This is a genomic window from Aureibacillus halotolerans (assembly GCF_004363045.1).
GTDB lineage: Bacteria > Bacillota > Bacilli > Bacillales > DSM-28697 > Aureibacillus > Aureibacillus halotolerans.
The window spans coordinates 1-57,671 of sequence record NZ_SNYJ01000001.1; the positions used below are offsets into that span (position 1 = coordinate 1).

Annotated in this window: 53 protein-coding genes and 2 pseudogenes; 23 read left to right on the forward strand and 32 right to left on the reverse strand. The window is 43.8% G+C overall.

Going from position 1 to position 57,671, the window contains the following annotated elements; genetic code table 11:
* Positions 1-381: 381 nt before the first annotated feature.
* On the reverse strand, positions 382-1,245 hold the full coding sequence (locus EV213_RS00005; protein ID WP_133578422.1) for an aminoglycoside 6-adenylyltransferase: 864 nt from the start codon (positions 1,243-1,245) through the stop codon (positions 382-384).
* Between the two features lie 258 nt (positions 1,246-1,503).
* On the opposite strand from EV213_RS00005, the gene EV213_RS00010 reads away from it, so the two are divergent.
* Both EV213_RS00010 and EV213_RS00015 read left to right on the forward strand, forming a co-directional pair.
* Positions 1,504-1,875 carry an ArsR/SmtB family transcription factor gene (locus EV213_RS00010; RefSeq protein ID WP_133578423.1) on the forward strand — a complete coding sequence of 124 codons (372 nt, stop codon included), beginning with the start codon at positions 1,504-1,506 and terminating at the stop codon, positions 1,873-1,875.
* Positions 1,876-1,892: 17 nt separating this feature from the next.
* Positions 1,893-2,360, forward strand: coding sequence for a GNAT family N-acetyltransferase (locus tag EV213_RS00015; protein WP_133578424.1), 468 nt, complete (start codon positions 1,893-1,895; stop codon positions 2,358-2,360).
* A 59-nt stretch (positions 2,361-2,419) separates the two neighbouring features.
* Here EV213_RS00015 and EV213_RS00020 read toward each other — a convergent pair whose 3' ends face one another.
* The 4 genes from EV213_RS00020 to EV213_RS00035 form a co-directional block, all read right to left on the reverse strand.
* A complete protein-coding gene (locus EV213_RS00020; RefSeq protein WP_133578425.1) occupies positions 2,420-3,643 on the reverse strand; it encodes a cation:proton antiporter in 1,224 nt (407 codons plus the stop codon).
* A 141-nt stretch (positions 3,644-3,784) separates the two neighbouring features.
* Entirely contained in the window at positions 3,785-4,102 is a 318-nt protein-coding gene (locus tag EV213_RS00025) for a hypothetical protein (RefSeq protein WP_133578426.1), read from the reverse strand.
* Between the two features lie 18 nt (positions 4,103-4,120).
* Entirely contained in the window at positions 4,121-4,609 is a 489-nt protein-coding gene (locus tag EV213_RS00030; protein ID WP_133578427.1) for a cation:proton antiporter regulatory subunit, read from the reverse strand.
* Between the two features lie 90 nt (positions 4,610-4,699).
* Positions 4,700-5,593 carry an SDR family oxidoreductase gene (locus EV213_RS00035; protein WP_166639093.1) on the reverse strand — a complete coding sequence of 298 codons (894 nt, stop codon included), beginning with the start codon at positions 5,591-5,593 and terminating at the stop codon, positions 4,700-4,702.
* A 479-nt stretch (positions 5,594-6,072) separates the two neighbouring features.
* On the opposite strand from EV213_RS00035, the gene EV213_RS00040 reads away from it, so the two are divergent.
* The 7 genes from EV213_RS00040 (at position 6,073) to EV213_RS00070 (ending at position 13,418) form a co-directional block, all read left to right on the forward strand.
* Positions 6,073-6,909, forward strand: coding sequence for a helix-turn-helix domain-containing protein (locus EV213_RS00040; RefSeq protein WP_133578429.1), 837 nt, complete (start codon positions 6,073-6,075; stop codon positions 6,907-6,909).
* A gap of 225 nt (positions 6,910-7,134) precedes the next feature.
* Positions 7,135-8,859, forward strand: coding sequence for a DUF6583 family protein (locus tag EV213_RS00045; RefSeq protein WP_133578430.1), 1,725 nt, complete (start codon positions 7,135-7,137; stop codon positions 8,857-8,859).
* Positions 8,860-8,878: 19 nt separating this feature from the next.
* Positions 8,879-10,069, forward strand: coding sequence for an ABC transporter permease (locus tag EV213_RS00050; RefSeq protein ID WP_481725539.1), 1,191 nt, complete (start codon positions 8,879-8,881; stop codon positions 10,067-10,069).
* A complete protein-coding gene (locus EV213_RS00055; protein ID WP_133578432.1) occupies positions 10,066-11,190 on the forward strand; it encodes an ABC transporter permease in 1,125 nt (374 codons plus the stop codon). The genes EV213_RS00050 and EV213_RS00055 overlap by 4 nt, the downstream gene beginning before the upstream one ends.
* The gene (locus EV213_RS00060; RefSeq protein ID WP_133578433.1) at positions 11,187-11,906 is read left to right on the forward strand and encodes an ABC transporter ATP-binding protein; all 720 of its coding nucleotides are present in this window, start codon (positions 11,187-11,189) and stop codon (positions 11,904-11,906) included. The genes EV213_RS00055 and EV213_RS00060 overlap by 4 nt, the downstream gene beginning before the upstream one ends.
* A gap of 44 nt (positions 11,907-11,950) precedes the next feature.
* Complete coding sequence (locus tag EV213_RS00065; protein WP_133578434.1) at positions 11,951-12,670, forward strand: HAD family hydrolase; 720 nt, start codon at positions 11,951-11,953, stop codon at positions 12,668-12,670.
* A 235-nt stretch (positions 12,671-12,905) separates the two neighbouring features.
* Positions 12,906-13,418: a sigma-70 family RNA polymerase sigma factor gene (locus EV213_RS00070; RefSeq protein WP_166639094.1), complete on the forward strand. Its 513-nt coding sequence runs from the start codon at positions 12,906-12,908 to the stop codon at positions 13,416-13,418.
* Here EV213_RS00070 and EV213_RS00075 read toward each other — a convergent pair.
* From EV213_RS00075 to EV213_RS00085, 4 genes are all read right to left on the reverse strand, one after another.
* Positions 13,395-14,159 (reverse strand): SIR2 family NAD-dependent protein deacylase, encoded by a 765-nt coding sequence (locus EV213_RS00075; RefSeq protein ID WP_341770307.1) that lies wholly within the window; start codon positions 14,157-14,159, stop codon positions 13,395-13,397. The two genes, EV213_RS00070 and EV213_RS00075, sit on opposite strands and share 24 nt — an antisense overlap.
* 245 nt (positions 14,160-14,404) lie before the next feature.
* Positions 14,405-14,569, reverse strand: a complete 165-nt coding sequence (locus EV213_RS20595; protein WP_166639095.1) for a hypothetical protein — start codon at positions 14,567-14,569, stop codon at positions 14,405-14,407.
* 56 nt (positions 14,570-14,625) lie between these two features.
* Positions 14,626-14,817: a hypothetical protein gene (locus EV213_RS00080; RefSeq protein WP_133578436.1), complete on the reverse strand. Its 192-nt coding sequence runs from the start codon at positions 14,815-14,817 to the stop codon at positions 14,626-14,628.
* Between the two features lie 156 nt (positions 14,818-14,973).
* Entirely contained in the window at positions 14,974-15,810 is an 837-nt protein-coding gene (locus EV213_RS00085; protein ID WP_133578437.1) for a sugar phosphate isomerase/epimerase family protein, read from the reverse strand.
* Positions 15,811-16,156: 346 nt separating this feature from the next.
* On the opposite strand from EV213_RS00085, the gene EV213_RS00090 reads away from it, so the two are divergent.
* Complete coding sequence (locus EV213_RS00090; protein WP_133578438.1) at positions 16,157-16,471, forward strand: hypothetical protein; 315 nt, start codon at positions 16,157-16,159, stop codon at positions 16,469-16,471.
* 116 nt (positions 16,472-16,587) lie between these two features.
* Here EV213_RS00090 and EV213_RS00095 read toward each other — a convergent pair whose 3' ends face one another.
* Entirely contained in the window at positions 16,588-16,920 is a 333-nt protein-coding gene (locus EV213_RS00095; protein WP_133578439.1) for a L,D-transpeptidase, read from the reverse strand.
* 74 nt (positions 16,921-16,994) lie between these two features.
* Entirely contained in the window at positions 16,995-17,870 is an 876-nt protein-coding gene (locus EV213_RS00100) for a DMT family transporter (RefSeq protein ID WP_133578440.1), read from the reverse strand.
* Positions 17,871-18,047: 177 nt separating this feature from the next.
* Here EV213_RS00100 and mgrA point away from each other — a divergent pair, with 177 nt between their 5' ends.
* Positions 18,048-19,037 carry an L-glyceraldehyde 3-phosphate reductase gene (gene mgrA / locus EV213_RS00105; RefSeq protein ID WP_133578441.1) on the forward strand — a complete coding sequence of 330 codons (990 nt, stop codon included), beginning with the start codon at positions 18,048-18,050 and terminating at the stop codon, positions 19,035-19,037.
* Positions 19,038-19,187: 150 nt separating this feature from the next.
* Positions 19,188-19,634: a hypothetical protein gene (locus EV213_RS00110; protein WP_133578442.1), complete on the forward strand. Its 447-nt coding sequence runs from the start codon at positions 19,188-19,190 to the stop codon at positions 19,632-19,634.
* 91 nt (positions 19,635-19,725) lie between these two features.
* Here EV213_RS00110 and cobA read toward each other — a convergent pair whose 3' ends face one another.
* The 4 genes from cobA to nirB are packed head-to-tail and all read right to left on the reverse strand — an operon-like array spanning position 19,726 to position 24,129.
* Positions 19,726-20,499 carry a uroporphyrinogen-III C-methyltransferase gene (cobA, locus tag EV213_RS00115; protein ID WP_133578851.1) on the reverse strand — a complete coding sequence of 258 codons (774 nt, stop codon included), beginning with the start codon at positions 20,497-20,499 and terminating at the stop codon, positions 19,726-19,728.
* A 27-nt stretch (positions 20,500-20,526) separates the two neighbouring features.
* On the reverse strand, positions 20,527-21,354 hold the full coding sequence (locus EV213_RS00120) for a formate/nitrite transporter family protein (RefSeq protein WP_133578443.1): 828 nt from the start codon (positions 21,352-21,354) through the stop codon (positions 20,527-20,529).
* Positions 21,341-21,700, reverse strand: a complete 360-nt coding sequence (gene nirD / locus EV213_RS00125) for a nitrite reductase small subunit NirD (RefSeq protein ID WP_424923005.1) — start codon at positions 21,698-21,700, stop codon at positions 21,341-21,343. The genes EV213_RS00120 and nirD overlap by 14 nt, the downstream gene beginning before the upstream one ends.
* 17 nt (positions 21,701-21,717) lie before the next feature.
* Positions 21,718-24,129, reverse strand: coding sequence for a nitrite reductase large subunit NirB (gene nirB, locus EV213_RS00130; protein ID WP_133578445.1), 2,412 nt, complete (start codon positions 24,127-24,129; stop codon positions 21,718-21,720).
* A gap of 702 nt (positions 24,130-24,831) precedes the next feature.
* On the opposite strand from nirB, the gene EV213_RS00135 reads away from it, so the two are divergent.
* The 4 genes from EV213_RS00135 to EV213_RS00150 are packed head-to-tail and all read left to right on the forward strand — an operon-like array spanning position 24,832 to position 28,255.
* On the forward strand, positions 24,832-25,779 hold the full coding sequence (locus EV213_RS00135; RefSeq protein WP_133578446.1) for a metal ABC transporter solute-binding protein, Zn/Mn family: 948 nt from the start codon (positions 24,832-24,834) through the stop codon (positions 25,777-25,779).
* A 2-nt stretch (positions 25,780-25,781) separates the two neighbouring features.
* Positions 25,782-26,537, forward strand: a complete 756-nt coding sequence (locus EV213_RS00140) for a metal ABC transporter ATP-binding protein (RefSeq protein ID WP_133578447.1) — start codon at positions 25,782-25,784, stop codon at positions 26,535-26,537.
* Positions 26,515-27,384, forward strand: a complete 870-nt coding sequence (locus tag EV213_RS00145; RefSeq protein WP_133578448.1) for a metal ABC transporter permease — start codon at positions 26,515-26,517, stop codon at positions 27,382-27,384. Before EV213_RS00140 ends, EV213_RS00145 begins: the two co-directional genes overlap by 23 nt.
* Positions 27,385-27,388: 4 nt before the next feature.
* Positions 27,389-28,255, forward strand: coding sequence for a metal ABC transporter permease (locus tag EV213_RS00150; RefSeq protein WP_133578449.1), 867 nt, complete (start codon positions 27,389-27,391; stop codon positions 28,253-28,255).
* Positions 28,256-28,354: 99 nt separating this feature from the next.
* Here the strand turns inward: EV213_RS00150 and EV213_RS00155 are convergent.
* A pseudogene (locus EV213_RS00155) lies at positions 28,355-29,349 on the reverse strand (oxidoreductase).
* 204 nt (positions 29,350-29,553) lie between these two features.
* Here EV213_RS00155 and EV213_RS00160 point away from each other — a divergent pair.
* Positions 29,554-30,303, forward strand: coding sequence for an SDR family NAD(P)-dependent oxidoreductase (locus EV213_RS00160; protein ID WP_133578451.1), 750 nt, complete (start codon positions 29,554-29,556; stop codon positions 30,301-30,303).
* Between the two features lie 201 nt (positions 30,304-30,504).
* On the opposite strand, the gene EV213_RS00165 is transcribed toward EV213_RS00160, so the two are convergent.
* Together EV213_RS00165 and EV213_RS00170 are read right to left on the reverse strand one after the other, a co-directional pair.
* Positions 30,505-31,143, reverse strand: coding sequence for an SGNH/GDSL hydrolase family protein (locus EV213_RS00165; protein WP_133578452.1), 639 nt, complete (start codon positions 31,141-31,143; stop codon positions 30,505-30,507).
* Positions 31,144-31,195: 52 nt separating this feature from the next.
* On the reverse strand, positions 31,196-32,215 hold the full coding sequence (locus EV213_RS00170) for an LLM class flavin-dependent oxidoreductase (protein ID WP_133578453.1): 1,020 nt from the start codon (positions 32,213-32,215) through the stop codon (positions 31,196-31,198).
* Positions 32,216-32,416: 201 nt separating this feature from the next.
* Here EV213_RS00170 and EV213_RS00175 point away from each other — a divergent pair, with 201 nt between their 5' ends.
* Positions 32,417-33,235, forward strand: coding sequence for an arylamine N-acetyltransferase (locus tag EV213_RS00175; RefSeq protein WP_166639096.1), 819 nt, complete (start codon positions 32,417-32,419; stop codon positions 33,233-33,235).
* A 139-nt stretch (positions 33,236-33,374) separates the two neighbouring features.
* On the opposite strand, the gene EV213_RS00180 is transcribed toward EV213_RS00175, so the two are convergent.
* The 3 genes and pseudogenes from EV213_RS00180 to EV213_RS00190 form a co-directional block, all read right to left on the reverse strand.
* Positions 33,375-33,713 carry a DinB family protein gene (locus EV213_RS00180; protein ID WP_133578455.1) on the reverse strand — a complete coding sequence of 113 codons (339 nt, stop codon included), beginning with the start codon at positions 33,711-33,713 and terminating at the stop codon, positions 33,375-33,377.
* Between the two features lie 216 nt (positions 33,714-33,929).
* Positions 33,930-35,405: an extracellular solute-binding protein gene (locus EV213_RS00185; RefSeq protein WP_133578456.1), complete on the reverse strand. Its 1,476-nt coding sequence runs from the start codon at positions 35,403-35,405 to the stop codon at positions 33,930-33,932.
* Between the two features lie 478 nt (positions 35,406-35,883).
* Positions 35,884-36,231: pseudogene (locus EV213_RS00190) on the reverse strand (NAD(P)-dependent oxidoreductase); the annotation flags it as partial.
* Positions 36,232-36,447: 216 nt separating this feature from the next.
* On the opposite strand from EV213_RS00190, the gene EV213_RS00195 reads away from it, so the two are divergent.
* Genes EV213_RS00195 through EV213_RS00205 form a run of 3 tightly spaced genes read left to right on the forward strand, consistent with a single transcriptional unit; the run spans position 36,448 to position 39,587 of the window.
* A complete protein-coding gene (locus EV213_RS00195; RefSeq protein WP_208112703.1) occupies positions 36,448-37,005 on the forward strand; it encodes an ECF-type riboflavin transporter substrate-binding protein in 558 nt (185 codons plus the stop codon).
* Positions 37,006-37,057: 52 nt separating this feature from the next.
* Positions 37,058-38,767 carry an ABC transporter ATP-binding protein gene (locus EV213_RS00200; protein ID WP_133578458.1) on the forward strand — a complete coding sequence of 570 codons (1,710 nt, stop codon included), beginning with the start codon at positions 37,058-37,060 and terminating at the stop codon, positions 38,765-38,767.
* Complete coding sequence (locus tag EV213_RS00205) at positions 38,757-39,587, forward strand: energy-coupling factor transporter transmembrane component T family protein (RefSeq protein ID WP_133578459.1); 831 nt, start codon at positions 38,757-38,759, stop codon at positions 39,585-39,587. The genes EV213_RS00200 and EV213_RS00205 overlap by 11 nt, the downstream gene beginning before the upstream one ends.
* A 1,295-nt stretch (positions 39,588-40,882) precedes the next feature.
* Here the strand turns inward: EV213_RS00205 and EV213_RS00210 are convergent.
* Positions 40,883-41,629 carry an SDR family NAD(P)-dependent oxidoreductase gene (locus EV213_RS00210; RefSeq protein ID WP_133578460.1) on the reverse strand — a complete coding sequence of 249 codons (747 nt, stop codon included), beginning with the start codon at positions 41,627-41,629 and terminating at the stop codon, positions 40,883-40,885.
* A 291-nt stretch (positions 41,630-41,920) separates the two neighbouring features.
* Between EV213_RS00210 and EV213_RS00215 the strand changes: the two genes are divergently transcribed.
* Together EV213_RS00215 and EV213_RS00220 are read left to right on the forward strand one after the other, a co-directional pair.
* The gene (locus EV213_RS00215) at positions 41,921-42,826 is read left to right on the forward strand and encodes a 5'-3' exonuclease (RefSeq protein WP_133578461.1); all 906 of its coding nucleotides are present in this window, start codon (positions 41,921-41,923) and stop codon (positions 42,824-42,826) included.
* Between the two features lie 12 nt (positions 42,827-42,838).
* Positions 42,839-43,474 carry a DNA-3-methyladenine glycosylase gene (locus tag EV213_RS00220; RefSeq protein ID WP_133578462.1) on the forward strand — a complete coding sequence of 212 codons (636 nt, stop codon included), beginning with the start codon at positions 42,839-42,841 and terminating at the stop codon, positions 43,472-43,474.
* A 130-nt stretch (positions 43,475-43,604) separates the two neighbouring features.
* Here EV213_RS00220 and EV213_RS00225 read toward each other — a convergent pair whose 3' ends face one another.
* The 10 genes from EV213_RS00225 to EV213_RS00270 form a co-directional block, all read right to left on the reverse strand.
* Complete coding sequence (locus tag EV213_RS00225) at positions 43,605-44,945, reverse strand: MATE family efflux transporter (protein WP_166639097.1); 1,341 nt, start codon at positions 44,943-44,945, stop codon at positions 43,605-43,607.
* A gap of 207 nt (positions 44,946-45,152) precedes the next feature.
* Positions 45,153-47,213, reverse strand: coding sequence for an alpha-glucuronidase family glycosyl hydrolase (locus tag EV213_RS00230; RefSeq protein WP_133578853.1), 2,061 nt, complete (start codon positions 47,211-47,213; stop codon positions 45,153-45,155).
* A 77-nt stretch (positions 47,214-47,290) separates the two neighbouring features.
* Positions 47,291-48,082, reverse strand: a complete 792-nt coding sequence (locus tag EV213_RS00235; RefSeq protein WP_133578464.1) for a Nif3-like dinuclear metal center hexameric protein — start codon at positions 48,080-48,082, stop codon at positions 47,291-47,293.
* A 110-nt stretch (positions 48,083-48,192) separates the two neighbouring features.
* Positions 48,193-49,833 carry an ABC transporter substrate-binding protein gene (locus EV213_RS00240; RefSeq protein ID WP_133578465.1) on the reverse strand — a complete coding sequence of 547 codons (1,641 nt, stop codon included), beginning with the start codon at positions 49,831-49,833 and terminating at the stop codon, positions 48,193-48,195.
* 62 nt (positions 49,834-49,895) lie between these two features.
* Positions 49,896-50,768 (reverse strand): carbohydrate ABC transporter permease, encoded by an 873-nt coding sequence (locus EV213_RS00245; RefSeq protein ID WP_133578466.1) that lies wholly within the window; start codon positions 50,766-50,768, stop codon positions 49,896-49,898.
* 42 nt (positions 50,769-50,810) lie between these two features.
* Positions 50,811-51,776: an ABC transporter permease gene (locus tag EV213_RS00250; RefSeq protein WP_133578467.1), complete on the reverse strand. Its 966-nt coding sequence runs from the start codon at positions 51,774-51,776 to the stop codon at positions 50,811-50,813.
* A 116-nt stretch (positions 51,777-51,892) separates the two neighbouring features.
* Positions 51,893-54,262, reverse strand: coding sequence for a glycoside hydrolase family 2 protein (locus tag EV213_RS00255; RefSeq protein ID WP_133578468.1), 2,370 nt, complete (start codon positions 54,260-54,262; stop codon positions 51,893-51,895).
* A gap of 140 nt (positions 54,263-54,402) precedes the next feature.
* On the reverse strand, positions 54,403-55,089 hold the full coding sequence (locus EV213_RS00260) for a GntR family transcriptional regulator (RefSeq protein ID WP_133578469.1): 687 nt from the start codon (positions 55,087-55,089) through the stop codon (positions 54,403-54,405).
* 272 nt (positions 55,090-55,361) lie between these two features.
* Positions 55,362-55,877: a hypothetical protein gene (locus EV213_RS00265; protein ID WP_133578470.1), complete on the reverse strand. Its 516-nt coding sequence runs from the start codon at positions 55,875-55,877 to the stop codon at positions 55,362-55,364.
* Positions 55,874-57,457: a hypothetical protein gene (locus EV213_RS00270; protein ID WP_133578471.1), complete on the reverse strand. Its 1,584-nt coding sequence runs from the start codon at positions 57,455-57,457 to the stop codon at positions 55,874-55,876. The genes EV213_RS00265 and EV213_RS00270 overlap by 4 nt, the downstream gene beginning before the upstream one ends.
* Positions 57,458-57,671: the final 214 nt, after the last annotated feature.

A 57,671-nucleotide genomic window follows, 5' to 3' on the forward strand; every position in this document is an offset into this window, starting at 1 on the left:
GTCCAGAAATCCGTCGATTGGCAATTCACCACCGAGCAGGCACGAGGTAAACTAAAACATCTGTATCCTGTAATTTGATTCGGTCAAGGTACTAGGGTGTGTCTAAGAACTCAGAAAGGAACAGATTCAGATAAGTTAAAAAAACGATAAACCGAAGGCAGATCATTTAACACAAAAACGCAGAGATGAAGCGATTCCACGACATAAACACTGCTAGATACCGGAGTCTTTTCCACATGCGTGATTGACTTCGTCTGTGGTAAAGAGAAAAGCAGCCCACCTCTGATGAGGAATGGACTGCTTTTTTCATACCAAGCCTTGAGTTACCAAAACCAAAGCGTTTTTGCAGGACTCTCCATTTCTCAGGGCAGCTTTTTCATGTTAATTCTGTCTCATACCTCTCAAATAAGAGACCACACGTTTATCTTCTTCCAACGGATAGTCATAATTCAACTCATGCGCCACGTTCATACCGACATCGCGGAAAAGTCGACACATAGCTTCTAAAGCCTCCCACATGGCCCACTGATCACCATTTGGATAAGTGATTGCATAGGCTTCCCATTCATCCTTCGCGAGAAAACGCTTCAGCCACCGTCCGTCCTTGCCGACATTGACCTTAAAATCATGAGCGATACCTATCTTCCAAGAGAGCATTTGGATAAGCATTGACCGAACAGGCCCCTCCATCATTGTTTTAGCAATGGGAAGTTCATCACGACACAAGCCTTTCGCCACGTATGTTGATACCCAAAAAAACTCATTGCAGCAAGCATAAAAAAGGTGCTCATCTGGACGTTTCACATGATAATTTGCATCATTTGATGTGTGTTGTTCATCTTCATGAAAGATCGCATCCTTGTCAATCAACACTTGTCGTAGACTGTCCGCATAATACGCTTCAGCAGCCACTTCTTGGTTAAATAGCGTCAAATCAATGCGATGGCCATCCGAAAACTGCATTAAATAAGCAAAGCGATTTTGCGAAGCTTCTCCTGGATACAAGTACAGATCCATCTCATCGGGCACTTGAACAATTACACGTTCACCAAATGCATTAATCCAAGAATGATCCTTTTTGAATGGATCAATGGACGTAACGATATATACGATATCAAAGTCCTGGAACCGATCCTTTGGTGCTAATGGATTCACACGTGAGCCGTTCATAAAAGCAGCTCGAATAAGGTCATCTTTTTGAGCGACCTCTATAATCTTTGCAAGTACGTCTTGATCTGTTCTCACCGATCAAACCTCCTCTTTTTTGTCCATAAAACTGTGATTTCCCTGCGGAGGTGATCGAGCGTTCGATGGGCAGTCTTCTTTTTACCAGAAAATATAAGCTTTCATCATTTTAACTCCTCTCTTTAGGCTACTTTTCTACCTATTATAACAGACACTTCTGACAAATAAGGGAAAATAAATAGATCGATACGATTCCGTTTTTGTGTGATCAAGTTTATAATAGACTACATAGTGAATTTATAGGCAGGTGATATGTTGATGGAAGATCGACTTTCCGTAACCAATGAGTGTGAATCTTCATGCGATGGTACTGAAACAGATTTACAAGATGTACGTCGTAGAATGATGCCGATGGATTCTGCCGCTCATATGGCCGATTGGTTTAAAGCGTTTAGTGACCCAACGAGATTACGAATTATAGATGCCCTTCTGCAAAAGGAGCTTTGTGTGCATGACCTAACCGTCCTTTTAGATATGGGCCAATCCGCTGTCTCACATCAGCTTCGCTCTTTACGGAATATGCGCATTGTAAAGCGCAGAAAAGAAGGAAAAACCGTATACTACTCGTTAGATGACCGACACATTGAAGAGATTTTTTTGCAAACACTGCAGCACATCTCTCATGATTAAAACATTGGAGTGCAACAATGATTACTCAACTAAATCACACAGATGTAAGCACGGCTAAATCAATTCTTCATGTTCAGAAGCCAGCATATGACATTGAAGCAAAACGTATTCAGTTTGATGGCATCCCTGCATTGCAGGATACAGCGGAAACCATTCAAAAGAGCAAAGAGTGTTTTTTGGGGTATACAGATTCAACCTCTGGGCGGCTTGCCGGAGTGCTTGCTTATGATAGAACAGCGAAAGGCACAGACATCACACGGCTCGTTGTTCATCCAGATTTTTTTCGTGGCGGGATCGCCTCTGCTTTACTTGCACACCTTTTACAGCTCAAAGAATCCGGACCTATGATCACAGTGAGCACAGGAGCAAAAAATGCTCCTGCCGTCAGATTATATGAAAAGCATCATTTTACTCGCACGGGAGACGCCGAGGTAGCCCCTGGTTTTTTCATTACCCATTTGCAAAAGGCATTAAAAAGCGTCTAGTCGTTCCTTAGAAAAGGGACGACTAGACGCTTTTTCACATGCAGCAAAAACGAAGTACACTAATTCGATTGACTACTTTCTTTTTTAGCTGCTCTTTCCTGCCAGCGGAATACCTTATTCAACACATTAAATACCGCTCCAGAGTTTTTCGTTAACAATGGGCCAAGAATTGCCAAAATGAGCACGTACAAGGCAGCAAATGGCTGAATCATGGCGGAAAGTCCACCTGCAATCGCCAAATTGGCTAGAATGATCGAGAACTCGCCGCGTGAAACAATTGTAAGTCCGATACGTGTTGATCCTTTGTGTGAAAGACCACCGCGTCTACCTGCAATCATACCCGCCGTGAAGTTTCCTATTATCGTTACAATAACTGCCCCTATTGCAAGCCAAGCAGCATCGCCAAGCGTTAATGGATCAATGCTTAAGCCAAAACTAAAGAAGAATATTGCGCCAAAGAAATCCCTAAAAGGGACGACAAGATGTTCAATTCGATCACGGTGTTTTGTTTCTGAGAAGACAAGACCTAAGAGTAAGGCACCAATGGCTTCAGCCACGTGAATTGTTTCCGAAAAACCAGCGACAAAAAACAATGTGGCAAAGATAACAATAATAAAGATCTCATTCGATTTAATGTCAAAGACACGATTAAGAAAAGGCGTCGCTTTTCTAGCTATGATGAAAAACAGAAGCATGTAGCCAAGTGCTTTTCCTGTTGAGAGTAGCATACTGGTCAATGACGCAGCCTCTCCGAGAATCATACCGGAGATGACAGACAAATAAACTGCCAGGAAGATATCTTCAAACATAATAATGCCTAGAATCAGTTCAGTTTCAGGGTTGGCAGTCCGCTTGAGATCAACAAGTACCTTCGCAACAATTGCGCTAGAAGATATCGTAATGATCCCAGCAACAATAAGAATCTCCAGAAAAGAAAACCCCGCAAGATATCCATAAAGCAACCCTAGACCAAAGTTAATTAAGATGTAAATGGAACCGCCTATCGCTATTGCCTTTCCCGACTTGATTAGTTTCCCAATCGAAAATTCAAGGCCAAGGTAAAATAGGAGAAACAAGACCCCAATACGTCCTAAAGAGGTAATAAAATCCGCACTATGACCAAACGTCAGGTCAAAAATGCCTAGCTGTGGCATATGTGGCCCTACAGCCATACCAAAGATAATGAGGAAAGGTATGATGGTGAAATTTAATTTGTTAGCGACCCATGCGGCAAATGCAACTATAACGAGAGCAGTACCGACTTCAAATATGAGATGATCCATCTGCTTGTCCCCCTGCTCCATTAAATTCACATAACATTAGGATGTTTAAGGGCAATTGGGTAACTGACTCATGTTTTTGCCATGCGTTCATAACTATTCATCCACTCCTTTTTGTGTGTAAGCAAACTAGGTTTGGTGCCCTTACACAACATTTATCAGATAGTTGGATTCATATTTGCGTGGGTACATATGAGTTCGGTTTATGGGGAGTTCAGAGGAATAAATCGTTCCCAGTGTGTGTGTCTCACTGGACAGAAAGTATGAGGATGAAGCCGATTCGATGATTCCAAGATGCCAAAAAGGTTGGCTTGGATGCTTTGCTTCATCTTTTTTCTTTACATGTTTGATTTTTAGTATCTCTTGGGTATTTGTCTCTCCGTCTAACGCTGCATGGATCTCTTCCAGAGGAAAAGTTGCCAATATTAATAATGTAAGAATGATCCATGGAAGCTTACTCAAATGTGACAATCCCTCCTTTTACGCACCGGTAAAGTTGGTTAAGAACTCTTTGACATCGGAACGTAAGCCTGAAATAACAATCGTGTCGCCTTCTTCAATCATCGTGTCTGCTCCAGGTGCTTTGAGCTTATCCTGTCCATCCTTCACAACCGCAATAATGGTAATGTCAAAGTTTTGGCGGATATTCAATTCACCAATTGACTTGCCTTTAAATTTCGTTGCATTTTGCACTTTGTACCATTCAATGATCAAGTCCCCAAACGCCATGTCAAGAGTTTCCAGTGCTTTAGGTTTGTATGCCATTCCACCTAGAATACTTGCAATCTGTCTGGATTCAGTGTCGTTCAATGAGATGGTTGGCAAGAATTCTTCCGGATCATTCGGATCTTGCTTAAAAATATCTCTTCTGCCATCATCGTGCACAATGACCGTCATCTTCTCCTTATCCTCTGTTTCAACAACAAACTTTTTCCCTACTCCTGGAAGATCTTTTTCCCAAATCTCCAAAACAACGCCTCCTAAATTGTAGTGACAACACGTGCCACGCCCATTATACGTGAAAACGGATGAAAAATCACGAAAAGAAACGGTTTTAAATCAATTTTTGAAGTCGGAGAACAAGTCTTTTGTATTCACCCCCACCGCGTCAACACTAAGCTCCCACAGCCGCTCCTGATTCTCGACATTATTTGCTTTTGCAGATGTCTCGACACGTCGTCGTTTCACATAGTATCCTCCGCTCTGCCCTTCACATTCTGCGGAAGATGCCAAATAAATCGCCGTATCCGCTCCCTGCGCTGGCGTTTGAAAAAATGGCTTCAGCAGAGCGACGACTCTTTTCCCGAACCCCGTTTTTCGATTAATCCCTAATTCTGTCGCCACGGCACCTGGATGGACAGCGTTGACTGTGATGTGACCGTGACTGCGTTCAAGGCGTCTTGCCCAAGCGTAGGTCATCATTACATTTGCAAGCTTCGTTTGTCCGTAAGCTGCAAATGTACGGTACTTGCGTGTTTTCCAATTCAAATCATCCCACCGTAACTGCCCAAATTTGTAAGCGCCCGATGCGACATTCACAATTCTGGCCTTCTTCGCTGCTGCGAGTAAGGGGAAAAGTTGGTAGGTAAGCAGGAAAGGAGAAAGATGATTCACACCCCATTGCCATTCAAAACCATCTTTTGTATCATAGCGTTTGGTTACGACCGAACCAGCATTATTCACTAGCACGTCCAAATGAGAAAAGGAAGCCTTAATAGAAGTAACCATTTCGTTTACGCTCGTTAAAGAAGAAAAATCACTGAGGAAAAGGTGAAGATTTTCATTTCCTGTCGACTTTTTAATCTGTTCAATCGCCTGCAAACCTTTTTCCCTATTACGACCATGAAGTAATACCGTTGCCCCTGTGGTTGCAAGTGCTTCTGCTGTTGCCAATCCCATCCCCGTCGTCGCCCCGGTGACTAGAACAACACGTTCTGATGCATCTTCTTGCACGTAAGTACTCCCTCCCCTTCTCATCCTCTATGAAAATTTCGTCTCTTTAAGGATACATTACAATGTAGTATGAATCGATTAAGTTGCCTGTTCGACCCACGAAAATGAAGAACATCAACTATTTAATGACTCAACTTTCAAACCTGAATATTGGAGCGCCCCACAGTAAAGAAAACACGATGAGGTACTCTCGAATCGATGTTGACCTTATACCCTTTAGGGTGCAAGCGAAGTATGTTGACGGAGCGGTCGTCATTCCCGTGCACCTCAGTGCATCATCGATTCGAAACTCGTGAATACAGGAGTGTGAGCATTGGCAATTTTAAAATTCCTTTATACACAAGATTTTAATCGATCTACATCCAGCGTTGAAGGAGATTTTTGCACTGCTAAAGTTACCTTAATTGAGAGGTTTTATAGTTTCTGAGGAATCATTTATACTTAGAAGAGACATAAACGTACAGAAAGGACGTAGGCTTATGAGTGACACCTCTACCACAACGATGGATATTCCTGCCCCACCACCAGGTCTACTCGTCGCAGGCCATTACCAAAAAGATGATACGTATGTTTGTTTTCGCGAAAATGGGTCAAAGGATTGGCTGCTTATGTATACATTGTCTGGAAATGGCCTTGTCTTATTAAACGATGAATTACAGCCTTTGTCTTCAGGAGACATTGTACTGCTTCCCCCCGGTGCGAGGCATCAGTATCAAACAAAACCAAATAGCACGTGGGAAACACTTTGGTGTCATTACTTACCTAAAATAGAATGGCAGGAGTGGTTGTCAAGTTTTACACCAGCTCGCATCGGCTCCCGTTGGTCTGTCTCCGACCAAACTATAAAGCATCGTTTAACAGCAGCATTTACAAGACTTCTAAAGGATCAGCTTCAATCGTCAAGCTTTAATCAACAACTGGCAATGAATGGCCTCGAGGAAGTTCTCCTTTTGCTTGCAAAAGAAAAAGATTCAGCACAAAGCCCCCCACTGGACATACGAATTCAGGAGACACTTGATTTTTTTGCAACGAACTACAAGCAACAGCTAACAATGGAAATGATTTCACAAAAAGTAAGTTTATCCTCTTCGCGTTTGGGGCATTTATTCAAAGAGCAAGTTGGGATTTCGCCAATGGAGGCACTGCTTCAATTTAGGCTTAAACAAGCCGTAAAACTATTGTCCTTTACACAGTTAACAGTTTCTGAAGTCGCTGATGAAGTCGGATTTCAATCCCCAGATTTTTTCGCTAAGCAATTTTCAAAGTTTTATGCAATGACCCCCAGCCAACTTCGTAAAACGCTACAGCAAAAATAAAATAACATTTCCTTAAAATCTTTGAAACTTTTGGTTTGAAACCGTCGTATATGAACTAGTACTTTTTTTATCTTACACAGTAGGAAATTACGGGATTTTCGTCCTAATTACAGGCCTTTTTTCCTGTTTTACATTTTAAACTGGAAGATTTTAAGTCTGTTATGTATGATAGGAAAGGTGCATCGTTTACCCACTTTTTGTAAAAAATATAAAGGAGTGACGCAATTGTTTTCCAAAAAAGATACAGGAACTGCAACGAAAGACTTGCGTTCTAAGACCTCTCAAAGAGTACAAAGTGAAATTGCTGCTTCCGTAGAGCCAGGCGCAACGACTTCATCAAAAAAACCCAAGATATGGATGATCGTTGCTGCTGTCGTCGTGGTGATTCTAGCAGTCTCTGCAATTGTTTTTGCCAACCAAAGCAAAGACAATCCGAAAAATGCTTTTTTCAAAGCTGAAAGTGCTGCTTTGCAAGAAATGAAAGACAGCTTTGATGAGTCGTCTGGCGAGGCATGGGATTTCCAAAATAGGCTGTTAGAAGAGCCTTCAAAATCAACGCTTGATATCTCGGCTTCCGTTAAAGGAACTGGAGAAATGGCAAACGACCCAACCTTCCAGATGCTTAAACCGATTCTTGACTCTTCTTCATTAAGCATTACATCAGGACAAAATTACGACACAGAAGAAATGTACGCTATCCTAGATGTTATCGTAGGCGGAACTCCATTCCTAAGTGGTGAAGTATCGCAAACAACAGAGGCACTAGGCATTAAACTTCCACAGTTTTATCAAGACTATTTGTATGTTCCAAATGATCAGTTTGGCGATTTTGCCCGTCGCATTGACCCAGCATATGCTGGTCCAGATACGGTGAATTTAATGACGTATTTCGCGATGGACTATAAAGCACTTTTGCCTACTGAAGAAGAATGGGATCACCTCATGACGGCTTACGGCAAAGATTATTTTTACGAGAACATCTCCGAGGAACAGTTTACAGCAGAGGATAATCAGCCGTTTGAACAAGGTGACGTTTCTATGGATCTCCGCAACATTACACTTCAGCTAGAACCTGAGGAAGTGCGTACTCTAATTGCTGGATACTTAGAAAAAATAAAGTCCGATGAGACCGTAAAGTCAATGGTTGAACGACAGGTAACTGCACTTAATGAATCGATGGCTCAACAAGCACAGTTAGACCCTACGATGGCTGGTGCGACGATTAACATTGAAGAAATGCTCTCAAATTGGGAGACTTCTTTAGACGACGCCATTGCTGAAGTGAACGACAGAGAGCTTGTGTTGCCTTCACTTACGTATACAATTAAAGTCGATCAAGACAATAATATTATCGCTCGCAATGTAAACTTTGAAGGAGAAGGAACGATGACAGTAGTCACGCAAGATGTTCCTACTGGTGATGATACAACATCCAAAGTATTCGACCTTCAAATTAAACCTGCAGATGAAGCATCCATTGGGCTACGTGCAGAAACCGATGTATCTAAAACAGAAGCAGGACAACAAGAAGTAACCAAGGTCCTCTTCAATGATGAAAGCACTGAGTATACGTTTGACATCAAAGCCATTTATGGTGAAGGAGAAGAAGCCACAGACTCCTACACCTTGACATTTAACGACCCTAATACAAATACACCAATTATTGTCACTATGGATGTGGCATCGACGATTGACAATGATGCGGGGACAGCTAATGACAAGATTGACCTCTCCCTTCAAGCAGATTCTATAGCCCCTGGCATGACATTTGGGTTAGATTTAGATTCTTCAATCGAGATAACAGAAGACATCGGTCTGCCTGATCCTTCACAAGGAACGAACCTTGCAGAGTTGTCTGATCAAGAGCTACAGCAGCTTATGATGGAGTTACAGACGAATGCGTCGACCTTCATGCAACAATTTATGGGCGGCTTTGGCGCAGGATTTTAAGTGAGGTGACGTGAGACGAATGAGACACTTCCTCTCTCTTCTATTATTGGATTTGTCTGCGCTCCGTTCACGACCTTTATCATGGGTGGCACTTTGCATAGTGCCACCCATGTTTTTTGCTGGAGCGTTCTATCTTTTAACACAGCAGTCCATGCAGTCGAACACTTTTCAAGTAGACGTGGCGATCGTTGATGAGGACCAGTCATTTGAAACGGGCATTGCCATTGATCAGTTAGTCCAAAGTGAAGAGTTAAATAAACTTATTCATGTCGTGGAAACCGATCGTATGAATGCACTAAACATGCTTGAAGACCAATCCGTTTCAGCTGTCATCCTCTTGCCGGAGGGATTTGGGGCAGATGTAACTTATGGAGTAAATACGCCAGCGGAGGTCATCGGACACCCCGCTATGCCTTTGGAAGCAGCTGTTGTTCGCTATGTCATGGAAGCAGCGGCAAAATATACAACAGCCACACAAAGTGCAATCAATACAATTGATGCCACTTTACGTGCAAATGATGCACCGCAAGCGACGATAAAACAAGAGTTTCAAATCAATCTACTTACGTTCGGAGCGGCCGTCATTAATCGAAGTGATTGGTTTGAAGAAAAAACGATTACGTCTTTATTGCTCTCTGACCGTAATACCTATTACATACTTTCAGGTGTAACGCTCCTTTGGCTCATTTGGTCATTAGGAAGCACACTGCTCATCGGCGACCTTCATACAATCGCGGTGCAAAAACGTCTCCGTGCGTTAAATGCGTCTCTGTGGTTCGAGGCGTTTGCGAGAGCGGCCTCATTGCTATGTATCATGCTTGTTTTAATGACTGTGACCGTGGCTTTATTGCAACTCATCGAAGTCCAAATTTCATGGTCTACGGCAGCCCTTTGTGTCGTTGCGCTTAGTCTATGGTTTTTGCTTTGGCGTTCCGTGTTCTCCCCACTGTTGTACTTGCTTTTTTCTATCAGCTGGATTGTTGCCGCAGCATTGCTTGGAGGATTGATTGTTCCACAATCCTTTTTACCAGATGCTCTAGCTGCCTTCTCTCCTTTCATGGTGACCTCTCATATATTCACTGAACTGCAAAACGGTCTCTCTGATCAGCAAACACTTGCGCCTACTTTAATGTATTGGTGTGCCGGCTTGCTGGCAGCTTATTTAGTGACATTCACGAAATTGGCCAAACGACGGGAGGCGCGACAATGAAAGCAATGATAAACGCTTTTTTCATTCGCCGTTTTTGGCTTGTGCTTTGTATTTTATTGGTACCCGTCGTTTGTTCAGTCCTATTCTCTCCACTGCTTAAAACAGCCGAATCTGAAGCAGCTATTCCTGTCGCTTGGGAAAGTGACGCTGATCAAAATAGCCATTTTGCCAGTCTACTTTTTCAAAGACTTGAACAAAATGATCGCCTTCGTCTCATCCCCTTGCAGGCTTCGACCACGATGGAGGAGCTGCTCATTTCACGACAAGTGGATGCTGGCATTCGACTCCCCGCGAATTTTGATGCTCTGTTGAGTGCTGGCGACACCGATGGATTGATTTCATTAATTACATCACCCGCGACGTTGACTGACGGCCTTCTCCGCGAACTCATCGGCGGGGAGCTTGCACGAATGATTTTCGCTGTAAAGGCTGCAGATCGGGTATCTTGGCTATTAACAGATGAGGACACAATAGACGCACAACAAACAGACCTCTGGAAATCTGCCTTTGCTGATGTTCAGTCCCAATGGGAACCAAATCCATTAATGACAATTAACTTTCAATATTTGAACATGGGTGGCGCTGAGAATAGCGAAGAAAACATGGGTTTGCTGACCCCGTATAAAGGATTTTGGATGCTATTCAGCTGGTTCACTTGTGCCTTTGCTGTGAGTTGGGTAGTCACTGAGCGGCATTTACTACAAAGAATGCGTACAACTTTGTACGGTCCCACACGGTACATGCATAAACGAGTAGGTGTTTTGCTTATACTGCAAAGCGCAAATGGGCTTGCAGGTGGGTATCTTATCCATTGGAAAGGGGAGTCCTTCACCCTATTGGAGTCCATTCTATCGTCCATCGCTTTTATCTGTGCTGCCTTATTTGTTATTTTATTTTTTGCCTTGTGGCAAAAAAATATCGGAAGCTTTTGGCTGATTGTCACATCACTCGCCTGTTTACATTTCATGTTAGGCGGAACGCTTTTTCCAACACCAATTGATCACGTTGTTGACACGCTCAATCTTCATTCAATCACCTACATATCGAGCTTGCTATGGATGAGCGTCGCCTTTGCCTTTTTCTTATTAATGGAATGGAAAGTGAGGTCGACCTTCACATGATTGACGTCCACGATGTAAAATGTACAATAGGCGTTAAAAAGGCCAATCTTACCGTTGGGACGGGGGAAGTATTTGGTTTATTAGGACCTAATGGAGCAGGAAAATCTACGCTACTCTCTGTTCTAGCCACATTACATAAACCGACCCAGGGGCGTGTTACCGTCCAAGGTGTTGATCTCATAAAGCAGCCGAAGCTTGTCAGGCCAATGATTGGGTATGTGCCACAGGATATTGCTCTCTGGGAACACTTAACAGTAAAAGAAAATGTTCGTTTATGGATGGGCTTAGCAAAAAGCAAACGAGACAAAACCTCATTGCTCGGGCTTTATGAAGAGCTTGGTCTTTCGGGTCTTTTGCATAAGAAAGTTCGTCATCTTTCTGGCGGTATGAAACGCAAGCTAAACCTCCTAGTAGCCTTACTCCATGATCCATCAGTGCTGCTGCTTGACGAGCCGACGGTAGGCATTGATCTTCCTGCAAAGCATGACATCAATGAATGGATAACTAAGCGAGCAAAGGAAGGCATGACTGTCTTGTACACCACACATGATATGCATGAGATCTTGACGGTCTGTACAAGGTTTGCGATGATGAGCCATGGAGAAATTACGTTTACGGGCACTCACGAGGAAGCATTCAATCTTGCCAATAGCCAGAGCGCGAAAATTGAAACATACGAAGAAGCCATTTTTCATTTGATGAGACAATCCTCATAGCACTACATTCCGCCCGAATCAAATGAATATAAAGGAGCCTATTTATGAGCTACGTCGCTTTATTCGATATTGATGACACATTGTATGACCAAATGCAGCCATTTACAAGAGCTGTGAATGATTGTGCACCAGAGATTTTGCAAGCAACAGAAGCACAGCATTATTTTAAACGCGTCCGTTTTTTCTCAGATCATTTATGGGATTCTTACACGTCAGGGGACATGTCCATTGAAACCCATCGTGACATCCGTCTTATCGCACCGGCTGTGGAATTGGGTATCGACATGACCATTCAACAAGCACGGTCCCTTCAAGAAAGGTATGCGCACTATCAACAGCAGCTCATTCCCTTTGAAGGTTTAGTCGATCTATGGGACTCTCTCGAAGCAGACGGATGGACAATCGGTATCCTTTCAAATGGCCCGAGCGAACATCAACGAAACAAACTGAAGGCACTTGGGCTTGCAGAACGAGTACAGCCTCAGTATGTGCTCGTCTCAGATGATATCGGGATCGCCAAGCCTGACAAACGGCTTTTCAACCACTACTTACAGACACATGATCTTCCCCCTGAAAAAACCGTTTATGTTGGCGATCATTGGGAAAACGACATTGTTGGAGCAACTAGTGCATCTATCCCAGTGATATGGTTCAATCACAGAAAAAAAGCTGTAGCCGGTGATTATCCAGTGTTGGCTGAAACGTACAACGTTCAAGAATGGCTGCCTCTGTTTCAACAGCATATGGCCAAACATTCATCTTAATAAATAAAAGACAGTCATTTACGTTTTTTCAAATGTAAATGACTGTCTTTTATTTATGTCACCTATACCTTACTAGGCGTTATGCCTCTTTTGCTCTAGAGAAACAAGCCATTTTACGTTTCCATCTACAAAGATATGAAGAACTACTGAATGTGCGTAACATGCTCCGTGTCGATATGATGACTAGTAACCGCGGAATACCTGGTTGCATATGCTACCGCCTGGAGCTTCTATTGTGAATCATCAAAAAGATGAACAAACATTTGAATGTGTATTAGAAAAGTACACCCCACTGATACGGAATGGTTTAGCGAAACTGCATATTCATCACCATGCTGATCGTGATGAGTTTTTTCAAATCGGTAGGCTTGCCCTATGGGAGGCCTGGCAGCATCACAAAATACCCGACCACACGTTCCCAGCCTATGCAAAACAGGTTGTACAAGGGCGGATGCTGGACGAATTACGAAGACGATCAAAGTATAAACGTATTGTGGAAACAGTCAAAAACGATCCCTTGCAAATCCATGTGCTACACGAACGTCCTTGCCAGCGAAGCACATTCGAGAAGTTGTTATCTGATCTTTCCCCCTCTGAAAAATGCTGGGCAATGTCTGCTTTATGGGAGGGGTTGACGACCAGGGAAATCGCTGAACAAAATGATGTTTCCATGGACGCGGTTAAAAAATGGCGTCAGCGTGCAAGACAAAAGTTACAAGTTTCTTTAAGCTTTGACGACCTCTTCTAAACAGCGGTCTACCGCTAGAAGACAGTCTTTAATACGCATGTCCCTGATGACTAAATCCGCAGAGGAATCCACAGGTGTAGGCTCTTCATTCACAATAATGAGCTTCGCTTCACGTTCCTTAGCGATCAGAGGCAAGGTACTTGCGGGGGTCACTTGCAAGGACGTCCCGAGCACAATCATTACGTCTGCTTTTCGACTCCAATCGTGTGCTGTACGTATCGCTTTATCGGGTAGCATTTCACCGAACAAAACAATGTTCGGTCGAATAGGACCACCACAATCACAGATAGGAAACTCTTGGAGAAAGTCCTCTATTTCATAAGGGCAATGACAGTCATAGCAGTACATTTTCGTTAACGTACCGTGGAGCTGCGCAAGGGAGCGCGAACCTGCACGATAATGAAAACCATCCACATTTTGTGTAATGATCCCCTTGATCAAACCTTCAGTCTCCCACTTCGCCAGCACATAGTGACCCTCATGAGGCGATGACTGAAGGACTTCTTTTGCACGCATCTGATAAAAATCCTCAAAGGCTTTACGGTTGTTTAAAAATGTATCAATGCTGGACAGCTTAGTTGGATTCACATTTGTGCTCCATCGACCATGAGATGAACGAAAATCAGGGAGACCACTTTCTGTTGACATTCCTGCGCCAGTAAGGACCACGCAATGCTTTGCGTTTGCCATCCACCTTGCCACTTGTTCTATGTTTGAATCAATTGATCGAGCTTGCTTCACTTCGGGGGCACCCCTTTTTTTACTTTAAATCCATCGGTGAATTGTACCACGAGTACTACTATGTTTTCATCCTTTTTTACTAATTGCGAGAAATTTTGATAAAAATGCCTACAGAGAAAATGAGGCACTGTGCATGTGTTAGAAATTCGCCTCAAGCCTTTGTGTTAAAATAACTTGCTCGCGGAAAGAGCTGTCCTTGAGCAAGCGAAATGCTTCCATGTGTAAAAAAGCCTTTGTCTCCTGCGCTATTGTGCAACAGCCCCCTGATTGGCTTTTCCTTCTCTTCTTCTATTGTATGCCTGTTCACGAAAATAAAGTCGGTGTTTGTACTGGTTATTGAAAAACGGGCAAACGTCAGGCTGTTGAGAAACGCTCGCTTTCTTTGTTGCTTCGCCTTGTCCGGTGCTCATTGCCTGATGGCAACTCCGCGCCTCCCAAGACTTTGCGCCTCGAAAGACAAGCGTTTTCAATCAGCCTGAACGACTGGTGACTCTCCCTCGCTTTCTTTGTTGCTTCGCCTTGTCCGGTGCTCATTGCCTGATGGCAACTCCGCGCCTCCCAAGACTTTGCGCTTCGAAAGACAAGCGTTTTCAATCAGCCTGAACGACTGGTGACTCTCCCTCGCTTTCTTTGGTGCTTCGCCGTGTCCAGTGCTCATTGCCCCCCTGCGCTTCGAGTCGATGTTGCTTTTGCCCTTGGGTGTAAGCAAAATGAAAAGCCACTTGCGTATAGCCAAGCGACTTTTCGTCTTGAAAGCATCTGTCATTCCATGATTAAACGAGACCAATGAAAAGATAAAGCTCTCAAATTAATGCTACTCAAATATGCGTTGCATTGCAGACACATGGTGCTTTAGCAATAGCTTTGGATACAACTTTGTCGGAGGAAGCTCGACACTGATCCAACCGCTAAACTTTTCCCACTTTAAGGACGCTGCTACACGATCCCACGCGATATCCCCTGTCAATAAAGGCAGAGTCGGACCAGCTGCCGCCGTATAATCCTTTACATGAACTCCAACAATTCGATGCTCTAGCACATCAATCCATTGCTCAGGAAATCCATTTTGGCGAACGTTCCCAATATCTAAATACATGCCCACATTCTCTGAACCAATGTGATCAATGTAAGACACCCATTCTAGCGGACTAAGAAGAAAACGATTCGGCACATTTTCCACACCAATGGTCACGCCCGCTGAAGTAGCGTAAGTTCCGAGTTCTTGGAGGGCTTCTATTGAACGGTCGTAGACGACATCGTATGACGTCGTTTCATCAACAATACCTGGAACGACGAGGACAGTATCACTACCAAGTTCATACGCGGCATCAATCATTCGTCGTACCCGTTGTTTCGCTAAATTCCTCTCCTGTTCATCATTAGAACTTAATGTACTATTCCATAAGAGTGTTGTTGAAATTCCTGAAATACGAACTTCACTCTCTTCCGCAACACGTTTCAGCGTTTCTAAATCTCCTGGAGAAAACGTTTCTGGAAGAAAGGCTTTTTCATCCTCTTCTAAATTCAGCTCAATTCCATCGTAACCATAGCTTTTCAAGAGACGGACCGTATCAGAAAATGAGACATGTGCTGGTAAGCTTGAGGCGTTAATTCCGAATTTCATATTATTTAGCTGCAAAACTGCAGCCATTCACTCCTTTCGTTTCTTTCATTTTCGCTACAGTCTCTTTTTCGACAATATCACTCGTCGTTCCTTGTCTCAATGTGCTCACCTGACAATTTAGTTGCTTACTTGGAGGAATTGAAGGCAAAAAGGTTGTGTGCTACGCAAATATTCGTTACGATGATAGTATGTAGCAAAAATGTAAATTTTCTCTACAATGTTTTTGTATACCTCTTTATTCCTTATTTATCGTCCCTTATGACTCTGTCAGCGTCAAAACATGTAGACAGCTTTCTTACACGCTCATCGAAGGATATGTTTAAGGACGTCACAACTGATTTGAATACTTTACGGGGAAATGAGGCTTGGTAAAATGCGTACCACTCGACAATGGTTTTTTCACCCCCGGCTAACGAAAAAAGATAGGCTTATCGAAGTTCCCGACTCTACGTTCACGTCCTTCGCATCACCTGTAGACGAAGTCATGCTCGAAGCAATGGAATTTGGAAGCCAACTCCATATTGTCCTATATAGAGAAGAACAATACCATATGTTTACTGGACGAATTGTAGATCAAAATAAAAACCGTTTGCGTATTCAAAATACATGCGAGACATGCTACGAAGTGGATGTGACCCACATTGTGGCTGCAAATATCGTACACTCAAAAAGCTCAGACACTGTCTGAGCTTTTTGAGTGTAGTCAAAGGCATATTGAGGGGCAACGCATAAAGAACACGAATGTAAAAAGCAGCACTTTCAAAAAGAGACATCTTCTCTGACTCACAGCGAAGATGCTTTCGCTTATTCTACGATTCGAACAACGGTGCCTATCGAAACCAGTCGTGCTACTTCTTCAACATCCTTATTAAACATGCGGATGCAGCCGTGGCTAACGGCCTTCCCAATAGAAGACGGGTCGTTCGTTCCGTGTATGCCATAATGAGGTCGTGACAACCCTAACCACCTCGTGCCAAAAGGACCTCCAGGGTTAATCGCTTTGTTAATAATTGTGTACGTTCCCTGTGGTGTTTGTGTCAAAATCTTCCCTACGGCAATCGGATAGACCTTTACGGGTATACCGTCCCTCAACAACGTTAACGTTCGAGCGGAAACATCGACGAGTATTGAATACACGTCTCCCTCACCCCTTCATAGGTTTGATCCTTTATCTTATGTGGACTACATGTATGGAGTCACTTGATTGTCTTTTAAGCTTTTAATGGCTTTTTCTTACCAGAAAAATACACACCCATTGCGATACATCCAAGGCCTATAAAAATATGTTCCGTAATAGGTTCATTTAATAGCAGTGCACCCCAGAAAATAGCCGTAATGGGGACTACATAAGTCACGGACGCCGCAAAATTCGGGCTTCCCTTAATGGCTAAAAAATAAAATAGCAAATAGGCAACGCCTGAGCCTAAACAGCCAAGTCCAATGATGGATAAGATTCCTTTTACATCGCCAAGCTCTTCCCATTGAATCGGTGTAGTCAAAGCCACCATACAAGCTGAAGCGATAGCGCCCGTCATCAGTGAGCCTATAGAAATAAAAACAATAGGCACATCGGATAGAAAGCGTTTTGTCGACTGTGCAGCAAAGGCATAGCAAAGCGCTGCAAGAAGCATTGTTCCGACGCCGACCCAACCACTGCTAACTACGCCTGCAAGGTCAAATTCAATTAGGACTAAAATGCCTAGAAACCCAAGACCTGCCCCGACCCATTGTCGAAAAGTTAATGGAAGGGCGAAAAAAGCGGTGCCGACAATGGCTGTCCAGATCGGCGTAGTAGCATTTAGGACAGAGGCTGTCGTTGAATCAATCATCGTTTCTGAAAGAGGGATTAGCGCCCAAGGCAGTGTTGAGTTAAATATCCCAACGAAAAGGAGCGCTTTCCAAGGAAACGGTTTAGGCAATCGTTTCCTTTGACGCCATACTAGTGGCAGTAAAATGATCATTCCCGCTGAGCACCGCAAAAAAACAGTCCCCCAAACCCCTGCAGGATCAAGCAACCATTTCATAAAGACAAAAGACAGTCCCCAAATAAGTGAAAGTGCAACAAGTGCACTGTATAGACGAACCATAGAAATCCTACTCTCTTGTTAGTAATGAAACATTGATCATCTTACCACAACAATTTCTGATATATTTATGGTTTGAAAAATCTGAATATCAACTCTTTGCATATTGCTAGTCAAAAAAATGATCTTTTGCTACAATAAAGCGGTTACATAATATAATAGAAGAAAGTGGGTTATCCTTTGGTTTACATAGCAAACGAAAATCGTTATAAAGAAATGATTTACAACCGTGTTGGCCGCTCCGGGCTTAAGCTCCCTGCAATCTCTCTAGGCTTATGGCATAATTTTGCCGGCGTGGACGCCTATGAAAATGGTCGAGCCATGCTGCATCGTGCATTCGATTTGGGGATCACCCATTTTGATCTTGCCAACAATTATGGACCACCCCCTGGATCTGCTGAGGAAATGTTTGGACGTATTTTAAAAACTGATTTTGCACCTTACCGCGACGAAATGATTATTTCGTCAAAGGCCGGCTACCATATGTGGGATGGTCCATACGGTGACTGGGGATCTAAAAAATACCTCATGGCGAGTCTTGACCAGAGCTTACAACGAATGGGTCTCGATTATGTTGATATTTTCTATTCCCACCGCCCAGACCCTGATACCCCACTTGAAGAAACGATGGGGGCTTTAGATCTGATGGTGCGTCAAGGGAAAGCACTGTATGTAGGCATCTCAAGCTACAGTCCAGAACAAACGGCTGAAGCTGCTCGCATTTTGAAAGATCTCGGGACGCCTTTGCTGATTCATCAACCGAGCTACTCGATGCTCAATCGTTCGATTGAAGAAGGTCTGCAAGACGTGCTTGAAGAGAATGGCGTTGGTTCCATTGCCTTTTGCCCACTTGCTCAAGGCTTGCTCACAAACAAATACTTACATGGCATTCCTGAAGGTTCGCGAGCAGCAAGGGAGAATACGTTCCTTGATGCAAATCGTATTGACGAGGCGCTTGTAGCCAAACTACAGAAATTAAATGGTATAGCTGAACAACGGGGTCAAAGCCTTGCCCAAATGTCCCTCGCTTGGGTGTTGCGCAAAGGCAAGATCACCACGGCCTTAATTGGTGCGAGCCGTGTGAGCCAAATTGAACAAAATGTTGCTGCACTCAGCAACCTAGAATTTTCTGAAACCGAACTTAAAGAAATTGACTCCATCCTTGCATAATGCATAGGAAATGGCCCATGTCTTCTCGTTTCGACGAGAAAGAGGCATGGGCCATTGCTCTATTAATCTCATTTCTGAGGTGAAACAATGCGATTGTTCAACCTTTTTTTCTTCTTGTTTGTGGTATGCATCATATGTCGCTTCATTTTCATGATTCCACGCTCAGATTATGGAGATATTCTGCGCTACGAGTATTTTTATGTTCTCCCAGGTAGTCTCCTCGTCATCGTTATGCTTATAGTCCTACCCTTCCGAAAAAAATTTCGCACAAAAACGCTAGTCATTATCCTATGGTTCACTACCATCGTATTTTTCGGATCTTCTGCCCTCTGGTACTTTACCAATCTTCCCACATACACCTATGCTCAATCGCAAAAGATTGTAGAAGCTCAACTTGCGTCGGAACATCCTGAAGCAACAATTGATCGTCATCCACCACCTACGATGAACTATTCACTTTTTCCTAAAGATGCTGGCCTGCTGGACACCACACACGGCTCCTATATTCTACTTTTCAAAGTAGAAAACTCACCAAGCGCCTATCGTTTCCACCCGTTTAAAGGGAGCTATGAGCGTTTACCTGATTTTCCTTTTTAATCACAATCATTTGCTTCGTTCTCCAAATTAAAATCGCTACCTAACATCAAAAAAACCATCTGTCGTGTTGATCACAGATGGTTTAAATCTATTATACGTACAGTTCTTGCAACTCAGGAGCCCCTGTCGCTTTAAGCTCCTGCATAAGGGTATGCTGGGAGACGACATCACCAATGACGATGACGGCTGGGTTTTGAATGTCTGCTGCCCTTGCAATCTCACAAATCGTGCCCAATGTCCCTGTGACTGTTTTTTGCTCATCCGTTGTTCCTTGCTGAACGATGGCTACTGGAGTGGACGCCGCTTTCTCTTCAAGCAACAGTCGTTCACAAATCCAACGAAGGTTTTTGATGCCCATGTAGATAACAAGCGTATCGACAGCTTTTGCCAGGTGTCCCCACTCAACATTTTCGGGCTCTCCTTTTTTCTGGTGCCCGGTAACGATGGCAAATGAACGAGCCAATGTTCGGTGTGTGACTGGAATATCCGCATAGGCTGGAGCCGCAATTCCTGCTGTAATGCCAGGAACCACTTCGTATTCAACGCCTGCCCTCGCAAGCGCCTCCGCTTCTTCCGCGCCTCTGCCAAAAACGAACGGGTCTCCGCCTTTTAAGCGAACGACAGAGGTGGATTTTCGCCCGTATTTCACGAGCAATCGGTTAATGGTCTCCTGTGTCATTGCATGATAACCCGGGCTCTTGCCACAATACACGAGATGAGCCTCTGGCTTCGCTTCCCTTAGAAGCTCCGGATTTACTAGACGATCATAGAGGATGGTATCCGCTGCTTGTATCGCCTTTAATGCTTTGACTGTAATTAAATCCGGATCTCCTGGTCCCGCACCAACAAGATAGACCTTTCCCATCATCCATCTCCCCCATTCGCTTATCTATTAAGACGTTTTCGTATGCACCATTTTGATAGCTGCACTTTTTTCTCTTTTGTGATGTGTCATATACAGCGCTACTCCCGTAAACAAAAAACCACTCACTAGATTCCCGATTAGTACCGGGATTTGGTTCCAAATCCACCAATCGGAAAAGGTCACATCTGCGCCCAACATCATTCCAGCTGGGATCACGAACATATTGACCACCGCATGCTCAAAGCCTTGTGCGAAGAATATAAAAATCGGTAACCACATCGCAACAATTTTCCCAATTGTGGATGTTGATGTCATTGCCATGATCGCACCAAGCGTCACCATCCAGTTGCACAGCATCGCTTTGACAAAAACGACAACAAAGCCAATGGAGCCTAAGCTAGCGTACCCGATCGTTTTGCTCTCTGCGACTGCGACAATTTTTTGCAGCACTGGCGTATCCATTGTTTGAAAGAAATTCGTTGAGCCGATCAAATACAGAATAGCGTAAAGCGCCGCACCAATGAGATGCCCGACAATCACCCAAAACCAGTTGTTCAGCATGGCTTTATTTGTCGTTTTCTTTGCCATGACAGCCACTGGGATAAGCGCGAAGCTCCCAGTGACCAATTCTAGTCCTAATAAGACAACGAGTACAAAACATGCCGGAAAAACAAGTGCTCCAAGCATTCCGATAGACGTCTGTGTTTCTGTAGTAAAGGCAAGAGTGGTTCCGAACCCGAGAAAAGCACCAGCTAATGCACCACGTATCAACAAATCCTTTATCGACAACGAGGCTTTTTCAGCCCCTGAATCAATCATCGCATCGACTACAGCCCCGGGTTTAACAAACGCCATTGGTGACGCCTCGCTCTGCTTCTTCTTCACCTACTAAAACATAGACAAGCTCACCTTCGACCTCAACTTCAAACGTCTTTACGCAACCCACATCCGGTTCTTGGACAAGACCATCCTTTAAGGAGATTTTCCAATCGTGCATCGGGCAAAACACATGGTCCCCAGAAACCATCCCTTCTGCCAATACGCCAGCTTTATGAGGGCAACGATTTTCAATGGCCTTTACGGAGCCATCGCTTAAGCGGAACAAAGCGAGCTCATTCTCACCAATCACAACCGTTTTCCCCATTTTTACCGGCAAATCACTAAGCTCTGCCACTTTGATCCTTTGCTTTGTAATGGCCATCTCCATCACTCCTCAAGTTATTTTGTCAGCGCAGGTGCTGCGACTTCATATAGCTCTTTACGAATCTGAGCATCGGAAATGACCTGTTTCCATGGTTCTACGGTTGCTGCCAACGCAACATCCAAACGTGCAATGAGGGCGACGCTTTGTTCAGGATCTGTCACAACATCGCGAATATGGTCTAAACCTAGACGCTCTACCCAAGGGGCAGTTCGTTCAAGATATTCAGCGGTTTCACGGTAATACTGGAAGTACGCACCTGTGATTTGGAGAACCTCTTGCTCAGACTTTACCTTGACGAGAAGATCTGCAGCTCGTAAATGAGTGCCGCCATTCCCTCCAACATAGATTTCCCATCCGCCATCAACACCTACAATACCTACGTCTTTAATGCCTGACTCAGCACAGTTTCGGGGACAAGCAGACACCGCCATTTTGACTTTATGCGGAGTGCTCACGCGTTCAAAGCGTTTTTCAAGCTCAACACCTAAGCCGATCGAATCCTGAGTGCCAAAGCGACAGAAATCCGCTCCAACACAGGTTTTGACGGTTCTTAACGTCTTTCCATAAGCGTAGCCAGAAGGCATATCAAGATCTTCCCACACACTTGGTAAATCATCTTTCTTCAGTCCAAACATATCAATCCGTTGACCACCAGTGACCTTCAAAAGCTTCACTTCATACTTGTCAGCAACGTCAGCAATTTTTCGAAGCTGATCAGCGTTTGTCACCCCACCGTACATTCTAGGGACTACGGAGAAGGTGCCATCCTTTTGAATATTTGCATGCAAGCGTTCATTGACGTATTTTGATTCTTTCTCATCCTGTGAATTCGTCGGGTGTGCCATATTGATATAATAGTTCAGCGCTGGACGACACTTGGAACAGCCTTCCTCAGTTTTCCAATCAAGTACGTTCATTACTGAGCGTGTGGTCGTAAGCTCTTGTTCTCGAATCGCGTCGACAATTTCATCGCGTGACATCGTTGTGCAAGAACAGAGAGGTTTCACTTGGTTGGACGCATCAAATGAATCCCCAAGCGTTTCTTGAAGCAAATCCGCAACAAGGTTTGCACAGCCTCCACACGATCTTGACGCTGACGTGCATGCCTTGACCTCCTCGACACTTGCAAGACCTTGCTCTTTAATAGCGGAGCAAATCGTTCCTTTTGTGACGCCATTACAGCCACAAATAATATCTTCGGCACTCATTGATGCAGTCACAGAGACCGCCGGTGCATCGGATTGCTGCATCGCTAGGTAGTCTTCAATGTTTGCTTTCTTATTAATCATTGATGTCAGTAGTGTACTTTCGGATGTATCGCCAAAGAGCACTGCGCCTGTAACACGGCCATTTTCACTCAATACTTTTTTATACGTACCTTTCCAATCGTCAAAAGCCATTAAAGACTTTGAAGTGTCAGATTCGACGATCGTTCCGGTAGAGAAGACCGACACACCTGATACTTTTAAATTTGTCGAAAGTACAGAACCTTCGTACGGTTTGGTATCTACACCACAAACCGTTTTAGCCAAAACCTTCCCTTGATCGTATAACGGAGCGACGAGACCATACACCGTTTTTCTATGCTCCGTACACTCCCCTAACGCGTAAACATTTGGTGCACTCGCACGCATATAGTCATCAACAACGATCCCATTGTTGACACTTAACCCTGAGTCTCTTGCCAGCTGAACCTGTGGCTTAATTCCAACCGCCATAATGACAAGGTCTGCCTCTAGAAAACTTCCATCCACAAACTTTAATCCAGATACATGCTTTTTGCCTGTAAGCTCCTGCGTAAGCGTATGAACCATAATTTTCATACCTTGTTCTTCAAGCTTCTTTTTTAATAATTTCCCTGCTTCTGGATCCAGCTGACGATTCATTAAGTACGGCTCGTTATGGACAACTGTAACATCCATGTCGAGATTTAAAAGTCCCCGTGCGGCTTCAAGACCTAGAATACCACCGCCAATAACAACAGCTTTCTTCTTTGTTTTTGCATAGTGAATGAGCGTATCGCAGTCTTTAATATCACGAAAACCCATCACGCCATCTTTATCCGCACCAGGAAGTGGGAGCATAAAAGGCATTGACCCCGTTGCAAAAATCAGATGATCATAAGGAATAGTCTGTTGTTTATCTGTTGTTACCGTTTGTTTCTTCGTGTCCACCTTCGTGGCCGTTTCACCTTTGTGAAGAGTGATGTTATTTTCAGCGTACCAATCAAGTTCGTTCAATGTAATGTCCGAAATGGAGGTATCGCCCTGAAGCACTTTTGAAAGGAGTATTCGATTGTAGTTTGGATGTGGTTCTGAACCGATGATTGTAATATCAAATTGGTCAGGAGACGTTTTTATTATTTCTTCAATACAACGAACTCCAGCCATCCCATTTCCGATAAGAACTACTTTTTGTTTAGTCAAGTATGTGACCTCCAATCTTTTTCATTAGTGTAGAGCAATGATTGGAGGTTTTCCAAGATATTGTTAGACAATCTGACACATTATCTGAACATTCCGTATGGAAAAAAGCTATTTTACCTTTCGCAAGATGTATCTTTTTATAACATGTAAGGGCATATTTTATAACACCATTAGAGATGTGAAAGCATCTTTGGATTGATGAGGGTGTAGTACGAACACTCCTCTTAATAATCCCACAAAACAAGAGAAAAAAAGATTCCGAGAAGGAGTTGGCTCGGCTCATCGGAAGCCTTTTTCAGCAGATATGTGTGGGCTAACCACAAACAACGGCTTGCTTCGAAAGACGTCAAGAGATGTGTTACCCCCTTCCGCAGCGAGTGAAGTCTTCTAGAATGAATTAGAATTTCCCACCACCACTTATTTTGCGACCTACTCCTCCTCTTTTCCCACATTGTTTTAAGCTGTTTAATATCTCCATTTCTAAATTCTATTTATTTTAAGATCGTCCATTGCCCGATGTGCTAAGTGGCTTAGAACTCCCTTATTTCCAACGAACACAACTTGAAATTTTTTAGTCGAGCCTTTTTTTTGCATTAGGGCAAAAAAAGGTTGACGATGTTGCCTTCTTGTTATAATGTTTCTCTAAGGAAACTTTCGTGATCAACAACAATTACATTGCACAAAGTAAAAGGAGTTGTATGAATGAATCATTTGAATCGTTGGGTCCTATCGTTCGTTTGTTTAACCTCATTCGCCTTACTCGTTGGATGTTCTTCTTCATCTACCACCAATGAGAAAGGAGAAGGCCCTATCAGCATCGTGACGACAATTGCCCAAATTGGTGAACCGCTCCAACGTATCGGCGGCGATCTCGTTGACGTAACGTCCATTATGGGTCCAGGTGTTGACCCCCATACGTATGTTGCAAGCCAAGGCGACATTGGTACGCTCCAGCAAGCAGATCTCATTTTTTATAATGGCCTTCATTTGGAGGGACAAATGAATGAGATTTTTACAAAGCTAGGCGAAGAAAAACCTGTTTTAGCCGTCGCTGAAGCCATCCCCGAAGATCAATTACTCACTGATGCCGCCTCACAAGGAGCTCCTGATCCCCATGTATGGTTTGACATCAGTCTTTGGAAAATCGCAATCAGTGCTGCCGTTGAAGAGTTGAAAGCCTATGCTCCTGAGCATGCTGAGACGTTTGACAAAAACTTGAAGACATATATCGAAGAGCTGGATGCCCTTCAGCAGGAAGCCTCTTCAAAATTAGCGAAAATACCTGAATCCAAACGATTGCTTGTCACTGCACATGACGCATTTGGTTATTTTGGTCGTGCCTTTGACATTGAAGTTGTCGGTCTGCAAGGGTTAAGTACGGAAGATGAAATTGGGCTCTCCGATATTCAAAAAACCGTCGATACAATTGTGGAGGCTGAGGTCCCAGCCGTTTTTATTGAAACGAGTATTAATACCTCCTCTATCCAAGCTGTCATTGAAGGCGCAGAACAAGCCGGAGCAGAAATTACTCTAGGTGGAGAACTTTTCTCTGATGCAATGGGGGAAGCTGGTACGCCTGAAGGTACTTATTTAGGGATGTACACTCACAATGTGGATACGATTTATACATCACTAGCTGGAGGTGAATAAGGATGGCTGTATTATCCGTTTCAGAATTATCAACCGCATACCGAAAACAAACGGTCCTCCATGATGTCTCTTTTACAATTGAACCCGGAACGTTAACAGGGATTGTAGGGCCGAATGGTGCAGGAAAATCGACTTTATTAAAAACGATCCTTCAACTGCACCCTGCTCTTACCGGCCAAGTAAAGGTGTTTGATTCCTCTTACACGAAGGCGAAAAAACGTGTCGGTTATGTGCCCCAGCGTGGGTCAGTGGATTGGGATTTCCCAACCAACGCACTTGATGTCGTCCTGATGGGCACGTATGCAAGGGTCGGCTGGTTAAAATGGCCATCCCGCAAGCACAAAAGCGAAGCAATGGGGGCATTGGAAACAATGGGCATGGAAGCATACGCCACTAGGCAAATCAGCCAATTGTCTGGTGGACAGCAACAGCGTGTCTTTCTCGCAAGAGCATTGGTCCAAAATGCCGATCTATATGTTATGGATGAGCCACTCGCTGGTGTCGATGCCGCCACAGAAAAAGTCATTATGGCGACATTGGAAGAGCTTAAAAAAGAGGGAAAAACGGTGCTTGTTGTCCATCATGATTTACAAACAGTGGCTGATTATTTCGATCATGTACTGTTGTTGAACAAAACCGTCATTGCGCACGGAGCAACAGAAAATGTGTTTGTTCAAGATCAAATAGTTCGGACGTACGGTGGCGCTGTTAAAACACTTAAAGAAGGTGAAGGGCATGTCTTTTATGTTGGGAAGTAACCTTCTTTGGGTGCTTTTAAGCACAATTGCTTTAGGAATGGCCGCTGGCACAGTAGGCTGCTTGTCTTATTGGAAGAAACAGAGCTTAATGAGTGATGCGCTAGCTCATGCGGCATTGCCAGGCGTTGTTATCGCTTTTCTCATCATCGGAGAAAAAAATGGTCCTCTTTTAATTGTTGGTGCTGCCATTAGTGCCGTCGTTGCTGCGCTTTTTATCCAATGGACGGTCAGATCAAGTCGGATTCATGAAGACACAGCCATGGGAATTGTGCTAAGCAGTTTTTTTGGCCTAGGCATGATGCTGCTTGCCATTACGAATCGTACGGCCAATGGCAGCCAAAGTGGTCTTGATGGGTTTATTTTCGGGCAGGCCGCTTCGATGGTGCGTACCGATGTATACACGATGGGGATCCTTGCTATTCTCGTCCTGCTTGTCATCGGACTTGGATTCAAGGAATGGAAGATCTATCTATTCGACGCACAGTTTGCCTCTGGTCTTGGCCTTTCCACAGGCGCAATGAATACGCTTTACACAGCATTGCTCGTCTTGACAATTGTTGTCGGTATCCAAGCCGTTGGCGTCATTCTGATTGCCGCCCTTTTAATTATTCCAGCAGTGACCGCTCGGTATTGGACGTCATCGTTTAGCCGGATGCTCGTCCTTTCTGCTATATTCGGTGGCGGCTCAGGAGGAATAGGCACTTTTGTTAGCTCACTAAGCACGGGGTGGCCAACGGGTCCCTTTATCGTCTTGGCTGCCTCAACGCTGTTTTTGATTTCATTGTTTTTTGGAAAAGATAAAGGCTTAGCTCTTCAATATTTTTACTATAAGAAAGTGAGGAGTTGAACGAATGAGCTACACAGCATGGATTATTTTAACTGCAGCTCTTGTTGGACTCTCTTGCGGACTTATTGGTGTCTTTTTAATCCTTCGTAAAGCAGCAATGATGGCCGATGCAATAAGTCACACGGTGTTACTCGGCATTGTGATCGCATTTATGATCACGAATGAATTAAACGGCCCACATATGGCGTTAGGTGCTATCATTGCTGGCTTATTCACGGCATTTCTTGTCCAATGGCTCCAGTCTCGCGGTGTGCAAAAAGAAGCCTCCATCGGCATTATCTTTACGACATTGTTCGCTGTTGGGGTCGTGCTTATCTCTACGTCCATTGGCAATGCGCATTTAGATGTACGTCATGCCTTAATGGGCGAAATCACGTTTGTGCCTTGGAACACAACAACAATTCCGCTGCTTGGTGAAGTACCTATTGCAACACTCACTCTTGCCATTGTGTTGCTTATCGTTGTTGCCGTTCTTCTTCTTTTTTATAAAGAATGGAAAATTACTTCATTTGATCCTGCGCTTGCAGCAAGCCTCGGTATTCCCGTCGTCGTGCTCCATTATGTGTTTATGACGCTTGTCTCACTGACGACAGTTGCTTCCTTCGACGCCGTTGGAGCCATACTTGTTGTAGCGATGCTCATCACCCCAGCAGCAAGCGCCTATTTATGGACCGATCGGCTTGCTGTCATGCTCATCCTTAGCGCTTCCTTTGGCGTCGCATCGGCGCTATTGGGATACCTTGTTGCGTTTATGATGGACACATCCATTTCCGCTTCGATGGCCTTTGTTACTGGCATTTTGTTTGTATTTAGCCTTTTGTGTTCGCCTACACAAGGTGTATTTTCTAAAATGCGTCGCCGATCCGTTTGAAACTCTCAAACGCCAACACCTCATCAAAAGCAAAAGCGCGCCGAATCGATTATCGATTGGCACGCTTTTTTTATTGCATATAAAACCGAGGTATAGGTGCTATATTTCAACGACCCAACGCCCTTGAGCTTTCCCTTTCAGAATATCCTCTAACGCAGTGGGCAGCTCGTCGAAACGAATCGTTGTCGCCAAACGAGTAAAGTGCTCAGAAACATTCAAGTCAGTTGCCATCCGATTCCAAGTCAACTGTCGTTTAGGCATCGGGCACTGAACAGAATCAATGCCTAGCAGTGAAACACCTCGTAATATAAATGGCATGACAGTGGCTGGCACTTTTACCCCTCCCGTCAATCCACTTACAGCAACTGCTCCTTGATACGATAGGCGGCTTAGCACATTCGCAAGGGTCGTGCCTCCAACCGGATCAACGGCTCCAGCCCAAGTCTGGGATTGAAGTGGGGTCGCCTTCTCCCCTTGAACATCTTCCCTACTGATACTATCCTTTGCACCCAAGCCTTTTAGAAAGTCATGCGCTTCTGTCTTTCCAGTACTTGCAACCACTTCATATCCTCGCTTCGCAAGCATCGCAACGGCCATGCTCCCAACGCCGCCCGTTGCACCTGTCACAAGCACAGGTCCTTGTTCGCGTGATAATCCATTTTCCTCTAAACGCTCCACGGAGAGGGCCGCCGTAAAGCCTGCTGTCCCGAAAATCATAGCGTCCTTTAAAGAAAGTGTTTCAGGCAGTGGGACGACCCAATCAGCAGGCAGTTGTGCGTACTCACTATACCCACCGAAATGCTGCACGCCTAACCCATAGCTCGTCGCAATGACTTCATCGCCTTCAATAAAACGAGGGTCGCTAGAGGAAATTACTATACCCGCCATATCAATGCCAGGGACCATTGGATAAGAACGTACAACGCCACCTTCCTCTGTTGAAGCAAGACCATCTTTATAATTTACACTTGAATACGCCACCTTAAGTAAAATGTCGCCTGCTGGCAGATCATTAAGCGTGAAATCTGAAATGACTTTATAAATTGTCCGTCTTGTTTATCAACGACAAAGGCGTTAAATGGTTTGATTTTCATTGTTAACGACCTCCTTCTATTTAAGTTCTACATTAAGCGTCTACCCCTTTTACGATCTCACTATTACATCGATTAGCCATTGTCAAAATAAGGTCAATTTGGACATCAACCTTATTGTCCTCGATTTGTAGTGGCGAGGTATAGAGCTAGGCTGGTTGGGGATTTTAAAAATGATGAGGCATGTGAGTGGATGGAGGTATATGAATGGGATTAAACGGACAAGTCCTCATTGTGACAGGCTCTGGCAGCGGTATCGGCAAAGAAACGGCATTACAACTGGCCAACCAAGGAGCGATCATTGTTTCTGCCGATTACGACGAAGACGCAGCAAAGGAGACCGCTGATGCAATTATAGGTCATGGCGGGCAAGCCACCGTTGTCAAAGCGGATGTGTCGAAGCCAGAACAGGTAGAACAAATGGTAAATGCCGCTGTTGAGGCATTTGGAACACTGAATGGCATTTTTAATAATGCAGGCATTGGTAATGTAAAACCCTTGCTGGAGCATGATGTAGAAACGTATCACTCTGTTATTGACGTGAATCAGCACGGCGTATTTTACGGCATCTCATTCGCAGCTAAAAAGATGGTAGAGCTCGGTGTCAAAGGGACGATTGTAAACACCGCATCAATATACGCTTATATGGTTGCTATAGGCAGCATTAATTATCATGCAGCGAAAGCAGCCGTCGTGGCAATGACTAAAAGCGCTGCACTTGAACTGGCACCGCACAACATCCGGGTTGTCGGAATTGCCCCTGGTTTTATTGACACACCCATTCTTGGCGATGACAAAGCCATGAAGGAAAAGCTGGCAAATCAACATATGAGACGAAAGCTTATCCAACCTGAAAAAGTAGCATCTGTAGCGACCTTTCTATTTTCTAATGAAGCAGATGCCATCAATGGATCGGTCATTCCGGTAGATGATGGATTTTTAAGCTTCAAGGAGTAGATGAAAGATAGAAGGCTGCAGATCCGCATTGCTTTCTTTTTGCTTTATCTTCTCTGGAATTCTTTAAGTTCGAAAGCGCTCCTTCACGTTGAAAAAGTACATTGTTTTTGATTTACCTGAGCGTTTTCATTCGATATTACTAAACGCACAAGGACTGGATTCTCATCGAAACCAGTCCTTGTTTATATGGGAAGAAAAGTATTATTGCTCTGTCGTGATACCCATCGCCTGTAACCACGTCTGTGCGATGAGGGCATGACCGGCAGCGCTCGGATGCACACCGTCCTCAGCCCAAAAGGCGGCTGGTTTTTGTGGACAAACACTTGCAAAAATACCATCTAACGGAACATAAATTGTGTTAAATTCGACCGCTAATTGGCGAAGGGCATGAATCTTAGGATCCAAATCCTCTCGCCACTCTTTGCGATCCTCTGGTATAGGGAGGACAAATGGTTCTAATAGAAGAATGGTTGCATCACATGAAGATTGCGTTTTTTGGAGAATATCTCTAACGTGCGTTTCATACGCTTCCACACTAGTTGGGTCATTTGTTTTGTACCTTCTCCAAGTATCGTTTATGCCTACAAGCAGTGAGACAATCGTCGGTTTAAGCGATAAAGTGTCCTCTTTCCAACGAGATGAAACATCCACAGCCCGATTTCCACTGATACCTCTGTTGTAAAAAGTCACTTTTTTTTCTGGACACGAAGCAGCAAACCAAGCTGCCACCATATTCGCATAACCTGAGCCAAGTTCTTTCTCATCTGCACGATCGCGCCCTGCATCCGTTATACTATCCCCTTGAAATACAATAACATCACCATCCACAATTCTCATCATTTGCCCCCCTCATTTAGTCTTAACTTTTTTGTGGCCTATTTCGTTGATGCGCCTATTTCGCCTTCAAGTCAGCTATAATCTCATACGAGCGCAGACGTGAAGTCAAATCAAAAATCTGCGCTTGAATCATTAACTCATCCGCCTCTGTCTCTGCTAAAAAGGCTTCAATGCCTCCCTTAACTTCTTCACGATTCCCAACGATGGAGCTACCAATACGTTGATTGACAATGGCTTTCTCATGCTCACTCCAAGACTGGTTTATGTCTTTAATTGGAGCAGGGAGCGGTCTTCTTACATCCCGAATAAGGTTTAAAAATTGTTGCTGCATCGAGGTAGCCAAATAGTGCGCCTCTTCGGATGTATCAGCAGCAATGACATTGGCAGCTACCATGGCGTACGGCTGACTCAAAACGGACGATGGTGTAAAGTTCGTTCGATACACCCGTAACGCTGTCGTCGTATTTTCAGGGGAGAAATGACTTGCAAAAGCAAAAGGCAATCCAAGCTGACCCGCTAACCGGGCACTAAAATCAGATGAGCCAAGAAGCCAGATTGGAACCTGTGCGCCTTCTCCAGGAAATGCACGCACCATTGGCAACCCACCAATGTCCTTTGGAGAGAAATAGGCCATAAGCTCATCTAGCTGGTCAGGAAATTCATACCCCGTTTGTCCAAGATTTCTCCGAAGTGCTTGTGAAGTCACTCGATCTGTTCCAGGCGCCCTCCCAAGACCTAGATCAATTCGTCCAGGGAACAAGGCGTCGAGCGTACCGAACTGCTCTGCGATGACAAGAGATGAATGGTTGGGAAGCATAATTCCTCCTGAACCAATTCTCATGGTTGACGTCGCTTGGGCAAGATGTTGTATAACAAGGGATGTGGCTGCGGATGCAATTCCTGGCATATTGTGATGCTCCGCAACCCAAAATCGTTGATACTGTAATGACTCAGTAAGTTGTGCTAAGCGCTTGCTCGCCTCAAAGGCTTCGGCAATTGTCCCTCCCTCCACGATTGGAGCTAGATCTAAAACAGAGAAAGGTGTCGAATGCAAACGATCCTGTTGATTTACCATATTAGTCAACCTTCCTGTCGTTAATAGTTAATTTATGGAATCCCATTACGGGTCGTAAAAAACCAATCAATCCCATCTATCTTAACGACATTAAATCAACCTCGTCAACGAATACGGTCTGACCATTCTTAAGACATTGTACACCCGCTGTGAAAGTCCAGGATGGTATACTAAAAAAACTGCGAAAAGGGGGTTTTCATCTTGCAGCGAACCTATTTAAAGCTCTTAAATATCCAAGAAGCATCGCCATCGAAAGCAACTCTAGCTCATCTAATCAAACGGCACCAAGCCGTGTTTCCTTTTGAAAACCTAAGCAAGATCAAGACGGTTCTTGATGGAGAACCACGTTTACCGACTATTGAAGAATGGTTGGCTCATGCCGCAACGAAACCAATCGGCGGCACTTGTTATATTTTAAATATGCATATCTATGATTTACTTAAAACGCTTGGGTATCATGCACGGTTGCTTCGCGTTGGAGAAAGTCATACGGGCATCGACGTGGATGGATTGGATGATCAGAGCTCCATTCATTATGTAGACGTTGGCGCAGCTGCTGCTTTTTTCGACCCGATTCCACTTACTAACAAGACTCGTGATGTTCAATTTGCAGATTTGCGCTTTCATATTGCCCCACAAGCTGGAAATCACTATTTGTTTACTCGTTTTCGCAAAGACGTTGAAACCGGCCCGAAGTGGTTGTTTGATAAGACAGATCATGCCAACCCTACTGATTATGCAAACGTCATAGCAGACTCTTTTAAGACGGACGCTCCCTTTATGAAAGTTTTACGCTACCAGATTTGGCAACCTGAACAGGATCGTCTCGTGTCCCTTCATAATGCATCTGTTAGCACTCGTTCCCGCGACGGACGGTTTGAAACGCAAAGCGCCACATCATTTCATGAGCTTGAAAGACTTACGCAACAGGCTTTTGGCTTTTCACTGCCTTATTTAGAAGAGGGAGTTCAGTGGATGGAGCAACAGCAAAATAACGACTTTTTTAAGACTACTTCCTAACCTTACTTTATTCAAATAAATGCATATCAATTTGTTTCCCTAGCAAGTGAACAAGCATTGCATGGAGTTGACCTCGATGGTGTGTGAGGTGAACTAGAATTTCTAACACCCATCCATAGACGGAGTAGCTCACGCCCCATTAGGCTGTTGTTGTCTTTTGCATCTCTGTTTCAGTCAAGTGGAGGATCTCTGCTTCCAACCAAGCAACGTTTGAGACAAGCATTGACTTGATCTCCTCCAATGTGTGTAAACCATTGTTTCGATAAAACTCTGCCATCGTTTCTTCTGTTGCCTCTGATGCGATGAGCCAATCCGCTTTAGGAAGTAGTGCAAGATGTGAAAGAAGCTCACCGATCGAATGTTTCCTTTGCGTGGGCCTGATAGGTAAATCCTCATCTGAAAGAACATCTGTCATCTGTATGATAGTGTGAGTAACAAAAGCTATTTGGTGGAGTGTGGACGACAGAAAATCATTCATGTCTGGAAGTTTCCTTTCGGCGATAAAATACGACTTATACTGTACTTTTTCGTTTGAGTGTATGTAAAACATCATAGTACAATCGATACTAGATTACATCTGGTGCAACATTGAAAACAGAAAGCAGAAACCGCTATACGCTTACCAAAGCCTATAGCGGTTTTGCATAGTAAAGCAATCACGTTCTTGTTTGTCTCTGTTAGTTAATGATTGTTATTACTCATTGTATTCATCAATGACATCTGATCCGCCTTCATTTTTCCACGCTTCGATAGCTGCATCAAAGCCTGCTTCATCTGTCTGACCGAGAATATATTGATACGTTGCATCATCAATAATTTGCTGCAAACTTTGTGATCTCGAATCAAACGTTTCAGAAATACGTCCAATGGTTGGATTATGAACAAGGTAGTTGTTGTTGTCCTTGTAAAGTTCATATGCTTTTGTTGTTGGTGCATAATCATAATGACCTTCATAGCGTCCATTTGTTTCAGGCTCACCGATTTCAAGCGGTGTGTACGGTTTGATCTCATTGTTGATAGAAACGGTATTTTCTTCTAGAAGCTTTGCTTTTCCGTCAACCAATTCATAATGTTCGCCTTCAATTCCCCAAATGAGCAAGTTTGCCCCTTCTGGAGACATGAGGTAATCATAAAATTCCAATATTTTTTTCAGTTCATTTTCATTCTCTACTGCCGATTTAGGAAACAAGATAAGACTTCCATAGCCTGGGATGGAGCGAGTTGTATATTCACCATGTGGACCTTCAACATAATTGTGCACGTCGAATTCGACATCAGGGTTTAACGCTTTCGCATCATCATAAATCCCTTGTACATCCGCCATAGAACCGATATACGCCCCAGCAGTGCCATTTTTCAGCATTTCCTGTTGATCAGCTTTGCTTGTTACAGGGGCATCTTTGTTAATATATCCATTGTCATAAATCTTTTTAAAATAATCCATTGTTTGCTTGTATTCAGGAAACATAAACTCCGGAAGCAGTTTGCCATCTTTCTCACCCCAAAGATTAGGTGACCCGAACCATGCTGTGACCGTATTGAATGTCCCCAGATTTCCTCGGTCCGTCAATCCAATGGTATCGTCCTTACCATTGCCATCTGGATCATCCTCAGTGAATGCACGCAACATTTCATAAAATTCATCTGTTGTCGTTGGTGCTTCTATGCCAAGAGCATCTGCCCAATCCTTTCGATAAATAATGCCAGTACGTGATAGCGGTCTTCCGGCATATAATGAGTACAATTTGCCCTCAACTTTTTGATTTTCTAATATGTCATCATTTAATTTGCTGAGGTTCTCATAATCATCAATATAAGGTCCGACTTCCCAGAATTGATCATCACGTACAGCTTCTCGAAGCTGAGAAAATTCATGATTTTTCACAAGAACAACCTCTGGAACCGTTCCAGTAACAAAAGCCGTGTTCATTTTCTCTCCGTAATTATTGTCAGGAACCCATTGGATTTCCAACTCCGTATTTGTCGCCTCTTCAATCAATTTCTCAAGCCGCTCATTTGGTACTTCAGCGGTATGGAGATTTAACAATAATGAGAAAGAAAATGGACCATCACTGCCTCCCTCACTAGTTGAAGCGCTTTCATTATTTCCACATGCAACGATGACCAATAGACATGCAATGAGAATCAACTTTACCCATATTGAACGCATAGGCTCCCCCTCTATTCCGTTTTATACATGCACAACCATCCTTATCGGATGACTGAATTTTACCACTTCACACACTAGTATTACAATAGGTTTAGATAATTTTATAGGTATAAGATCCTTCGAAATTAAATTAATGAATAAATATTGTATTAGATTACCAAAAAATCCAAAAAAAAAAAAAACGGTATGCTGCAATCTTTTGCTAGTGGCCGCTTTTGTTTGCAAGATCATCTAGTCGCATGAAAATAAGTAGAATAGATTGTGCTTTTAAGCTGAACATTGTTTCCAAAATGTTTTCGATGTGACTTTCATTCCTCTAAGGCGTGTCTTAAAACTTGCTCAGAGGCATCTGTCACCGCCTTTTCATCCTTACCTGCGTTTCTTTTTTTGACGTACGCCCGGTACGACTGCGAAAAAACGCCTTGCTTGGAACGAAAATTCGGCAACATCTGCTCCCTTCTGAGTACTCAGACACACCCTAGTAATATTTGTAGAGGACCTGTGTTCCCTTTTCACTGAATCCTTTCTCTGCCAGAGTTTCGTACATTGAATGACTAAGCGACACACCTGGCATCCTTAAACCCAATTCCGCTGCTGACTCAATGGCAATCGCCATATCCTTAATGAAGTGCTTCACGTAAAAACCTGGCTCATAGTTATCTTTTATAATGCGTGGCGCAAGCTGACTCAATGACCAACTCCCTGCGGCACCGCTATCAATGCTTTTTAAGACGGTTTCTGCATCGAGGCCTGCTTGCCGTGCATATGCCAAAGCCTCGCTCATGCCGATCATCGTTGACGCAATAGCCACTTGATTGCACATTTTGTTGCCACAATCGCTCACTTCTGCTCGCTGCTTTGCTTTATCTGGCGTTTGTCACTATAGTATCTTCTTTATTTCAGTCTTGCTTTCACGCTACCAATGGAGAGATGATGTGCTCGCACAAAGTTGGAAAACTTCCTATTGCCATTGAACCTTTTGTCCTATATGATAATGTATTATTACTGACACTTTTAACGTGTCTAGGAGTGGGGGAGTTCAATAGTGGGGAAGCAAGGGTTATCAACAAAAACAATTGTAGCTATTGGGATAGGAACAGCAGTATTTGTCATCCTAGGCAGATTTGTCACATTGCCATCCGGGGTACCTAACACAAACATTGATACAGCCTATGCCTTTCTTGCTCTAATGGGGGTTCTTTTTGGCCCTTTGGCTGGTTTTTTGATCGGTTTACTTGGGCATGCATTAAAAGACGCTGTTTTCTTCGGAAGCATTTGGTGGAGCTGGGTCATCTGTTCTGGCTTGGTCGGTTTATTTTTTGGTTTAGCAGGACTGCGTTTAAAGGTCCGCGTTGGTGAATTTACGACAAGAGGAATCATTTTGTTTAATGTCGTGCAAATCATCGGTCAATTGCTAGCTTGGTTTGTCATTGCTCCATTACTTGATATCTTGATTTATGCCGAGCCTGCCAATAAAGTATTTTTGCAGGGTGCTGTTGCTGGAACAGCAAATATCGTTACAGTTGGTGTCCTCGGGACGTTGTTGATTGCAGCCTATGCAAAAACACGAAATCGATCGGGCAGCTTACAAAAGGAATAGTCTTCTGCGTGAGCGACACTCATTGTTACAGAAGACAGCTGGGAGATTTCAGATGACTACACCCGTGATTACATTTTCAGATTTCAGCTTTACGTATCGATCTCAGGCAGAGCCTACGCTTAAAAACATTAATCTATCCATATATAAAGGAGAAAAAGTGCTTATTATTGGTCCTTCAGGATCGGGCAAAAGCACTCTTTCTCATTGTATCAATGGGCTTGTCCCATTCTCTTATGAAGGAACGAGCACTGGTAATCTAAAGATTTCAGGTATGGAAACAAAATCAATGAGCTTATCAGCACTGTCAAAACAGGTCGGTACCGTTTTGCAGGATCCTGATAGTCAATTTATTGGGTTAACTGTAGGTGAGGACATTGCCTTCTCGCTTGAAAACGATGCGGTTGAACAAAGTGAGATGCACGAACGTGTCGAACAGGCAGCAAAGCTTGTCGGCATGGAGCTTATGCTGACGAAACGATTATTTGAACTTTCTGGTGGCCAAAAGCAGCGGGTTGCCCTAGCCGGCGTACTTGTCGATGATGTTGACGTATTGTTATTTGATGAGCCGCTTGCGAACCTTGATCCACGCGCTGGCAAAGAAGCAATGGAGCTTATTGATCGTATTCACACCGAAACCGACACAACGCTCATTATTATTGAACACCGACTGGAAGATGTTTTGCATATTGATATCGATCGAGTCATTGTCATAAATGACGGTTGCATCGTTGGGGATATGCCACCAGACGAGCTGATGGTCTCTCCACTACTTGATGAGTGCAATATTCGAAAACCATTGGCCATTAAAGCATTGCAATACGCGAACAGTCCATTGACGGTTGAGGATCGTCCTAGTCAATTGAAACAACTTTCACAGCAGCGGCATTCCCAGCACCTCGTTAACTGGTTGAATACACAAGGGATGAATGCCCCGCAGGTCGCTAGAAAACCACTGCTTACGTTGGAGCAACTATCATTTGGCTATACTCAACCCTCTGAACAGCTCCTAAACATCTCCTTTTCTGTACACGCTGGTGAAATGATTAGTATAGTCGGACCTAATGGAGCAGGCAAATCAACACTTTCAAAGGTCATTTCCGGGTTTCTAAAGCCCTCTAGCGGAACGATAACGTACAATGGTTCTCCGATAAACGATGACACGATTAAAGAACGGGCCGAGCAAGTTGGGCTTGTTTTACAGAATCCAAATCAAATGATTTCCAAACATATGATTATCGATGAGGTGGCCTTTGGACTAAAGCTGCGAAAGCTTCCTCCAGAGATCATTGAACAAAGAGTGAACGATGCGTTGCAAGTGTGTGGCTTGTATCCGTTTCGCAATTGGCCCATTAATGCTTTAAGCTTTGGTCAGAAGAAACGAGTGACCATTGCCTCCATCCTCGCCTTGCAGCCCGGACTCCTCATTGTAGATGAGCCTACAGCTGGTCAGGATTACAAGCATTATACAGAAATGATGGAATTTCTCTCTTCCTTAAGAGACCAAGGGGTCGGCATCCTTATGATTACCCACGATATGCATTTGATGATGGAATACACGACACGTGCGTTAGTGCTCGTAAATGGCAGGCTGGAAGCAGATATCTCACCTGCACGACTCATGAGTGATGAGACCTTAATGGAGAAAGCGCATTTAAAAGAAACTTCCTTGTATACGCTAGCGATGCAACATCACTTGTCCCCATTACAAATGGTCGAACGGTTTATTTCTGCTGACAAGGAGGCTCGTGCCAATGGCAGTTGATATGCTTTCGTATATCGAACGTGATTCAATCATTCACCGACTTAGTGGGACAACAAAGCTCATTGGGTTTTTGCTTTGGTCATCGGCGGCAATGCTGACATACGATACACGCGTCCTCATTTTTCTCTTTATTGCAAGCTTGATCCTGTTCAAGTCATCTCGTGTTTTATTTAAAGACATCTCTTTTTTGGTCTATTTTATGCTTATCTTTTTAAGCTTGAATACGATCGCAATTTACCTATTTTCGCCTCAGGAGGGCGTTCGAATTTACGAGAGTTCGACGGTATTGATTCCCCTTGGAGGACACTTTGACCTGACTGCGGAGGAATTGTTCTACCTAGCGAATATCATGCTTAAATACATTACTGTCATCCCAGCAGCATTGCTGTTTATCGCAACAACCAACCCAAGTGAGTTTGCCTCCTCCCTTCATCGAATCGGAGTGAACTATAAAATCGGGTATTCTATTTCCATTGCCATGCGCTATATTCCTGACATCCAACGCGATTACAGAACCATTGCGATGGCTCAGCAAGCACGAGGCATCGACCTTTCAAACAAAGAAAAACTTAGCAAACGGGTGAAGAATGCGTTAACGATTGTGACGCCGTTGATCTTTTCTAGCCTTGAACGTATCGAACAGATCAGCAATGTCATGGATTTACGAGGATTTGGCAAACAAAAAAAACGGACCTGGTATGCGGCCCGTTCTTTTCGGAAAAATGATGTCATTGCTTTGGTGATTATCGTGGTGTTCTTTTGTGCCTCTATGGTGATTACGTATTATGATGGAAGTCGCTTTTACAACCCGTTTCATTAAACCCCCCTCGTGCCGGCCTTATGTTTGGTTGGCACACAGGCCTACTTAGGTTGTCCTAGTGACTTTTCCAATAACTTCGTTGGTTATGGTCGAAATTGAACCAACAAGGTCTATCTCATTTCTTTCGTTCTTTACAAAAACCAAAAGCGGTAACTAGTGAGACGCCAGCAGCAAAGAAAACACGACGAGATCTTTTCGAGGTTAAGATGCGCTAAGGTGCACGGGAATGACGATCGCTCCGTCAACATACTGCGCTTTCAGTGGGGCACGGCTTCAGCTTCCTCGGAAAGCAGGCTTTCCGAGGGGATCTTCAGCTCGCGCTGATCCCACTAGAGTCTACGTATGTTGGCTACGCTGATGTTTGTTTCTGCGTACATTGTTTTATTGTGGCTGGTTATCGTATAGAGGGTAAAAAGCTGTGTTGCAACCAAATAAGGCAAGTAGTTGCAATGTTTCAAGGTAGATCACCTGGTGCCTTTTACACGAATGTCGTTTGGTGAAGGAATGCAGTGAAACCATAAAAAGTCGGTCTCATTTGATTCGTGCTTTATCATAAACCAAAAGCGACGACTAGTGAGACTCCTGCGGCAAAGAAAACACGACGAGATCTTTTCGAGGTTAAGATGCGCTAAGGTGCACGAGAATGACGATCGCTCCGTCAACATACTGCGCTTTCAGTGGGGCACGACTTCAGCTTCCTCGGAAAGCAGGCTTTCCGAGGGGATCTTCAGCTCGCGCTGATCCTACTAGAGTCTACGTATGTTGACTACGCTGATGTTTGTTTCTGCGTACATTGTTTTAATGTGGCGTGGTCTCGTATAGAGGGTAAAAAGCCGTGTGGCAACCACATAAGGCAAGTACGTGCACTGTTTCAAGGTAGATCACCTGGTGCCTTTTACACGAATGTCGTTTGGTAACTGTTGAAAATGAAACCAAAAAAGATCTTTCGCATTTCATTCGTTCTTTATCATAAACCAAAAACGGCTACTAATGAGACTCCTGCGACAAAGAAAACACGATGAGGTCTTCTCGAATCGATGTTGCACTTGTACCCGAAGGGTGAAAAGAAAACACGATGAGGTCTTCTCGAATCGATGTTGCACTTGTACCCGAAGGGTGAAAAGAAAACACGATGAAATCCTTTCGAGTCGATGTTGCACTTGTACCCTTTAGGGTGAAAGCGAACGTATAGCCGTTTGGCTATAGAAAAATGTTTTCCCGCAGTTAACTTGTGCGAAAACAAGAACTATAACTCATCCTGAATAAAATAAGACCTACGTTACCTGATAGGGGCACTAGCTCATTAACGTTCCACCGTTCACATTAATGGATTGACCCGTAATAAAATCTGACATGCTTGATGCAAGAAAAACCGCGGTTTCAGCGACATGCTTCGGTTCCCCTATGCGACCGAGAGGAATTTTTTCTAGTACCGTTTGCCGGTATTCATCAGTCCATTGCTTGCTCATATCGGTCTCAATAGGACCTGGGCAGATCGCATTGACATAAATTTGATGTGGGGCCATCTCAAGGGCAAGGTGCTTCGTTAAATAATCGACGCCTGCCTTAGAAGCCCCGTACGAAGGCGCGGCATTTCGATGTGGCGCTTTCGCGGCGGTCGAGCTCACATTAATAATCTTCCCTGCCCGATTTTCTATCATTAATGGTAACACAGCTTGGCAAAAGTAAAGTGTCCCATTTAAATTGACATCCATGACCCGTTGCCAATCGTCAATCGACATCTCAAGTGTCGTGCTACGTTGGTTAATGCCTGCATTATTGACAAGGATATCGATTGTTCCATAATGGATCTTCGCTTCCTCTATCGTAGCCTGCGCCGTTTCTGCAAGTGAAGCGTCTCCTACGTAATAGATACAATCAACACCACGTTTTTTGACTTCTTCCACTCTCTCTTTGAGAAGGTCCTCGTTTGTCCCAGTAATCATCAACGATGCGCCTTCATCAGCGAGTCCAAGTGCAATGGCTCTCCCGATGCCTCTACTCGCTCCTGTCACCACTGCTGTTTTCCCTGTCAGTCGCATAGCTTTTTTTCACCTCTTTCATTCCCCGTTCTTTGTTCTACGTCCAAATGCGTTATATGTCCCCTGCCTCAATGAATGCATGCGTCATCACTCTCTGTTCCGTTTTAAAACATCTCCTATTACTATATCAAAAACGTCTGAAAACAGGAAATCTTGTCTTCTCTGTTCACCACAACCAAAAGTAAACGCATTATGGTAGGATGATAGAAAGTACTTTTGTACAGACATTGATAGAAGTGGAGGTACGTCTTTGTTTCTGATCTAAAGCATTAGTAGGCAAAGGCAACTTATATGAAGGATACATTACTCTTAATTGATGGATTTAATTTACTAAGCAGAGGGTATTTTGCAACAGCTTATGGAAAACCGGAAGACGAATTGCCGCGCAATGAACAAGGGCTTCTAATTAATGGGGTACGTGTCTTCATCCAAAAACTCATGCGCCTCATTGCTGATTATGAATGCACGCATGTTGTCGTCACATGGGATGTGAAGCGTGAGGAAACGACGCGAAGACAGGAGCATGCCTTTTATAAAGCCTCTCGTGAAGAGCTCCCATCTCCCCTTCTCGAACAATTTGAAACAACACAGGCTGTGCTTACTGCATTAGGCATTGAACAGTTGACGCACCCGCCTTTTGAAGCAGATGACATTATTGGTACATTATCCTACCGATGGACAGAGGACGCTCGAGGCATGTGTTTTGTCTATAGCAATGACAAGGACCTTTACCAGCTGCTAAATGAGACAAGTGCACAAATCCTTGCTCAGAAAAAACAAGAGCTGGTCTATCGTGTCGAGCATTTTGTTGAAGAATTTGGCGTCACTCCTGAGCGTTGGGTCGATATTAAGGCTTTGCTCGGGGATAAAAGTGACAACCTCCCTGGATGTCATGGCATCGGACCAAAATCGGCTCTACCACTCATTCAGCGCTATGGATCTGTTGAAGAGCTATACGCACAAATTGATGAACTAGATGACACACTTAAAAAACATCAGAAAAAACTCATTGCAGGGTATGAAGATGTTCTCGTCACCAAGTCGCTTGCACAGATTCAATGCCGCATTCCTACGCTTCAGGAGGTAGACATGGACAGCTTTTTGATTGATCTTCCAGAAGAACTATTTTATGAGATGACGGCAGCCTACGGCATAAAAGCGGTATACCCAGATACGCTTCGCCCGAGGCTTGTTTAAAGGAGGAAATGCATGAGTATACATCCTTTGCCACGTACTTTTTATGAACGACCAACATTGCTTGTCGCCGAGGAGCTCATTGGCAAACATCTCATTCATAAAACCACAGAAGGTGAATTTTCAGGAAAAATTGTTGAAGTTGAGGCGTATAAAGGGCCAGAAGACCGTGCCTCGCATACGTTTGGCAATCGACGCACCGACCGTAATGAAGCGATGTTCGGTCCCGCTGGTCACGCGTATGTGTACATTAGCTACGGGATGCACCAGTGCATGAATTGTGTCACTGTTGGCGAAGGGTCTCCTGAAGGCATCCTCATTCGGGCATTAGAGCCCCGCTCACCGCTCGATTTGATTGCAAAACGGCGTTTTGGCGTATCATGGAATGAGCTGACGCCAGCACAACAACGCAACACAACCAATGGGCCCGGAAAACTAACGCAGGCGTTTGGCATTACCCGCGAGGCCGATAATAAAAGAGATCTAACCGACCATTCAACACTGTTTGTTGTTGATTTAGGGGATGCCCCTTCCATCGTTGGCACGACACGCAGAATTGGGATTGATCATAGTGGGGAAGCCGTTAATTACCCTTGGCGATTCTATGAACATGGCAACCCATTCGTGCTTAAGAAGCATTTGCCTAAATAATGATTCGCCTTTTGTGTCACCACAGAGTAGAAAACAAGTAAATTAAGCAGTTGTTCAGGCAGATTGAAAAGGCTTGTCTTCGAGAACGGAGCTGCCCCTCAGGCAACGAGCTGTTCTTGGCGAGCGTATGTCAATAGCCTGATGACTTCTCTTTCTGCTGCCACCGACATGACGTCCAACGAATCAAGAGTACACAGCCACGCACCCATTCATCAATAACAAAAGCCCACCAAATACCGATCAAACCCCAATGAAACATAATGCCAAAGACAAACGAAAGCGGAACGCTAATTCCCCACATACCAATGATGTTAACGATCATCGGAAACTTCACATCCCCAGCTGATTTTAAGGCGTTGTTGTAGATTAAATTTAGCGCACGTCCAGGTTCGAGCACGATGGCCGTCAGCAAGAGACCTTTGCCGAGCGTAATAATAGCCTCGTCGTCGGTAAACCATTTGAGCAAGGGATCGGAAAGGCTATACATAAGAAAAGCCATTCCAATCGAAGTCGCCATCGCCCATTTCGCGTAGCTATGACTTTGATGATAGGCAGCTTGGTTTTGCTTTGCCCCTAAAAGTCGAGAAATAAGCAGCATTGTGCCTTGCCCCATTGCTCCTGCAAAGGCAGTAATAAACATTTTTAACGTATTTGCGTATAGATTGGTCGTTAATGCAATCGCTCCTATCGTTGCAATACAAACTGTAATGGTCATCATATGGGTGTTCCAAGCAACAGCGTCCAATGATGAAGGGGCACCTAGACGAAAAAGACGCTTCACATCGTGTCGCGCATGAACGAAAAATCTTTGATTGCTCTTGGAGATCAGGTTTTTTCGAATAAGTAGTCGAAAGAGGATCCATGCGCCGATAAGCTGACTTAGGACCGTGGACACTGCTACTCCAGTGACACCGGTGACTGGGAGACCAAAAGGACCGAAAATGGCGACGTAATTTCCAATGATGTTAAGACCATTTACAGCAAAAGCAACGTACATTGCCTGTTTGGTGAAGCCATGGCTTTTGAAAATTGCTGTCATGGTAAGCATTGTTGATTGAATGACAAGGGGAGATCCAACGATAATGAGATAGCTCGTAGCAGTTGGCACTAAATGAGCGGGCAGCTGAAAAAACTCCAAAAGAGGGGCAGCAAAAATAGCTAGCATAACGCCAAGCGCAAGACCAATAATCGCGTTAAGCAGGATAGCAACTTTGGCAAGCTGAGACGCTTCCTCTGTTTCATTCGCCCCTAAGCTACGCGAAACTAGAATGGTAACACCAATGGTCATTACGGTTAACGCTACAGTTACCATCATTAAAATCTGATTGGCAAACCCTACGGCTGCCACCGCATCGTCCGAATAAGCACTCAGCATAAACGTATCCACCAGTCCCATAAGACGCAACAGAAGTAACTCGATGAATATGGGCCATGAGACAGCAAACAACCTTAGGTGGTGACTCTGTAACATTCCATCCCCCCTACTTTGTTGAAGCACCAATCTCATTGTAAAGGGTAGATTGCAGGAGAAACAGTCTGAAATTTCATTTTTTTGTATGGTATACTTGCCTTAGAGGGGAGGAATTGCGTCCGTTGTCTTTCAAAGTGAAAAGCCTTGAACATGCCGGCGTTACCACAAGGGCAATGAGCACATCACAAGGCTTTGATCACCGTTCAATTAAGAATAAATCGTTCTCCCGTGCTCATCTTCGATTCCTGATTTCCGATAAAAATACGTATTGATGATGTCGCGCCACTCTTTAGCTGAATCGACTTGGAGATTAAATCGAGTTAACCCATCATTAAACCGTTCCTCATCTATTAATTCCTTGATTGACTTCCATTGTTCACGTAGCTGTTCGGCCTGTTCTGCTCCTTCAAAATGGGTATCGTAAATATGCTGAATCACTGATTTCCCTGAATGCAGTTGATGCGTATAGGGAACATGATGAAAAAACAGTACTAACTCATCAGGACATGCCTCAAGTGATTCATAACGCTTTTCATTTTCAGGAAAGTATTGACTCGTGTAGCCAGTGCCCGTTTGCATCGTTCGATCCACACCGATGCCATGTAAGTCAGCAAAATGATACGTTCCCCACGCTGAATATTCATAGCCATCAACATTGGGTCCATAGTGATGATTTGGATTGACCATCCATCCTACGCCAAGTGGAGCTGTATAATTCTCATACGTTTGCAACGACTGTAGGAGCATCTCTTTTATCGTTTTCAAGACGGTTGCGTGATTTCCATAGGTTTGTGTAATCCATTCTGAAGCGATGGCATCCGCGGACAATTCCGGGTTCCAGACCAATCGACCATACCCATATAAATTAGCTTGAGCCAGAGGATGGCCCGTCCAATTATACGCATCCCCGCTGTTGGCGACAGCCGCAATTCCACTTAAAGGTCGCTCGTATAATGACCCACTCGCTACATCCTTTACAAAAGAACCTTCGCCCTTTGCATACGTATCAAAATTCAATACATCCTTCCATTGGGGCACTAAATAGCAAAGATGCTTTTGCTGACCTGTATATTCTTGCGCGATTTGAAATTCGAGAATTTGGTTCGTATCCTTCATGGCCCCCAGCAATGGAGAAACACCCTCGCGAACTTGAAAGTCCATCGGCCCATTTTTGATTTGCAAAATGACGTTATCGTTAAACTGCCCATCTAGAGGCATAAAATGATCATAGGCTGCCCTTGCGCGATCTGTTGTTTTGTCGCGCCAGTCCTGATGACAATTGTAAACAAAGCAACGCCATATGAGGATACCACCATGTGGTGCAAGGGCTTCACCGAGCATGTTCGCACCGTCTGCGTGTGTCCGACCATACGTAAACGGTCCCGGTCGATTTTCTGAATCTGCCTTAATGACAAACCCACCAAAGTCAGGAATGGCAGCGTAAATTTCGCTAGCTTTTTCTTTCCACCACTCTCGGACATCATCAGCAAGCGGATCAGCTGATGATAAACCACCTAATTGCATCGGACTTGAATAATTCGCGCTTAGAAACAACTTGATGTTATAGGCACGGAAGATGTCTGCTGTACGCGCAACATCTGGTAAAAAGGCGGCTGTAATGAATTCTGATTCCACTTGGTGCACATTGACATTATTGATGGTCACTGCATTGATGCCAATAGAGGCGAGCATACGTGCATAATCATGCATGCGATCCCATTGCCTGGAAAAGCGGTTTTGTTGATAAAAAAATGACAATCCAGCATACCCTCGCTCAATGCTCCCATCAACATTGTCCCAATGGTTCATCATTCGTATTTGGTTCACTGGCTGCTCAATCACTTCTTCGGTTGTGAGGATCTCATTCAACTGCATTTTTCGAAGCAAATGAAAAACAGCATATAAAATACCCTTCTCTGTTTTGCCTAATACGTACAGCTGATGCTGGCGCTCATCCATTCGTATACAATAACCTTCCTCATTAAGGTTGGCGAGGCTTATCCTATCTAAAATATCTTCTTGAGCTACGTCCTCTAATGTGCCGAGTACGAGCTGGTTGTCGTCTTTCCCTGTTTCTGTTGGCGTCTCTCCAAGCAAAGAGGTAATGCCCCTTTGCAGTTCATCGATTGCTGAGTTAATCAACGGTGTACGATCACACAAAACAACAAATGATTGACAAAACGAGCGATAAAAAGAAGCAACTGACACATCATCAATGGCGTTATATTGCAGCCAGCAGTTATAGCTTTGAGGGTGGTTTTCTCTCATTTGACGTGCTTGATTTTCGGTAGGATGGTTCGTATTGATTGTCATAAAATCCTCCTCGACCATAGGTAATCTAATCACTAAATGACTTTAAAAAGCGGCTGCTCACGTAGCCATGAGACATTAGCGCTCGGGAAGCGGATCTGCAATTTTCTTGCCAACGATGCCATTCCTGCCTCCTCGCTTTCCATATGCCCTAATACGATAAGTGCTTTTTTCTTTCCTTGATATACGGCATCGCGTACATATTCAGGCGTTTCCCATTCAGGTCCTTCGCCTACAATAATTACATCGGCTTCCATCAAAGCAGGAATGGCTGTTTGCCCTCCCCCACGGTAACCGACCAGTACTGCCACGCGCTTGAATGACTCATTTAAATCACCCATCACTCGAAGGTAGCGAATGTCCAGCTTTTCTTTGACAAAAGAGCAAATGTTTTGGAGCATCATCGCCTCAGGTAGGTTGACGATGGACAGTGCACGCTGATGTTCTTGTACATACGTTATCCATTCCAACTGGACAAGTAAGCCTTCTGTAATGCCATCTGGCTGATCTCTATGAATGGCATCATGGCATCGGAGAACAGCAATGCCTGATTCCTCTAGTAGCCGCTGCTTCTCTAACAATACGATGTCATTTTCTAACGTATCATCCTGATCCTTGTGGCTGTAGAAAGTACCTTCATGGACAATGAGGAGATCAACGCCAGATTCAATCGCCTTTGTTATCACTTGATGGGAAGCGACAAAAGTCGTAGCCATCGTCTTCACCTCGGCAGTAGGTGACCCAAACTCAATTGTGTCAACAGTCTCAGGGGTTTTCTTTAAGGAGCAACGTAAAAAAAGTGCGACATCCTGAACTAAAACGTGCATCTCACGTCCCCTCTCAAAAAAGTTTCTCTATATGCTTGCCTTTAAGGTTCTCTTTAAAGTACTTAAGCAAAGAAAACCCGCCTGCAATGCACAGGCAGGTCATTCATCATCTATTGTTCGTTTGATTCCTTGTATTCTTTGTATGCTTCATTTGCAATTCCAACATACTCCTGCACACCTTTTCCTTGCAGTTCAGCAACATAGGCGTCCCATTCTGACAAATCACGTTGTCCAACGATAAACTTTAATGTGTTGGATTTTGCGTAGTCAAGCAATGGCGTTCCTGATAATGAAGACATCTCTCTTTGTTCTTGTGAGTATGGACGAGGAGGCTCAGGCTTTTGTGGCTCTCGGTTCTCTGCCATTGTTTCCTGCCATGCTAATTCCTCTTCGCTCATCATTGAATGCAATAGCTCTGTTGATCCGCCATAAGCAAACACGCCATTCGAGAATCCAAACCCTTCTTGCAACGTTGTAGGAGCCCCTGCATTTATGCCGTTATGGGTGATGTCTTCTTTAAGCACTCGCTTCCCATCAACTACATCATAGGTCGTGCCTTCAACACCCCACTTAGCAAATTCAAGTCCTTCATCGCTGTACCACAGCCAGTCAATAAACTGCATCATTGATTTAAAATTAGGATCATCTTTTGCTTTATCCAAAATCATCACGCCATTTTCAAGTCTGGAACCACCCATAAGTGGCCCCTCTGGACCTGCTGGAAGCAACAATTTCTCAATTTTAAAGTTACCTTCGCCTAACGTTTCATTCATACTAAGTCGATGTCTAACAATTTCCTGAGAGTTCGTTGCGATAAAGAACGATTCACCTGAAATAAATTTTTGAATCGCCTGTTCGTCTTCCTGTGTAAAACTGGATTTATCCAACAAGCCTTGTTCGACTAAACCGCTGAAATACGTGACCATGTTTTTGTGGTTCTCTGTCCCAGGGGCGAATACGAACTCCTCTTTCTCTTCATCAAACGCTAGGCCATCTCCTAAACCCCATCCACCTACTGTACCGAATGCGGTTGAGGCAAAGTTCAATGTACTTTCAAATTTCCAGCGCTCAGACCATGGGGTTTTGTCAGGATAAATTTCTTTTAATTGCAACAGGACATCCTCGAGTTCTTCCCATGAGGTCGGCATTGGAATATTGTTTTCTTCAAGAATATCGGTGCGAACAGCCAATGTATAATCTGGCCAAACAGCTTCATGAAGACCAGGGAGCACGTAAAACTTTCCGTCCTTCTGACGAATAGCATTCAAATCCTCATCCATGTCCCATTGTTCAATTTTCGCTTTAAGATTGGGCATTAGATCGATATAGTCACTTACAGGGAGAATGACACCTGAAGCTAAAAACTGTTGCTCCTGACCAGGATAGGTTTTAGGGATGATATACGGTGCATCACCCGAGTTAATGAGTAGACTTCGCTTTTCATCGTAATCACTCATCGGTACTGTTGTCGGGTCAAGAGTGACATTTGTACGCTTCGTTAACTCATCCCAAAACAACCAGTCTTCCTGAAGCTGATAGCCTGGGTGATTGCTGTACAGGACAGAAAATGTTAATGGCTCATTCGCTTTGAATTGGTCCCCAACGGCATAATTCTCCATTGCCGCACTGTCTTCAAGATCCTCAGGAGCCACCGCTTCTTCAGATGCTGAATCACTACAACCGCCAAGCAAAACACTGAAACAAATCAGGAATAACAAGTGAAATCCATGTTTTTTTATGCGCTTTCTCATCCCATCGTTCCTCCCCTTTTATCAATCCTTGTATACAATACTAGACTCCGCAAAGACCCTAGTTATTGCTTTACTGAACCAAGCATGACACCTTTTACAAAGTACTTTTGCAAGTACGGATACACAAGTAGAATTGGCAAGACACTTAACACCATCGTTACAGCTTTTATATTTGAAGATACCTGCTGCATATTACTCGCCTCAGCAGCACCAGCAGCCATAGTGTCAGAAGCACCTTTGATTAGGTTTCTTAAATAAATGGAAACCGGGAACAGATCTTGCTGATCAAAGTAGAGAAAAGCCGGAAACCAGGAATTCCAGTTCTCGACGGCGTAAAACAAAATCATCGTCGCAAGTACGGGTTTGGACAGAGGTAATATAATGCGCAATAGAGTGATGTACGTATTAGCCCCATCAATGGATGCCGATTCCTCTAACTCCTCAGGGAGACTCTCAAAAAAGGACTTCATCACAAGAAGGTTAAAGATACTGATAGCGGTCGGGAGTACAATTGCCCATATTGAATTGGCAAAACCAAGGGACGTAATCAGTAAATAGTTAGGAATGAGGCCCCCACTAAAAAACATGGTGAACACGGCTAACATAATGAAGAAATTCCTTCCAACTAAGCGTTTTTTCGAAATCGCATAGGCAAAAATGGTCGTCATGAAAATATTAATCGCAGTACCTACAGTTGTGTACAACACTGTATTTTTGTAGCTATTCCAAAAATGTGAATCGCTAAAAACCACTTTGTACGTCTCCAAATTAAAGCCTACTGGCCATAAAAAGACTTCCCCTGCATTAATCTCAGCTTCTCCACTAAATGATCTTGCGACAATGCTTAAAAAAGGAAACAATGTTATGAATACAACTAGCAGTAGCAGGATGACGTTTGCTAGTTGAAAGAGCTTATACTGTCGTGAGTCTTTCAAAAGGTTTCCCCCTTCCCCTCATCTTGCAGTGCATTGAAATCATTACCATAAGCTTGCACCTGTAATTTTCTTTGACAAGTAATTGGCGCTAAACACAAGCACAAGGCCAATCAATGCTTCAAACAAACCGATGGCTGTTGCGTAACTAAAGTTGCCTGACTGTAATCCAACACGAAAGAGGTAGGTTGAGATGACATCGGCCGTTTCAAAGATTAATGGGTTATACAAGAGCAAGACTTTTTCAAAGCCTACTTGCATAAATTTCCCAATATTCAGAGTCAAAAGAACAACAATAATTGGCGTGATGCCTGGCAACGTAATGTGAAGTGTTTGCTTCCACTTGTTCGCACCATCTATTTTTGCAGCTTCGTATAAACTTTCATCGATCCCGGTCAGAGCGGCCAAATAGAGGATTGTCCCCCACCCAACAGTTTGCCAAAGATCCGACAAGACATAGATTGGTAAAAACCAGTCCGCTTGTTGCATAAAAAGAATGGTTTCGCCACCAAAAAAGCGGATGATTGCATTAATCGGACCATCTTCAGCGGTAATTTGAAAAATCATCCCACTTACGATGACGATCGATAAAAAATGCGGAAGGTAGGACGTGCTTTGGACAAATTTCTTAAAGCGTTTAGAACGCAATTCATTTAACAACAAGGCAAGAATGATTGGTGCAGGGAAACCGACTAGTAAAGTGACTGACCCGAGCATAATATTGTTCATGAAGACTTCCCAAAACTTAGAGCTCTGGATAAACATTTCAATGTATCTCATGCCCACCCACTCTTCGCCAAACACACTTCCACCGGGGGCGTATCGACGAAAAGCAATGACGTTCCCCATCATCGGAATATATTTAAACAGAAGAAGGTAGATCACAGGAAGAACTAGCAATGAATACAGCTGCCACTCTTTTTTCACCTGTCTAAGGTTCGATGCAAACTTTGAACGTTTTGGTACAATGTGCGTTTTTTCATGCGGTGCATTCGCGATAGGTTGTTTCATAGGCTTCTCCTTCATTATTTGACAGTCATCATCAGGCGTTTGATTTGGATAGGCAGATGAGCCAACACCGCGACCCATCTACTTTCTCCATGTCCGATTAGTCGCAATCCCCAATACTAGACATATTGATGCTCTGAGACACCAATTTGTGCTGAAGTGACAGCGTTTGATTGAATGGTCGTTTTGGCGGATAATACGCCAGAAGCTGATGCAATCAACGCAATTGACCCACTTTGCGAAGTGCTCTGAACAATGACAAGACATTTCCCACGATAAGCTGACCTTTGATTTCCTTTAAAACGTTCATGACTATCTAAATTTCCATTGTCAACTCCAATAATTTTTCCCTCTCCTTTTATAGAAAACGTGATGAGCTGATCAGCATCTGGGACGACAATACCGTCTCGATCTGCAATACTTACGTCCACATGAACAATGTCGTTGCCGTCTGCTGTGATGCTCGTTCGATCTGGTTCCATGACAATCTGATCTGCTTCACCTGCTGTTTTTAATTCATGCTCGCTGACAGGCTTCCCATTTTGGAACCCTACCGCTTTAATGACGCCAGGTACGTAAGGCACATACCACGTCATCATTGCATCAGGATAATCTGACAGCCATTTTTCATTAAATTTGTTGCCGTTGAGCCATAACTCAACCTTTTCGCAATTGGTGAATGTCACCAGCCTTGCCAGATGACTTTCTAGATGTGGCAAGTTCCAATGAGAGCACATTTTCGGCCAGTTCCACAGGGTCTTTTCTAATGGCATTGGCATGGCATCATTGTAAATTGCGATATGAACCATCGGCTTATCGCTCCAAACACTTTGATGGAAGTAAGACGTTGGTTTTCTAAATCCGCACGTGTCAATGATTGACGATGCCCATCCTTTGCTAGGCCATTTTGGACTTTCGCCAATGTAATCAAATAACGTCCATAAATACTGTCCAACGACGTAATCATTCTCGACAACATCGAACCATGGGTTTTTTACGTCATACGCCCGAAAGAAATCACGCTTGGACCGAAAATGTGGAAAGGTTTCACTTCCGATAATCACTAGTTCAGGACGACGTGCTTTAAATTCGTCATACCATGGCTCCATATAATTTAAGCTCAAAACATCCATTTGATCTGCCATAGAAAGAATGTTTTCAATGATTCCTTCATGATCGCTCATCTCATGTGGCAGTCTTAACGCACAGGTGACCAGCCTCGTCGGCTCAAACTCATGTACATAATCCACAAGCATTTTCAAGATGTTCACTGATTCTGGTGACCCTTGATTTTCCACCTCATTGCCAACACTCCAGAGGAAAATACAAGGATGATTGCGATCTCTTTCAAGCATTGCTTTTAGGTCGCGCTCCCACCAGTCATTAAAATCATCTCCATAGCCCCCACCTGTCCATTTATCGAAGGCTTCATCAATGACGAGAAAACCCATTCTGTCACACATTTCAAGCATTTCTGGAGCGGGGATGTTATGACTGCATCGTACGGAATTACAGCCCATTTCTTTTGCAATTTGCAACCTACGTTCTAAGGCCCTTTCAGGAACCGCAGCCCCAAGACATCCTGCATCATGGTGGAGGTTAATCCCCTTTAGTTTCATCGACTGTTCATTTAGAAAGAAGCCATTGGTGCTTGAAAAACGTATCGACCGAATCCCAAACGTTGTGTTTTGCACTTCAATTGATTGTCCATTCTCCATAACCTCATTGACCGTCTCATACAAAGCCGGTTTTTCTGGGCTCCAAAGATCAGGGGTATGGATCAAAAATCGTTGCGTAAGCGTTTGCTTTTCTCCCGGCAGAATAGTAGCCTCCTGCTCACGGGCTTCGATAGCTGCTTCATCCTGTTTTTGATTCACGCTTGTTCGTAACGTATATGTTCTGCTGCTATCGGAATGATTGACGATAACCGTTTGGACAGAAACCTCAGCGACATCCGCTGTTACCTTAGGTGTCGTGACACTCGTTCCGTAGTGATCAATATGGAGCGGATCGTGGACTGAAAGCCATACATGTCTGTAAATGCCCGATCCTGAATGCCAGCGACAGTTGGGTTGATCTGAATTATCCACTTTGACAGCGATTACATTTTCATCGTTTAAATCAATAAAAGGAGTCAAATCATAGATAAAGCTGACGTAGCCATTTGGACGAGTGCCGACTTCCTGACCGTTCAAGTAAACAGTGCTTCGGTGAAAAACCCCATCAAAATGGATGTGTACTCTTTGACCTGCTTTCACGTGAGACACATCTAGTTTTTTTCGATACCAGCCGATGCCACCAGGTAAGAATCCACCAGCCGTTCCACTCGGATGCTGATGATGAAAGTCTCCTCCAATGCTCCAATCATGTGGCACATCGAGCATTTCCCATCCACGATCATCGAACTGTTGATTGTACGCATCAGTCACATCATCCTGTACAAATTTCCACCCTTTATCAATGTTTACTTTTAAGCTTTTGTTGCTCATCGTTTCACCTCTGATATTGTAATCAAATTTTTTCTTTAACCAAATCAATTCGCACACTGTTTGAAAGCTAAAAAATTACTTACTTACCATAAATGTGAACGTTCACATTTATGACAATGCTATCGTTCGTGACTTTTTCTTTAAAGCTTAAAATAGTCTGGGAATCTTGCAACGAGGCAATCTTTCTCAAAAAAAACAAGCCTTAAATGGTCACTCATTCGTTGATCTGCTTGGTCTGGCAGCTTTTGCTTAATTAATTCATAAATGTGTTTATGCTGGGCAATAATTTCACTCCATTCTAAAGTGGAGAAAACTCTCAGCTGGCGCAAACGATTAAAATGCGAGTTCATAAACTCCATCATTTCCCATGTTCTGATTTTGCCACAACCATAAAACAATAGCTTATGAAATTCATTGTCTAGTTCAAACAACTTTGAATGATTCCCTTTCTTCTCACACAACTCTTGCATCATCAGGTTGGATTCCAACTGAAAGAGATGGTCTTCCGAGAGTACTTCGCATGCTTGTTTGACAATGGCACGCTCAATATGTTCTCTCACAAATCTCCCCTCTTCCACATAATCAAGTTGAATAAGAGATACTACGGTTCCGCTTTGAGGATAGATGTCTAACAACTTCTCCTGTGCGAGCTTTACAAATGAATCCCTGACAGGTGCACGGCTCACATCTAATTTGCGCGCGATTTCATTCTCGGAAATTTTTTGACCTGGTCTGAGCTCCAACGTCAATATTTTGTTTTTAAGGGTGTCATACGTGAATTCCCCAATTGATTTTTTCGGTTGTCCGTCCACAGATGTGAATTTCAATGGGATCTCCTCTAAAACGGCTTATTAATCATACTAGTATGTCAGTTAGAAAAAGAATGACAAATTGAAATATATGATTTGTCTGTTTAGTATAATGGATTCCGTTTTTAATGACAACCATTTTTTTAGTCGTCGAACGTGCAACGCCTACACTACAATTTCCATACAATTCGTGGAGTCATTGGGAGTCATTGTATCTAATCAATGAATTCATGCTTCATGAAGAACGATGACACGGCTTCCTTTTGTTCGATTCTCCTGATGAAGCTCTCTCATTCGTCTCCATAATTCGAAAGCCAGGTTTCGACCCATTGTTCATAATCATCCTGAACGACCTCCGCAGTTCGTCCGTCAATTGAGTTCCCTGGAGACGAGTAAGCTTTATTTCCTATAGGGACCGAGGAACCTCCAAATGGCTTATTGTTGTTTATATAAACAGACACATGCGCATGTGTGTAATTCTCATCGTTAACATAGGCTTTATCCAATGGATGGTTTGTGACATTGAACTGAAAGACTTCTACCGTTTCGCCGATAAAACGATCTGGCGGCACATCCTGCACCGCCCAAAAGTTTCTTTCTGGCATTTTAGCTAATGCTGCTCGTTCCACTTTTTTCTCGTACGAGCCTTTATATGAAAGAATTTCATACCCTTTCCCTTCAAGAAGTTCTTTTGCCGTCTCAGCGTTTTGCGAGAGTGATTCTTCCTGTGGTTCTTGGTTTGCACATGCTGTAAATAAAACGAACACACAAAAAAAGGCAAGCATCATGAGCTTCAGCTCCGTCATGCTTTTTCCTCAATATTGACCGATAAGTACTTTCGCTGAATTTCCTGCAACGACCATTTTTCCGGTTGGATGAGTTCGCGCACCCAATCCTCGAGCGGCGAATGTAATTGGAGCTGTTTCTCCTCCAAGATTTGCTTTAACTCTAGATCTGAAGGGGTCGGAAACCACCAAGTGAACACCGAACTGTATTCATGGTGAAGCATTGCTTCGAAATAGCCATGAATAAGCGCTGCATTTGTTTTCGCATGAAACTGAAACGGTCCTTCTGGAAAAACCGCTGGATAAATTGCTGGATAGGCAAGCGGTCCATGAAAAAGAAAAAGTCCAATTAACCCAATTGGTGGAATGGCACGCCCTTTTCCTGGAAGCTCAATAGGCAGTGCTGAAGTGAAATTCACTCGAATAACCACACCATCGATAAATTTCTGTTCGATTGGATCCTCTCTTTCATAAATGCCTAACTCCCTTGCTTCGTTATCCCAATAGACGATGGATGTATTATGGGAAAGCCAAAAAAGGGTCGATAATTTTATAAAATGAGTGTGCCAAGCTTTCACGAATCCTGGCCGAAAAAGATCTGTTAGCTTTAAACGACCATATTTTCGATGCCATGCATCTGATTCCTCTATATAGTTAATAAAATGCTGAATCCTTGGGTGCATCGCGGTTCTCTTTGCTTCATAAAGATCATTCGCTTGCTGAAGATCCTCTGCAAAATGAGAATTTACAAAATCCCAATAGTTACCTGGTCGCAGTGGCACGACACGACCGCTCGTCGTTTCCCACTTCATAAACCATTCGACATCCATGCCAAAATAGAGAGCCGCATCATGAAAACGATCAGCCCAATGCATTTTTTTTGGCCAGTGGAGTAAGTGAAATTGATATGGACTTCTATGCTGATACCAAGCTCTAACCTTCTCCAATCTTTGGTTTGGAGGAAGTTCCGCGACACCTGCAAGGTCAACCGCTTGATGGGAAAGCTTTGAATCGTACTGTGCCATCGTATGTGTGCCTTCGACTTGTGCTGTGCTGGCTTTATTGATGTACGTATCCCAAGTGTGCATTAAACCTATGAAAATCGTGGGCTGCTCTTTGGTCCCTTTAAACCATAAGGAGGACTTATCTCGAAGGTTAATATGTCCACCCGTTCGCATTGTGAAAACTGTTCCCGATCCCACAGTCACATTTACGTTTTCAGCAAGTGTCCATCCTAACTCGCCTATCATATAAGGACCGTTCTGTCTTGTCAGATACTGGTCGCTTTCGCATTTTCCCTCCAATACGCGAAACCTGTCTACCTGGACAGTACAGGTTCCACCTTGTCCCGTCACACCAAGGCTGAATGACTTTACACTGTTTAATTTCGGGGCATAGACTAAAACCGGCGCCACGTGCATGGTCGTTAGCACCTGTTGAACAATGACACCTTCATGATCTTGTAGCGTTAATGTCCACTCACTATTTTTCGTATGTTCAAACAAATGTATTTCAATAGCTTCTCCATACGCTATTTGTAGAGAAAACATTTTCCCTGGATCTTGAACAGTGTACGGCATCCCATCCGTCAGTGTCGTCATCTACGTTCCTCTCCTTTTCAACTTTCATGTAAGACGAGCAATTACAATGTCCATCGAAGAACAATATCCTCATCCAATGATAAATAGTCTGATTAATAGGAAAATTAAAGTTGAATATGCTTGGTCTTCCCTGTCATTCCTTTTTCTACCTTAAAGATCGCATAGGTCCAAAGGACTGTCAAGATAGCAAAATCAGTCGGCATTGTCTGAAGGA

Bases quoted from the DNA above. Each gene is read 5' to 3' on its own strand.
- EV213_RS00010 (WP_133578423.1), top strand. From the start codon at position 1,504: ATGGAAGATCGACTTTCCGTAACCAATGAGTGTGAATCTTCATGCGAT.
- EV213_RS00015 (WP_133578424.1), top strand. From the start codon at position 1,893: ATGATTACTCAACTAAATCACACAGATGTAAGCACGGCTAAATCAATT.
- EV213_RS00020 (WP_133578425.1), bottom strand. From the start codon at position 3,643: ATGGATCATCTCATATTTGAAGTCGGTACTGCTCTCGTTATAGTTGCA.
- EV213_RS00040 (WP_133578429.1), top strand. From the start codon at position 6,073: ATGAGTGACACCTCTACCACAACGATGGATATTCCTGCCCCACCACCA.
- EV213_RS00050 (WP_481725539.1), top strand. From the start codon at position 8,879: ATGAGACACTTCCTCTCTCTTCTATTATTGGATTTGTCTGCGCTCCGT.
- EV213_RS00055 (WP_133578432.1), top strand. From the start codon at position 10,066: ATGAAAGCAATGATAAACGCTTTTTTCATTCGCCGTTTTTGGCTTGTG.
- EV213_RS00060 (WP_133578433.1), top strand. From the start codon at position 11,187: ATGATTGACGTCCACGATGTAAAATGTACAATAGGCGTTAAAAAGGCC.
- EV213_RS00065 (WP_133578434.1), top strand. From the start codon at position 11,951: ATGAGCTACGTCGCTTTATTCGATATTGATGACACATTGTATGACCAA.
- EV213_RS20595 (WP_166639095.1), bottom strand. From the start codon at position 14,569: ATGAGCACCGGACAAGGCGAAGCAACAAAGAAAGCGAGCGTTTCTCAA.
- EV213_RS00080 (WP_133578436.1), bottom strand. From the start codon at position 14,817: ATGAGCACTGGACACGGCGAAGCACCAAAGAAAGCGAGGGAGAGTCAC.
- EV213_RS00085 (WP_133578437.1), bottom strand. From the start codon at position 15,810: ATGGCTGCAGTTTTGCAGCTAAATAATATGAAATTCGGAATTAACGCC.
- EV213_RS00090 (WP_133578438.1), top strand. From the start codon at position 16,157: ATGCGTACCACTCGACAATGGTTTTTTCACCCCCGGCTAACGAAAAAA.
- EV213_RS00100 (WP_133578440.1), bottom strand. From the start codon at position 17,870: ATGGTTCGTCTATACAGTGCACTTGTTGCACTTTCACTTATTTGGGGA.
- EV213_RS00110 (WP_133578442.1), top strand. From the start codon at position 19,188: ATGATTCCACGCTCAGATTATGGAGATATTCTGCGCTACGAGTATTTT.
- cobA (WP_133578851.1), bottom strand. From the start codon at position 20,499: ATGGGAAAGGTCTATCTTGTTGGTGCGGGACCAGGAGATCCGGATTTA.
- EV213_RS00120 (WP_133578443.1), bottom strand. From the start codon at position 21,354: ATGGCGTTTGTTAAACCCGGGGCTGTAGTCGATGCGATGATTGATTCA.
- nirD (WP_424923005.1), bottom strand. From the start codon at position 21,700: ATGGCCATTACAAAGCAAAGGATCAAAGTGGCAGAGCTTAGTGATTTG.
- EV213_RS00135 (WP_133578446.1), top strand. From the start codon at position 24,832: ATGAATCATTTGAATCGTTGGGTCCTATCGTTCGTTTGTTTAACCTCA.
- EV213_RS00140 (WP_133578447.1), top strand. From the start codon at position 25,782: ATGGCTGTATTATCCGTTTCAGAATTATCAACCGCATACCGAAAACAA.
- EV213_RS00145 (WP_133578448.1), top strand. From the start codon at position 26,515: ATGTCTTTTATGTTGGGAAGTAACCTTCTTTGGGTGCTTTTAAGCACA.
- EV213_RS00150 (WP_133578449.1), top strand. From the start codon at position 27,389: ATGAGCTACACAGCATGGATTATTTTAACTGCAGCTCTTGTTGGACTC.
- EV213_RS00160 (WP_133578451.1), top strand. From the start codon at position 29,554: ATGGGATTAAACGGACAAGTCCTCATTGTGACAGGCTCTGGCAGCGGT.
- EV213_RS00165 (WP_133578452.1), bottom strand. From the start codon at position 31,143: ATGATGAGAATTGTGGATGGTGATGTTATTGTATTTCAAGGGGATAGT.
- EV213_RS00170 (WP_133578453.1), bottom strand. From the start codon at position 32,215: ATGGTAAATCAACAGGATCGTTTGCATTCGACACCTTTCTCTGTTTTA.
- EV213_RS00180 (WP_133578455.1), bottom strand. From the start codon at position 33,713: ATGAATGATTTTCTGTCGTCCACACTCCACCAAATAGCTTTTGTTACT.
- EV213_RS00185 (WP_133578456.1), bottom strand. From the start codon at position 35,405: ATGCGTTCAATATGGGTAAAGTTGATTCTCATTGCATGTCTATTGGTC.
- EV213_RS00200 (WP_133578458.1), top strand. From the start codon at position 37,058: ATGACTACACCCGTGATTACATTTTCAGATTTCAGCTTTACGTATCGA.
- EV213_RS00205 (WP_133578459.1), top strand. From the start codon at position 38,757: ATGGCAGTTGATATGCTTTCGTATATCGAACGTGATTCAATCATTCAC.
- EV213_RS00210 (WP_133578460.1), bottom strand. From the start codon at position 41,629: ATGCGACTGACAGGGAAAACAGCAGTGGTGACAGGAGCGAGTAGAGGC.
- EV213_RS00215 (WP_133578461.1), top strand. From the start codon at position 41,921: ATGAAGGATACATTACTCTTAATTGATGGATTTAATTTACTAAGCAGA.
- EV213_RS00220 (WP_133578462.1), top strand. From the start codon at position 42,839: ATGAGTATACATCCTTTGCCACGTACTTTTTATGAACGACCAACATTG.
- EV213_RS00225 (WP_166639097.1), bottom strand. From the start codon at position 44,945: ATGTTACAGAGTCACCACCTAAGGTTGTTTGCTGTCTCATGGCCCATA.
- EV213_RS00230 (WP_133578853.1), bottom strand. From the start codon at position 47,213: ATGAGAGAAAACCACCCTCAAAGCTATAACTGCTGGCTGCAATATAAC.
- EV213_RS00235 (WP_133578464.1), bottom strand. From the start codon at position 48,082: ATGCACGTTTTAGTTCAGGATGTCGCACTTTTTTTACGTTGCTCCTTA.
- EV213_RS00240 (WP_133578465.1), bottom strand. From the start codon at position 49,833: ATGAGAAAGCGCATAAAAAAACATGGATTTCACTTGTTATTCCTGATT.
- EV213_RS00250 (WP_133578467.1), bottom strand. From the start codon at position 51,776: ATGAAACAACCTATCGCGAATGCACCGCATGAAAAAACGCACATTGTA.
- EV213_RS00255 (WP_133578468.1), bottom strand. From the start codon at position 54,262: ATGAGCAACAAAAGCTTAAAAGTAAACATTGATAAAGGGTGGAAATTT.
- EV213_RS00265 (WP_133578470.1), bottom strand. From the start codon at position 55,877: ATGACGGAGCTGAAGCTCATGATGCTTGCCTTTTTTTGTGTGTTCGTT.
- EV213_RS00270 (WP_133578471.1), bottom strand. From the start codon at position 57,457: ATGACGACACTGACGGATGGGATGCCGTACACTGTTCAAGATCCAGGG.